The 57,671-nt window shown below is 65.9% G+C and carries 51 protein-coding genes (2 of these 51 running past the window's edge); 33 read left to right on the top strand and 18 right to left on the bottom strand.

Annotation, left to right across the window (positions count from 1 at the left end; translation table 11 throughout):
- The 5 genes from GPA25_RS02490 to GPA25_RS02510 form a co-directional block, all read right to left on the bottom strand.
- On the bottom strand, positions 1-765 hold the 5' portion of the coding sequence (locus GPA25_RS02490; protein ID WP_169258774.1) for a ketopantoate reductase family protein. Its footprint begins 147 nt before the window's first position; the window shows 765 of its 912 coding nt (coding positions 1-765); the start codon lies at positions 763-765; the stop codon falls past the left edge of the window.
- 91 nt (positions 766-856) lie between these two features.
- Entirely contained in the window at positions 857-1,585 is a 729-nt protein-coding gene (locus tag GPA25_RS02495; protein ID WP_169258775.1) for an oxygen-binding di-iron domain-containing protein, read from the bottom strand.
- Positions 1,586-1,743: 158 nt separating this feature from the next.
- Complete coding sequence (locus GPA25_RS02500; RefSeq protein WP_169258776.1) at positions 1,744-2,229, bottom strand: bacteriohemerythrin; 486 nt, start codon at positions 2,227-2,229, stop codon at positions 1,744-1,746.
- Positions 2,230-2,397: 168 nt separating this feature from the next.
- Complete coding sequence (locus GPA25_RS02505) at positions 2,398-3,180, bottom strand: alpha/beta hydrolase (protein ID WP_211162912.1); 783 nt, start codon at positions 3,178-3,180, stop codon at positions 2,398-2,400.
- A 140-nt stretch (positions 3,181-3,320) separates the two neighbouring features.
- Positions 3,321-4,211 carry a phosphogluconate dehydrogenase C-terminal domain-containing protein gene (locus tag GPA25_RS02510; RefSeq protein ID WP_281357676.1) on the bottom strand — a complete coding sequence of 297 codons (891 nt, stop codon included), beginning with the start codon at positions 4,209-4,211 and terminating at the stop codon, positions 3,321-3,323.
- Between the two features lie 97 nt (positions 4,212-4,308).
- On the opposite strand from GPA25_RS02510, the gene GPA25_RS02515 reads away from it, so the two are divergent.
- Positions 4,309-5,229 (top strand): transcriptional regulator NanR, encoded by a 921-nt coding sequence (locus tag GPA25_RS02515; protein ID WP_211162913.1) that lies wholly within the window; start codon positions 4,309-4,311, stop codon positions 5,227-5,229.
- 7 nt (positions 5,230-5,236) lie between these two features.
- On the opposite strand, the gene GPA25_RS02520 is transcribed toward GPA25_RS02515, so the two are convergent.
- From GPA25_RS02520 to GPA25_RS02530, 3 genes are all read right to left on the bottom strand, one after another.
- Positions 5,237-6,574 (bottom strand): four-carbon acid sugar kinase family protein, encoded by a 1,338-nt coding sequence (locus tag GPA25_RS02520; protein ID WP_169258777.1) that lies wholly within the window; start codon positions 6,572-6,574, stop codon positions 5,237-5,239.
- 11 nt (positions 6,575-6,585) lie between these two features.
- Positions 6,586-7,857 carry a ribulose-bisphosphate carboxylase large subunit family protein gene (locus tag GPA25_RS02525; RefSeq protein ID WP_169258778.1) on the bottom strand — a complete coding sequence of 424 codons (1,272 nt, stop codon included), beginning with the start codon at positions 7,855-7,857 and terminating at the stop codon, positions 6,586-6,588.
- A gap of 207 nt (positions 7,858-8,064) precedes the next feature.
- Positions 8,065-9,702 carry an NADP-dependent glyceraldehyde-3-phosphate dehydrogenase gene (locus GPA25_RS02530; protein WP_169258779.1) on the bottom strand — a complete coding sequence of 546 codons (1,638 nt, stop codon included), beginning with the start codon at positions 9,700-9,702 and terminating at the stop codon, positions 8,065-8,067.
- Between the two features lie 209 nt (positions 9,703-9,911).
- On the opposite strand from GPA25_RS02530, the gene ltnD reads away from it, so the two are divergent.
- The 4 genes from ltnD to otnI are packed head-to-tail and all read left to right on the top strand — an operon-like array spanning position 9,912 to position 13,604.
- The gene (gene ltnD / locus GPA25_RS02535; RefSeq protein ID WP_169258780.1) at positions 9,912-10,823 is read left to right on the top strand and encodes an L-threonate dehydrogenase; all 912 of its coding nucleotides are present in this window, start codon (positions 9,912-9,914) and stop codon (positions 10,821-10,823) included.
- 21 nt (positions 10,824-10,844) lie between these two features.
- Complete coding sequence (gene otnK, locus GPA25_RS02540; RefSeq protein ID WP_169258781.1) at positions 10,845-12,149, top strand: 3-oxo-tetronate kinase; 1,305 nt, start codon at positions 10,845-10,847, stop codon at positions 12,147-12,149.
- Positions 12,146-12,808, top strand: a complete 663-nt coding sequence (gene otnC, locus GPA25_RS02545; protein WP_169258782.1) for a 3-oxo-tetronate 4-phosphate decarboxylase — start codon at positions 12,146-12,148, stop codon at positions 12,806-12,808. The genes otnK and otnC overlap by 4 nt, the downstream gene beginning before the upstream one ends.
- Before the next feature lie 16 nt (positions 12,809-12,824).
- On the top strand, positions 12,825-13,604 hold the full coding sequence (gene otnI, locus GPA25_RS02550; RefSeq protein ID WP_169258783.1) for a 2-oxo-tetronate isomerase: 780 nt from the start codon (positions 12,825-12,827) through the stop codon (positions 13,602-13,604).
- A gap of 56 nt (positions 13,605-13,660) precedes the next feature.
- On the opposite strand, the gene GPA25_RS02555 is transcribed toward otnI, so the two are convergent.
- Positions 13,661-13,861 (bottom strand): hypothetical protein, encoded by a 201-nt coding sequence (locus GPA25_RS02555; protein ID WP_169258784.1) that lies wholly within the window; start codon positions 13,859-13,861, stop codon positions 13,661-13,663.
- A 32-nt stretch (positions 13,862-13,893) separates the two neighbouring features.
- Positions 13,894-14,694 (bottom strand): FadR/GntR family transcriptional regulator, encoded by an 801-nt coding sequence (locus GPA25_RS02560; protein WP_169258785.1) that lies wholly within the window; start codon positions 14,692-14,694, stop codon positions 13,894-13,896.
- A 205-nt stretch (positions 14,695-14,899) separates the two neighbouring features.
- Between GPA25_RS02560 and denD the strand changes: the two genes are divergently transcribed.
- The 5 genes from denD (at position 14,900) to GPA25_RS02585 (ending at position 19,412) form a co-directional block, all read left to right on the top strand.
- A complete protein-coding gene (gene denD, locus GPA25_RS02565; protein WP_169258915.1) occupies positions 14,900-15,874 on the top strand; it encodes a D-erythronate dehydrogenase in 975 nt (324 codons plus the stop codon).
- A gap of 74 nt (positions 15,875-15,948) precedes the next feature.
- A complete protein-coding gene (locus GPA25_RS02570) occupies positions 15,949-16,932 on the top strand; it encodes a TRAP transporter substrate-binding protein (RefSeq protein ID WP_169258786.1) in 984 nt (327 codons plus the stop codon).
- Positions 16,933-16,977: 45 nt separating this feature from the next.
- Complete coding sequence (locus GPA25_RS02575) at positions 16,978-17,469, top strand: TRAP transporter small permease (protein WP_169258787.1); 492 nt, start codon at positions 16,978-16,980, stop codon at positions 17,467-17,469.
- A gap of 40 nt (positions 17,470-17,509) precedes the next feature.
- Positions 17,510-18,784 (top strand): TRAP transporter large permease, encoded by a 1,275-nt coding sequence (locus GPA25_RS02580; RefSeq protein WP_169258788.1) that lies wholly within the window; start codon positions 17,510-17,512, stop codon positions 18,782-18,784.
- A gap of 202 nt (positions 18,785-18,986) precedes the next feature.
- Positions 18,987-19,412 (top strand): cupin domain-containing protein, encoded by a 426-nt coding sequence (locus GPA25_RS02585; RefSeq protein ID WP_169258789.1) that lies wholly within the window; start codon positions 18,987-18,989, stop codon positions 19,410-19,412.
- Positions 19,413-19,423: 11 nt separating this feature from the next.
- Here GPA25_RS02585 and GPA25_RS02590 read toward each other — a convergent pair whose 3' ends face one another.
- Both GPA25_RS02590 and GPA25_RS02595 read right to left on the bottom strand, forming a co-directional pair.
- A complete protein-coding gene (locus tag GPA25_RS02590) occupies positions 19,424-20,158 on the bottom strand; it encodes a class I SAM-dependent methyltransferase (protein WP_169258790.1) in 735 nt (244 codons plus the stop codon).
- Between the two features lie 47 nt (positions 20,159-20,205).
- A complete protein-coding gene (locus tag GPA25_RS02595) occupies positions 20,206-21,489 on the bottom strand; it encodes an acyl-CoA dehydrogenase family protein (protein ID WP_246265253.1) in 1,284 nt (427 codons plus the stop codon).
- Between the two features lie 624 nt (positions 21,490-22,113).
- On the opposite strand from GPA25_RS02595, the gene GPA25_RS02600 reads away from it, so the two are divergent.
- From GPA25_RS02600 to GPA25_RS02620, 5 genes are all read left to right on the top strand, one after another.
- Positions 22,114-23,337: an acyl-CoA dehydrogenase family protein gene (locus tag GPA25_RS02600; RefSeq protein WP_281357679.1), complete on the top strand. Its 1,224-nt coding sequence runs from the start codon at positions 22,114-22,116 to the stop codon at positions 23,335-23,337.
- A 112-nt stretch (positions 23,338-23,449) separates the two neighbouring features.
- On the top strand, positions 23,450-26,047 hold the full coding sequence (locus GPA25_RS02605; RefSeq protein ID WP_169258792.1) for a molybdopterin-dependent oxidoreductase: 2,598 nt from the start codon (positions 23,450-23,452) through the stop codon (positions 26,045-26,047).
- 74 nt (positions 26,048-26,121) lie between these two features.
- Positions 26,122-26,736 (top strand): 4Fe-4S dicluster domain-containing protein, encoded by a 615-nt coding sequence (locus GPA25_RS02610; RefSeq protein ID WP_224793128.1) that lies wholly within the window; start codon positions 26,122-26,124, stop codon positions 26,734-26,736.
- A gap of 41 nt (positions 26,737-26,777) precedes the next feature.
- A complete protein-coding gene (locus GPA25_RS02615) occupies positions 26,778-27,692 on the top strand; it encodes a DmsC/YnfH family molybdoenzyme membrane anchor subunit (RefSeq protein ID WP_169258793.1) in 915 nt (304 codons plus the stop codon).
- Positions 27,693-27,850: 158 nt separating this feature from the next.
- Complete coding sequence (locus tag GPA25_RS02620; protein WP_169258794.1) at positions 27,851-29,317, top strand: FAD-binding protein; 1,467 nt, start codon at positions 27,851-27,853, stop codon at positions 29,315-29,317.
- A 57-nt stretch (positions 29,318-29,374) separates the two neighbouring features.
- Here the strand turns inward: GPA25_RS02620 and fdhD are convergent, their stop codons facing one another.
- The gene (gene fdhD, locus GPA25_RS02625) at positions 29,375-30,265 is read right to left on the bottom strand and encodes a formate dehydrogenase accessory sulfurtransferase FdhD (RefSeq protein ID WP_169258795.1); all 891 of its coding nucleotides are present in this window, start codon (positions 30,263-30,265) and stop codon (positions 29,375-29,377) included.
- A gap of 307 nt (positions 30,266-30,572) precedes the next feature.
- Here fdhD and GPA25_RS02630 point away from each other — a divergent pair, with 307 nt between their 5' ends.
- From GPA25_RS02630 to GPA25_RS02685, 12 genes are all read left to right on the top strand, one after another.
- The gene (locus GPA25_RS02630) at positions 30,573-32,339 is read left to right on the top strand and encodes an FAD-dependent oxidoreductase (protein WP_169258796.1); all 1,767 of its coding nucleotides are present in this window, start codon (positions 30,573-30,575) and stop codon (positions 32,337-32,339) included.
- Between the two features lie 3 nt (positions 32,340-32,342).
- Entirely contained in the window at positions 32,343-32,729 is a 387-nt protein-coding gene (locus GPA25_RS02635) for a hypothetical protein (protein ID WP_169258797.1), read from the top strand.
- A 10-nt stretch (positions 32,730-32,739) separates the two neighbouring features.
- The gene (locus tag GPA25_RS02640; RefSeq protein ID WP_169258798.1) at positions 32,740-33,471 is read left to right on the top strand and encodes an SDR family NAD(P)-dependent oxidoreductase; all 732 of its coding nucleotides are present in this window, start codon (positions 32,740-32,742) and stop codon (positions 33,469-33,471) included.
- A gap of 76 nt (positions 33,472-33,547) precedes the next feature.
- Positions 33,548-34,018: a nuclear transport factor 2 family protein gene (locus GPA25_RS02645; protein ID WP_169258799.1), complete on the top strand. Its 471-nt coding sequence runs from the start codon at positions 33,548-33,550 to the stop codon at positions 34,016-34,018.
- 56 nt (positions 34,019-34,074) lie between these two features.
- Positions 34,075-35,133, top strand: a complete 1,059-nt coding sequence (locus tag GPA25_RS02650; RefSeq protein WP_169258800.1) for an NADP-dependent oxidoreductase — start codon at positions 34,075-34,077, stop codon at positions 35,131-35,133.
- A 418-nt stretch (positions 35,134-35,551) separates the two neighbouring features.
- Complete coding sequence (locus GPA25_RS02655) at positions 35,552-37,225, top strand: DUF1302 domain-containing protein (RefSeq protein WP_343034808.1); 1,674 nt, start codon at positions 35,552-35,554, stop codon at positions 37,223-37,225.
- Positions 37,226-37,247: 22 nt separating this feature from the next.
- Positions 37,248-38,624, top strand: a complete 1,377-nt coding sequence (locus GPA25_RS02660; RefSeq protein ID WP_169258802.1) for a DUF1329 domain-containing protein — start codon at positions 37,248-37,250, stop codon at positions 38,622-38,624.
- A gap of 141 nt (positions 38,625-38,765) precedes the next feature.
- Positions 38,766-39,830: a WD40/YVTN/BNR-like repeat-containing protein gene (locus GPA25_RS02665; protein WP_169258803.1), complete on the top strand. Its 1,065-nt coding sequence runs from the start codon at positions 38,766-38,768 to the stop codon at positions 39,828-39,830.
- Positions 39,831-39,890: 60 nt separating this feature from the next.
- On the top strand, positions 39,891-42,416 hold the full coding sequence (locus GPA25_RS02670) for an efflux RND transporter permease subunit (RefSeq protein WP_169258804.1): 2,526 nt from the start codon (positions 39,891-39,893) through the stop codon (positions 42,414-42,416).
- 168 nt (positions 42,417-42,584) lie between these two features.
- Complete coding sequence (locus GPA25_RS02675) at positions 42,585-43,085, top strand: carboxymuconolactone decarboxylase family protein (RefSeq protein ID WP_246265255.1); 501 nt, start codon at positions 42,585-42,587, stop codon at positions 43,083-43,085.
- Positions 43,086-43,158: 73 nt separating this feature from the next.
- Complete coding sequence (locus GPA25_RS02680; protein WP_169258806.1) at positions 43,159-43,917, top strand: glucose 1-dehydrogenase; 759 nt, start codon at positions 43,159-43,161, stop codon at positions 43,915-43,917.
- Between the two features lie 48 nt (positions 43,918-43,965).
- The gene (locus GPA25_RS02685) at positions 43,966-44,211 is read left to right on the top strand and encodes a YfhL family 4Fe-4S dicluster ferredoxin (protein WP_169258807.1); all 246 of its coding nucleotides are present in this window, start codon (positions 43,966-43,968) and stop codon (positions 44,209-44,211) included.
- 148 nt (positions 44,212-44,359) lie between these two features.
- Here GPA25_RS02685 and GPA25_RS02690 read toward each other — a convergent pair whose 3' ends face one another.
- The 3 genes from GPA25_RS02690 to GPA25_RS02700 form a co-directional block, all read right to left on the bottom strand.
- Positions 44,360-45,154, bottom strand: a complete 795-nt coding sequence (locus GPA25_RS02690; protein ID WP_169258808.1) for a hypothetical protein — start codon at positions 45,152-45,154, stop codon at positions 44,360-44,362.
- A 327-nt stretch (positions 45,155-45,481) separates the two neighbouring features.
- Positions 45,482-46,876 (bottom strand): alkaline phosphatase D family protein, encoded by a 1,395-nt coding sequence (locus GPA25_RS02695; RefSeq protein WP_169258809.1) that lies wholly within the window; start codon positions 46,874-46,876, stop codon positions 45,482-45,484.
- 343 nt (positions 46,877-47,219) lie between these two features.
- Complete coding sequence (locus GPA25_RS02700) at positions 47,220-48,119, bottom strand: LysR family transcriptional regulator (protein WP_169258810.1); 900 nt, start codon at positions 48,117-48,119, stop codon at positions 47,220-47,222.
- A 112-nt stretch (positions 48,120-48,231) separates the two neighbouring features.
- Between GPA25_RS02700 and GPA25_RS02705 the strand changes: the two genes are divergently transcribed.
- Positions 48,232-49,398, top strand: a complete 1,167-nt coding sequence (locus GPA25_RS02705) for an enolase C-terminal domain-like protein (RefSeq protein WP_169258811.1) — start codon at positions 48,232-48,234, stop codon at positions 49,396-49,398.
- A 7-nt stretch (positions 49,399-49,405) separates the two neighbouring features.
- Here GPA25_RS02705 and GPA25_RS02710 read toward each other — a convergent pair whose 3' ends face one another.
- The gene (locus GPA25_RS02710; protein ID WP_169258812.1) at positions 49,406-50,329 is read right to left on the bottom strand and encodes a LysR family transcriptional regulator; all 924 of its coding nucleotides are present in this window, start codon (positions 50,327-50,329) and stop codon (positions 49,406-49,408) included.
- A 191-nt stretch (positions 50,330-50,520) separates the two neighbouring features.
- Between GPA25_RS02710 and GPA25_RS02715 the strand changes: the two genes are divergently transcribed.
- The 3 genes from GPA25_RS02715 (at position 50,521) to ttdB (ending at position 53,445) form a co-directional block, all read left to right on the top strand.
- Positions 50,521-51,855, top strand: coding sequence for a dicarboxylate/amino acid:cation symporter (locus GPA25_RS02715; protein ID WP_169258813.1), 1,335 nt, complete (start codon positions 50,521-50,523; stop codon positions 51,853-51,855).
- A gap of 85 nt (positions 51,856-51,940) precedes the next feature.
- Complete coding sequence (ttdA, locus tag GPA25_RS02720; protein ID WP_169258814.1) at positions 51,941-52,840, top strand: L(+)-tartrate dehydratase subunit alpha; 900 nt, start codon at positions 51,941-51,943, stop codon at positions 52,838-52,840.
- On the top strand, positions 52,837-53,445 hold the full coding sequence (ttdB, locus tag GPA25_RS02725) for a L(+)-tartrate dehydratase subunit beta (RefSeq protein WP_169258815.1): 609 nt from the start codon (positions 52,837-52,839) through the stop codon (positions 53,443-53,445). The genes ttdA and ttdB overlap by 4 nt, the downstream gene beginning before the upstream one ends.
- A 195-nt stretch (positions 53,446-53,640) precedes the next feature.
- Here ttdB and GPA25_RS02730 read toward each other — a convergent pair whose 3' ends face one another.
- Positions 53,641-55,800, bottom strand: a complete 2,160-nt coding sequence (locus tag GPA25_RS02730) for a molybdopterin-containing oxidoreductase family protein (RefSeq protein ID WP_169258816.1) — start codon at positions 55,798-55,800, stop codon at positions 53,641-53,643.
- A 382-nt stretch (positions 55,801-56,182) separates the two neighbouring features.
- On the opposite strand from GPA25_RS02730, the gene GPA25_RS02735 reads away from it, so the two are divergent.
- Both GPA25_RS02735 and GPA25_RS02740 read left to right on the top strand, forming a co-directional pair.
- Complete coding sequence (locus GPA25_RS02735) at positions 56,183-56,635, top strand: SRPBCC family protein (RefSeq protein ID WP_169258817.1); 453 nt, start codon at positions 56,183-56,185, stop codon at positions 56,633-56,635.
- 28 nt (positions 56,636-56,663) lie between these two features.
- Positions 56,664-57,671, top strand: the 5' portion of a protein-coding gene (locus GPA25_RS02740; RefSeq protein WP_169258818.1) for an NAD(P)-dependent alcohol dehydrogenase. It continues 42 nt past the right edge of the window; 1,008 of the gene's 1,050 nt are visible here — the first part of the coding sequence; it begins with the start codon at positions 56,664-56,666; its stop codon lies beyond the right edge, outside the window.

A 57,671-nucleotide genomic window follows, 5' to 3' on the forward strand; every position in this document is an offset into this window, starting at 1 on the left:
GCGTGCGAGGTCCTGTGCGGTCGATGAGAATTGGGTCGGCATCGTGCGTGCGATGCGCTGCACCGCGTCCCACGTGTCGCCGGGCACGCTCACGCCTTCGGCCTGCGCCACCGCCAGGCATTCCAGCACCGCGTCGCGCATCACGTCCTCGACGCCTTGCCCCTGCACCAGCAGGCCGTACGGCAGTTGCGTGATCGCGGACAGCGCGTTGTAGGCGCAGTTCAGGATCAGCTTGGCCCACAGCGCACCCATCACGTTGTCGGACACCTGCACCGGCACGCCGGCGTCGGCAAACAGCTTGACCAGGTTCGCGCTCGCCGCCGACGGCCCGATCACCAGTTCGCCGCGTCCGTGGTGCTTGACGTGGCCCGGGCCCGCCATTTCGGTCGCGACATAGACCACCGCCGGCGCGACTTCGCGACCGAGCAGCGCCTGCAGACGCTCGGCATTGTCGACGCCGTTCTGCAGGCTCAGCACCTGCGCGCCCGGCGCGAGATGCGGCGCCATGTCCGCGGCGGCGCTTTCGCTATCGGTCGACTTCACGCAGCACAGCACCAGCGCCGCGCCGCGCACGCCGCTGGCGTCGGTGCTCGCCTGCATCGGCACGTGCGCCTGGAACGTCTGCGTATCCAGATAAAGCCCATCGCGCCGCACTGCCTCCACGTGCGCCGGCCGCCCGATCAGGACGACTTCATGACCCGCGCGCGCCACCATCCCGCCGTAGTAGCAGCCGACCGCGCCGGCACCCATCACCGCAATTTTCATGTCGTTCGTTCCGGATGTGACTCAGCGAAATTCCCGGTCTTCGGGGTACGTGCCTGGCCGGACCATGTTGTCGTGCCAGGGACGAAGTGCATCATGTCGACAGCGCGCCGGCAAGGGCTCGCAGCAGTTGTGCCCCGTCGCCACGCCAGGCGCTGCCGTGCATGCAGGCCAACGTCGTCGGCTTCGTCGCGGCCAGTTTCTCGAGCAATTCGCGCGAATTCTGCGCGTGCGCGAAGTAATCCATCGCGTGGCGAAAGGCTTCGCTCGGCCCGAGAATGTCGGCCTCGGTCATGGCCGGAAGGTCGGCGCCGGGCTGTGTGAACAGGTCGCCGCACAGCAGGGTGGCGGTCAGGTCTTCCGTCAGAAAACCGCAATCCCACCCGTGTGGCAGATGCGGTGCGTCGAGCCAGCGCACGGCGTGCCGGCCCAGCGCGAGCCGCTCGCCATCGGCCAGCGCGCGCGGCGCCCGGTCGGCAAGGTCGCCGATGGACACCATCGCCGCCACGGTCCCGCAGACCGGCACGGACTGCGGCGCGGCGCCGAGCCATTCGTTGAGCGAGCCGCACTCGTCCGCTTCCACATGGGAGAACGCGATGTAGCGAAGCTTCTCGATCGGCAAAACGCTCGCCAGCGCCTCGCGCACGAGCGGAAACATCTTCCGCGGGCCGGTGTGGAAGAGCAGCGGCTCATCGTCCGCGATGAGGTACTGGTTGAACGAGAAGCCGCCCGCTCCGTCGATGGCGAGCGGCGTGTTGATGCGATAAATCCCGTCCGCAATCTCATGCACATTCGTTCCGGACTGGCTGTTCGTAATGCTCATAAGGCTCTCCTTGACGTGCGTGGGGCAGGAATGGCGTTCTGGAGTGGACAGCATTTCTTTATAGCCGCCGGCCGTGGGGCGAGCCCGAGGCGCAGCGAGCTCGAAGCAAAAAAAAGCCCGGGCGAACCGGGCAGGACCAACGCGACGGCTTCAGCCGCTTACCAGAACTTCCACCACCATTTCTTCTTCTGCATCGTCGTCTTGACCTCATCCGACCACTGCGCGTAGCCCTGCAGGTTTGTCGATTTGGCGAAATGCTGGCCGAAGCGCTTGTCGCTTTCGTTGATGTGTTTCGTCAGCCACACCTGCAGGAAGTGCAGCAGCTCGAAGCTGATCGCCGCCTGCCCGGTGTCGAGTTTGTCCTGCAGCGCCTTGACCTGGGAGATCAGGTCTTCGTGCTGCTGCTTGTGCAGTTCGAAGCCACCGTAGTGGGAGACGCGCATCAGGCTTTCTTCAAGCAGGAAGTGCGTGCGCGTGTATTCGGCGAGCTGGTCGAGGATTGCGCGGCTGGCCTGGCTGCCCTTGTGGTCGCGGATCGCGGCGTGGAGCTGGTTGAGCAGATCAACCAGGGTGCGGTGTTGTTCGTCGATCTCCTGGATACCGACGTTGAAGGTGTCGGACCATTCGAACAGGACTGCGCTCATGAAAACTCTCCCGGAGAATCAAGGAATTGTCGTGCGCTACGGAGGGGGGCCGTGCTGGCCGCAGGGCTGCTCCGGCGCATAGGCCAATTGATTATGCGCTGCAGGAGTCGAGTTGTCATGCGCGCGGCGTCGGGGGCACGCGGAGATCGGCCGACATCCCCGCGCCAATCACGGGGAGTCACCGAGCAGGAAGGCGATTGCCTCGCGCCACCAGGTGTCGTCGATGTGCTCGATCCAGTCGTTATGGTCAGCCGCCTTCACCACTGCGAGTCGTTTGGGGGCCGCCAGCCCGTCATAAAGCGCGGTGCCGAAACGGGCGGGAACGATGCTGTCCCGTTCGGCGACCATCACCAGAACAGGGCGGTCGAACGACGCCAGGTGGGTCGCGCTGTCGTAGCGGTCGTTCAGCAGCCATTGCACGGGCAGCCATGGATAGTGGAGCGTGGCAACGTTCGCGAGCCGATCCCATGGCGTGATCAGCAGCAGACCGGCCGTCGCGTCGCGTTGGCTCGCGCTGGCCGCAGCCACCACGCCGGCCCCGAGTGATTCGCCGATGAGCAGCATGGGCGCATCATAAAGGCGATGGGCGAGCGCGACGGTCTGTTCGGCGTCGGCGACCAGATTCTTTTCGCCGACCGCGCCGTCGCGCGGACCATAGCCCGGATACTCGGCAAGGATCACCCGCAGCCCCAGCCGTGTGAGCGCGGCGGCGTAGAATTCGCGGTGACCGGCATGCCCGGCGTTGCCGTGAAAGACGACGGCCGTGCCGCGCACGACGCCGGCCGGTTCCGCCACGAGACCGCGAAAGTCCTGTGGCGTCGGCCAGGCGCGAAGCCGCTCGGAAGCGATGTCTGCGACGGCGGCCTTGTCAGGGAAGTAGAGCCAACGGTCCTGGAGCATGACGATCCCGGTCAGCATGATCAGGCAGGTGATAGCGAGCCGCAGCATCATTTTGCCGAGTTTAGACCTTCAGTGAGCCGCATGCACCGTATGGTTCAGAGTCACACATCAGCTGTGCTTATCGTTGAACCGGGGCCGCTCAGGACGGCCCCGGCGCCTATGGCCCGGCCGCCGGGGCCGGACGAGGGGTTTCAGGTAATCCGCGCGATGCTCGCGGCGATCTCTTCGGGTTCGAACACGCGCTTCCAGTCGGGCTGCATCAGCTGCGCCTTGCCGTAGGTGATCGCCTTGTTGCAGGCGTCCGAGAAGGCGCCGGGCTGTTCTTCGAAGATCACGGCGCCGAGGATGTTCATGTGGCCGAGCAGGAAGTCGCGCGCGCATTCCTTGGGGATGCCGCCGCGGGTGATGACTTCGTCCATCGCCTCGCGCATGACGGCGAGCAGCGTGGCGCAGATGGTTTCCGACAGGCCCGGTTCGAGCAGCGCCATCTGTTCGACGGTGACGCGGTGGGCGCGGCCGACCGGGGCGTAGATGGTGCGGGCGATCTTCTCGCCGAGCTCGAAGGCTTCCGCGGGGCCCTGCATCAGCGCGCTGACGATGTGCTGCGTCGCCTTGACGCCACCGAAGTAGTCCTTCTTCGCGGCGAGATCGGTCTCGTCGTTGAAGATCGACGGATGGCAGGGATGGGTGACGAAGTAGGTGAGGTCGGGGCGCGCGGGCAGATGGCCGGCGAAGGGCGCGGCGGCGTCGAGCGCGATCACCATCGTGCCGCTTTCCATCATCGGGCTGAGGCCGGCGGCGATCTTGCCGATGAGGTTGTCGGGCACGGCGAGGATCACGACGTCGGCGCCGGGCACGGCTTCCTCGGCGGCCACGCAGGTGACGCCGAGTTCGGTGGCGAGCCGCTGGCGGCCGGCTTCGCCGACTTCGACGTGGCGCACCCTGAAGTCCGAGTTCTTGAGGTTGCTCGACAGGCGGAAACCCATCTTTCCGCCGGCGCCGATCAGCGCAATTGTGGTCATTTCATCCATCTCCATCATCGGTGTCGGGTGGCAGCCGTCCGGTGACGGGAAGGCTGTCATGTTGTTCTCTGAGAAACTGGTATAATGACATCCTAACGAGACCAGCAAGTCAAGGCCTGAGACGAAATTTGTGCGCTCGGGAGGCGCTTCGGGGGGCGTGCGAGGTGCGCAGGCGGGAAAACTGGCAGGGGGCGCCGAGTTTCGGGACAATCGCGACGGCGGCGCGGGCGCGGGCGTGGGGGTGGGCGTGGAGTCGGCGATGCGCGCGGCAAGGAAACGGCAGACTGCGAGGGCGCAGGTGCGTGACAACGATGGGGTGGGCTCGACGATGGGCGGTACGGGAAAAATAGTGAAGCGCAAGCTCTCGAACGAGGTCTTCGACCGGCTCTACGAGCTGATCCGCAGCGGCGATTACCCGCCGGGCGAATCGCTGCCGTCCGAACGCGAGCTGATGGAAAGCCTCGGCGTCGGACGGCCGGCGATCCGTGAGGCGATGCAGTCGCTGGAGCGCCAGGGGCTGATTTCGATCCAGCACGGACAGCGACCGAAGGTGCTGCAGCCGACCGCGTCGGGGCTGATCTCGCAGCTCGACCTGACGGCGCGCCACATGCTGATGCAGTCCCCCGAGTCGCTGGAGCACCTGAAGGAGGCGCGCACCTTCTTCGAGGTCGGCATGGCGCAGCGCGCGGCAGAGCTGGCCGATGCGGCGGATGTCGCGCGGCTCGCGGCGCTGCTGCAACGACAGCGCAGCGCCCTGAACGAGGATTGCGAGGCCTTCATCGCGGCCGATATGGCTTTTCACCGCGGCATCGCGGCGGTCACGCGCAATCCGATCTTCACCGCGACGAGCGAGGCGATGCTGGGCTGGCTGGCGCGCTTCCATTCGAAGGTGCTGCACTGGGAAGGCAACGAGCAGACGACCTTGACGGAGCACGAGGGGATCCTGCGCGCGATCGAGGCGCATGACCCGGCCGCCGCCGCGCAGCGCATGGCGGATCACCTGCGGCGCGCCCGCGCGCTGTACCAGTCCGCGGCGAAAGAAGCCGGCGCGCGTGCGGGGGAGTCTCTGCTGACCTGAGCGCCGTTCAGCGGCGTCCGTCGCGGATGTTGCCGAAGTAGGCTTCGCTGCCGATCTGGCCGCCTTTGAGCGCGATCTGCAGGCCGTCGAAGCGGGCTTCCTCGCTGTGCGCGGTGCACAGCGGCGAGCCCGGCGTTTCGGGCAGCGGCAGGCGCGTCGTCAGCGCGAATACGCCCAACTGCTGCAAGGCGTGGCTGGACGTGTCGCCGCCCGCAATCACGACGCGTTTCAGCGATTCGCGTTCGATCAGGCGTTTGAGGAGCCCGCCGAGCTGCTGACCGATGCGATGGCGGAAACTTTCATCGCAATCGGCCGCGTCAACGAGGTTCGAGTCCGGTCCGAGCGCGGTGTACAGCACGACGCTCTGCCCGCGCTTGAGCGCCGCGACGCCGTCGGCGAGGGCCGCGTCGAAGGTCTCGGGGCCATGGATCGTGCTCGCGAGGCGGCGCGCGTCGAGTGCGATCGCGGCGAAACCGTTGTGCTCGGCCCAGCGGATCTGGCGCGCGGTGACTTCGGAGCAACTGCCGGAGACGACCGCGATGCGCTCGACGGCACCGGGCGATGCGAACTCGGCGGAGCCGGGGATCATGCGCTCGGCGATCCATTGCTGGATCAGCGCGTATTCGACGCCGGACGAGCCGACGACGAAGCTGCCGCCGGGGCGGCGATGGCGCCACAGCTGGCGGCCGACGGCTTTCTGGATCGCGCGGTCGGGCACGTCGAAGAGCAGCACTTCATCCTTGCCGTCCATCAGGCGCGCGATCGCCGTGTCGGCATCGTCGGCGCCGAGCATCACGTAGTCGGCGAGCGCGATGCGCTTCGTCGTCTGCTTGCCGAGATGGAGGGTGAGGTCGGCGTCGTCCATCGGCGTGACCGGATGGCGGCTCATCACCGGGTGGCGGTCGAGGCGGTGCACGACGCCATTGACGGCGGCGAAGTGGTTGCCGAACACCGTGTAGCGGCGCATCTGCGGCACGCCGACGACGACCGGGGTGACTTTCTGTGCGAAAGCGGCGGCGCCGAGGTCGAGCGCGCGGCCGATGCTGCCGACCGTGGGCGCGCTGTCGAAGGTCGAGCACACCTTGTAATGGCACAGCGCGGCGCCGAGGCCCTTGAGCCACGCGAACGCCTCGGGCAGCTGCGCATCCATCCACGCCGGCGATTCGCTGCGGCTGGTGCCGGCGAGCCCGATCGCGCGGACGTCGGGGAAGCGCGCGCGCTGCGCGTCGTTCGGGCGCTTCACGAACAGCACGGTCGGCACGCCGTGCATCGCGAGCGATTCCATGACGTCGGTCGAGCCGGTGAGGTCGTCGCCGTAATAGGAAAGCAGCAGGTCGTCGTTCATCGCGGCGTCACTCATTTGCGGAAGGTGCGGATCGCCTGGGCGAGTTCGGGGTGGCGTTCGGCATGCACGTCGAGCGGCACGCCCAGCGCAGCCGCTTCCCACGCCTGGCGCAGGCTCGCGATGCCGCCGGCGACGCCGCCCGGGTGGGCGAAAATGCCGCCGCCACAGCAGTAGATGAGGTCCGTGTTGCCGAGCGCGGCGTAGGTGTCGGCGGCCTGTTCGGCGCTCTGCGCGGACGAGAACACCGGCATCACCGTGCAGCCGGGCTTGGGGGCGGCGAACATTGGCGTCTGGCATTCGCGCGCGGAGGCGATCACCGAATCGTCGGGCTCGCTGAACTTGTTGCGCAGGCCGTTCACGTGCAGATGATCGACACCGGCGAGTCGCCATAGCTTCTGGTAGGCGATATAGCTGATGCCGATGTGTGGCGAGCGGCTGAAGAGTCCCCAGCCGGCGCGGTGGCCGTGGATCGGCACTTCGCTGTGACTGCGCAGTGCGGCGACGCCCGGCAGGCCGACGGCGTTCAGGGTCGCCATCACGCAGCTGCCGCCGGCGGCGACGACGTAGTCGTGGTGGCGGCGCATCTCGTCGATCTCGCCGGTGATGTTGAAGGCGTACATCGCCTTCTTGCCGCTGCGCTCGGCGTGCTCGTTGATGACGCGCATCACCGCGTCGACGCGTTCAGTGAGCGGATTGTGCGGGCCGTTGGCCTGCAATTCGTCGTCCTTGATGAAGTCGATGCCGGCCTCGACGAGCTCACGCACCAGCCCCGCGGTCTGCGCGGGAGAGAGACCGACGCTGGGCTTGATGATGGTGCCGATCAGCGGGCCGCTGGCGACGCCGACCAGCTCGCGCGTGCCGCTGATGCCGAACTGCGGCCCGCGGTACGCGTCGGCGAAGGCCGGCGGCAGGGTCAGGTCGAGCAGGCGCAGGCCGGAGAACTCGCGCAGCTCGAAGAGGTTGCCGGCGACGGTCGCGAGCAGGTTCGGCAGCGAGGGGCCGAGGTTTGCGAGCGGCCACGACAGCACGACCTCGGCGCGGCGGAAACGGGCGGACCCGCGCATGTCGGCCGGCAGCGGGCGGATCGGCAGCGAGGGGTCGGCGACGTCATCGAGTTCGACGATGCTTTCGACACGCGCGCCATGCGCCGCGCGCAGCTCGTCGGTCTCGTTCGCAAGGCGCGTGAAGGTGCCCGACGACTGCTCGCCGGCCATCACTTCGGCCGCCATCGCGACCGGGAAGGGGGTTTCGATCCAGTACTTCGCGTAGATGCGCTCGGTCATGAAGAGGGTCTCCGTTACCACCGGGGCGGGTTAAGTGGTATAGATGTTAGGTCATCATACCAGTAAAGGGAAGCGGTCTTTTGCGCCTGCCCGTCTCGGCCGGTACGACTCGAGCGGGTGAAGAAATCGCGCGGAAACGAAAAGGGCCGGTATCTGAAAGGTCTGGAGAGCGGCGATACCGGCCCGGAGAGGAAGCGCTAGCGCGTCTTACAGGATGAAACGCGTATTGACGAAGTTCGACTTGTTGCCGAGCACGATGCTGTCGAGGAGCTTCTTCGACGCCGGGCTCTGCTTCGCCGCGACCATCGTGCGGATCGAGAACGAGCGCAGCGCGTCATGCACCGACAGCGTCCCCTCGGCCGAATCCTTGCGCCCGGCGAAGGGGAACACGTCGGGGCTGCGCTGGCATTGCGCGTTGAGGTTCACGCGGCACACCTGGTTCACCAGCGGATCGACGAGGTTCGCGATCTGGTCCGGATTGGTGCCGAAGATCGACACCTGCTGACCGTGATTCGAGGTGATCACGTACTCCAGCGCGGTCTCGATGTCCTCGAAGGGCGCGACCGGCACCACCGGGCCGAACTGCTCCTCGCGGTAGAGCTTCATGCCGTCCTTCACCGGGAACACCACCGCCGGGAAGAACAGCGTCTCGACCGAGGCGCCGCCGTTCTCGTTGAGCACCTTGGCACCCTTGGCGACGGCATCGCTGATGCATTCGTCCATGTAGGCGACCTTCGCCATCTCGGGTAGCGGCGTGAGCGTCACGCCCTTTTCCCACGGCATGCCGATCTTGAGTTTGCCGATCTCCTCGCAGAAACGGCGCAGGAACTGGTCGGCGATCGCCTGATGCACCAGGATCATCTTGATCGCGGTGCAGCGCTGGCCGTTGAAGGACAGCGACCCCGCGATGCACTCCTTGACGGTGAGTTCGATGTCGGCATCCGGCAGGATGATCGCCGCGTTCTTCGCCTCCAGCCCCAGCACCGCGCGCAGGCGGTTGGTCTTCGGGTGCGCCTTCTTCAACTGGTCGGCGACCTTGCTGGTGCCGATCAGCGCCAGCACGTTCACCTTGCCCGAACTCATGATGTGCGGCACGACCACGTGGCCCTGGCCATACACGATGTTGATCACGCCCGCCGGGAAGGCACTGCGGAACGCCTCCAGCATCGGGTAATACAGCAGCACGCCGAAGCGCGGCGGCTTGAACAGCACCACGTTGCCCATGATCAGCGCCGGGATCAGCGTGCAGAAGGTCTCGTTCATCGGGTAGTTGTACGGCCCCATGCACAACACGATCCCGAGCGGCGAGCGGCGGATCTGCGCGATCGTGCCGTCGACGATCTGGAAGCGCGAGTTCGCGTTGTCGAGGTTCTTCAACTCGGCGATGGTCGCCTTGATGTAGTCGATCGTGCGGTCGAACTCCTTCTCGGAGTCCGCGAGGCTCTTGCCGATCTCCCACATGATCAGGTTCACGATCTCGTGCCGGCGCGCGACGATCTGGTTGGTGAAGTTCTCGACGCAACTGATGCGATCGGCCACCGACATCGTCGGCCACTGGCCGCGACCGTTGTTGTAGGCGGCGCTGGCCGCGGCGATCGCCGCATCGGCTTCCACCGTGCCGGTGACCGGGAAGCTGCCGAGCTCGACGTGGGTGAGGCTGCCGTCGGCGCCGCGCAGCGCGACCGGCGAATGCACCGGGCGCGTCTCGCCCTTCCAGATGTGCATCTCGCCGTTGAGCAGGATCGCGCGCTGGTGCAGCGGCGCGAGCACGCGGCACTCGGCGGGGATGTCGGATTCGGTGGGGAACAGGGCGTGCAGCTGCTCCTGCATTTCGGGGTGCGTCATCTGTCCTGTCTCCTTCGTACTCGCATCAGCGGCGAGACCTCGTTCGAGTTGTCGAGTCTGTCATCGCATTGTATGATGACCATACAGCAAAGTACAAGCGTCGCGAAACGCATGGATTTGCGACGCATCCACACGTCCGCGATGAGCAATCGGGGAATGAAAGGACGGCCGGCGCGCAGCCGGATCGACCGATATCAGAGGAGATCGAGATGAGCAAAGTGAAGGCGGTTGGCGTGGTCGGACTGGGCGCGATGGGCATGGGGGTGGCGAAGTCCCTGCTGCGCGCCGGGCTCGACGTGCATGCCTGCGATGTGCGCGCCGAGGCGGTCGCAGCGGTAGTCGCGGCCGGCGGCCAGGGTGCGGCTTCGCCTGCGGCGATGGGCCCGGACGTCGATGCGGTGATCCTGCTGGTCGTCAATGCGGCGCAAACCGAGGCGGTGCTGTTCGGCGAGCAGGGCATTGCCCCGACGCTGAAACCCGGCTCGATCGTGATCGCCAGCGCGACGGTGTCGCCCGAATTCGCCGAGGCGCTCGGCGCGCGACTCGCCGACATGGGCCTGCATCTGATCGATGCGCCCGTCTCCGGCGGCGCGGCCAAGGCCGCGAGCGGCGAGATGTCGGTGATGGCCTCCGGTGATCCGGCCTTGTTCGAGCGCTGTGAGGCGGTGTTCAAGGCGATCTGCGCGCGCCTCTACCGCCTCGGTGACACGCCGGGGCAGGGTTCCAAGGTCAAGATGATCAACCAGTTGCTCGCCGGCGTGCATATCGCCGCCGCCGCCGAGGCGATGGCACTGGGGCTGCGCGCCGGTGTCGATCCGGACGCGCTGTATGAAGTCATCAGCAACAGCGCCGGCAGCTCGTGGATGTTCCAGAACCGTGTGCCGCATATCCTCGCCGGCGACTATACGCCGCTGTCCGCGGTCGATATCTTCGTCAAGGATCTCGGCATCGTGCTCGACTACTCGAAGAAGTCGGTGTTTCCGCTGCCGCTGTCAGCGACCGCGCACCAGATGTTCATGCAGGCTTCGGCCGCCGGTCACGGCCGCGAGGACGATTCGGCGGTGATCAAGATGTTCCCGGGCATCACGCTGCCCGCGCCCAAGACCGACGCCGCCCGCTGATCGAAGAGCAAGGAGAACGACATGGCAGTATTGCTTGGCTGCATCGCGGACGACTTCACCGGCGGCACCGACCTCGCCGGCATGCTGGTGAAGCACGGCATGCGCACCGTGCAGATGATCGGCGTGCCGACGGGGCCGGTGCCCGACGACATCGACGCGATCGTGATCGCGCTGAAATCGCGCACCAACCCGGTCGAGGAGGCGACGGCCGAATCGCTCGCGGCGCTGAAATGGCTGCAGGATCAGGGATGCCGGCAGTTCTACTTCAAGTACTGCTCGACCTTCGATTCGACGCCGCGCGGCAACATCGGCCCGGTCGCCGAGGCGCTGATGGAGGCGCTCGGCACCGACTTCACCATCGCGTGCCCGGCCTTTCCGGCGAACCAGCGCACGATCTACAAGGGCCATCTCTTCGTCGGCGACGTGCTCTTGAGCGATTCGGGCATGCGCAACCACCCGCTGACGCCGATGACGGACGCGAACCTCGTGCGCGTGCTGCAGCAGCAGGTGCGGAGCAAGGTCGGTCTCGTGGAATTCGCGACGGTTGCGCAGGGCGGGGCGGCGATCGCCGAGCGTTTCGCGGCGCTGCGCACTGAGGGTTGCCGCTTCGCGGTCGTCGACGCCCTCACCAACGCCGATCTGCTCGCGTTGGGTGAAGCCTGCGCGGACATGCCGCTGGTGACTGCAGGTTCGGGTGTCGCGCTGGGCCTGCCGCCGAATTTCCGCCGCGCCGGGCTGCTGGCGGGAGACCTAAATGAGGCGAGTGCCGCCGCGGCGACGCTGCCGGCAACCGGCGGACGCCGCGCGGTCGTCGCCGGCAGCTGCTCGGTGGCCACGCAAGCGCAGGTCGCGGCGATGAAGGCGGTGCAGCCGGCTTTCAACGTCGATCCGCGGGCGCTCGCGCGTGGCGAGGATGTCGTCGCGGCGGCGCTCGCCTGGGCGAGGCCGCTGCTGCCGGATGGTCCGGTGCTGGTGTATGCGACCTCGACGCCGGAGGAGGTCCGCGCCGTTCAAGCGGAGCTGGGTGTGGATGCGGCCGGCGCGCTGGTCGAGGACGCGCTTGCGGCGATCGCGCAGGGACTCGTCGCGGCGGGGGTCGGCCAGCTGATCGTCGCGGGCGGCGAGACTTCCGGCGCGGTCGTGAAGGCCTTGGGCGTCACGGGCCTGCGCATCGGGCCGGAGATCGATCCTGGCGTGCCCTGGACCGTCGCGCTGAGCGGCGCTAGCGGCGGGGACAATGCCCCGCCGCCGCTCGCGCTGGCGCTGAAATCCGGCAACTTCGGCACCACCGACTTCTTCCTCAAGGCCTGGGAGCATCTGACATGAGTGCCGCGGTCGCGACCGGACGCGACGAGCATCGGTTGCGCGAGGAAATCGTGCACTTCGGCCGCTCGCTCTTCAACCGCGGACTCACCGCGGGCAGCAGCGGCAACATCAGTGTGCGCCTCGACGACGGCTGGCTGCTGACGCCGACCAACGCCTGCCTCGGCGAGCTCGATCCGGCCGAACTCGCGAAGCTCGACTGGGACGGCCGCCACGTGTCCGGCGCGCAGCCGTCGAAGGAAGCCTTCCTGCATCGCTCGATGTACGAGGAGCGCGCGGGCGCCGGTGCGATCGTGCATCTGCACTCGACGCACTCCGCCGCGGTATCGTGCATGGGCGGGCTCGACTGCGAGGACTGCCTGCCGCCGCTCACCGCCTATTTCGTGATGAAGATCGGCAAGCTGCCGCTGATCCCGTATTACCGGCCCGGCGACCCGGCACTCGGCGACGCGATCCGCGGCCTCGCGCGCAAGCACTGCGCGGTGTTGCTCGCCAACCACGGTCCGGTGGTGTCGGGCACGACGCTCGACGCCGCGGTGTATGCGACCGAAGAACTGGAGGAGACCGCAAAACTCTTCCTGCTGCTGCGCGACCTGCCGACCCGCCCCCTCAACGACGCGCAGATCGACGAACTGGTCCGCGTGTTCAAGCTGCAACGCTGACGATCAAGGAAAAACCATGCCCAAGTTTGCTGCCAACCTGACGATGATGTTCAACGAGGTGCCCTTCCCGCAACGCCTCGCCGCCGCCGCGCGGGCAGGCTTCAAGGCGGTCGAGTTCCTCTTCCCCTACGAGCACCAGCCTGCCGAAGTGGCCGGCTGGCTGAAAGAAAACGGTCTCTTCAATGCGCTCTTCAACATGCCGCCGGGCGACTGGGCAGCGGGCGAGCGGGGTTTGGCGTCGCTCCCCGGGCGGGAGGAACAGTTCCGTGCCGGCGTCGCGACCGCGCTCGAGTACGCGAAGGCGCAAGGCACGCCCTGCCTGCACGCGATGGCGGGGCTGCTGCCGGCCGGTGCCGACCGCGCCACGCATCGCGCCGTGTATGTCGAGAACCTGCGCTACGCCGCCCGCGCGCTCGCGCCGCATGGCATCACGCTGCTGATCGAGCCGATCAACTTGCGCGACATGCCCGGCTACTTCCTGTCGACGCAGGCCGAGGCGCACGCGATCCGCGAGGAAGTCGGCGAGCCGAACCTGAAAGTACAGATGGACTTCTACCATGTGCAGATCATGGAAGGCGACATCGCGATGACGCTGAAGAAGCACTTCGACCACGTCGGCCACATCCAGATCGCGAGCGTGCCGGCGCGCAACGAGCCGGACGACGGCGAAGTGAATTACCGCTATCTGTTCCGTCTGCTCGACGAGCTCGGCTACGCCGGCTGGGTCGGTTGCGAGTACCGCCCGCGCGGGCGCACTGAGGACGGACTCGGCTGGCTGAAGACGCTCAACGCCTGACAGGGGATGGGGATTCCGGCGTCGCGCTGCGGCGGCGCCGGCTCAGCGCAGCACGATCAGCAGCGCCAGCGGCAGGACTGCGAGGGACGCGAGGTTGCCGGTGAACACGATCGACGCGCCCCCAGCGCGGGGATGAAGAGCTCCAGCGCAAGCTGGTTCGCGATCGCCATGTTCGGCTTGCGCAGGCGACCATAGAGGTAGCCGACCACGACGATCGACACCATCGGCGCGAGGATCGTCGCGATGCGCATCAGCATCGGCATTTCGGCCGACGCTGCCCCCGCCCCATTCACGTCGTTTCGCTACCGACCTGCGCGCCGGCGATGCGCCGCGCAGCCTTGCCTTCCTCGGTGCCCCAGAAGTCGGCGTCGGCGGACTTGATGCGGACGGCGGCCATTTCCATATGCAGGCGCGCGGCGGCGCGTGCCGCTTCGGCGTCGCCGCGGGCGATCGCATCGACCAGCGCGTCATGCTCGGCGCGCACCTGGGCCGTGTATTCGGTGCTGCGTGCTTCGTTGGCGCGGGTCACCGTCATCGCCCCGCGCAGGAACTGGCCGATGAAGTCCCACAGCGCAACGAAATGCGGGTTGTCGGTCGCGCGCGCGATTTCGCGGTGGAAGGCCATGTCGGCGTCGACGCCTTCCGCGCTCAGCGGTGCCACCTTGTCCAGCGCTTTCAGGCGCATGCGGATTTCGCCGAGCTGGTCGGCGCTGCGCCGTTCCGCGGCGAGCGCGGCCATTTCGGCTTCCAGCCCGCGCCGCAGTTCGGCGATCTGCAGCACCGAGCGCATCGATTCGACGACATTGGGGTCGATGCGAAACGGTGTGTCGAGACCGCGGTCACGCACGAAGACGCCGACCCCCTGGCGCGATTCCACCAGGCTTTCCGACTTCAGCCGCGACACCGCCTCGCGGATCACCGTGCGGCTGACGCCGAAGCGGTTGCCCATCTCGGTTTCGGTCGGCAGGCGTGATTTCGGGGGGAACTCGCCACCGCGGATCATCTGGGATAACGCTTCGGTGACGCGATCCGTCAGGCTGCCCTGGTTCGTCAGGGGTTCGATGTGGAACTCAGGTGTCGAGGCGGCCATGGTCTCGCTCCGGATGGTGTGGGGTGGTGCCCGATATTGTCATCATATTTTCTGATCGGGCCAAAAAAAGTTCTGAAGAAGTATTGTCATCATACAACCATATGAGCTAGAGTTCAAACACGATACAGCGAAGAGGGGCCGGGAGGCCTCCGGTATCAGCTGGCAACCGGGCGATCCGTCCGGACCCCACGAACAGGAGGAGATGATGGACGTATTGATCACCGGCGGTGCCGGTTTTCTCGGCACCCGGCTGGCGAAGGCCCTGCTGGCACGCGGCACGCTCGCCGGCCCGGACGGCCGCCAGCAGCCGATCAGCACATTGACCCTGCTGGACCTGGCAGCACCGGCAGCGATCGACGACCCGCGGGTGCGCGTCGTCACCGGCGACATCTCCGATCCGGCGGTGATCCGCAGCGCGCTGACGGCCGACACCGCTTCGGTGTTCCATCTGGCGGCGGTGGTCAGCGGCCAGGCGGAAGCGGATTTCGAGCTCGGCATGCGCATCAATTTCGACGCGACGCGGCTGATCCTCGATTGCGCCCGCGAACACGGCAAGCGTCCGCGGGTGGTGTTCACCAGCTCGGTCGCGGTGTTCGGCGGTCCGCTGCCGCAACAGGTGAAGGACAGCACGGTCGCGACCCCGCAGAGTTCCTACGGCGCGCAGAAGCTGATGGGCGAGATCCTCGTCACCGACTACAGCCGCAAGGGCTTCATCGACGGCCGCACGCTGCGCATGCCGACCATCTGCGTGCGCCCCGGCGTGCCGAACAAGGCCGCCTCCAGCTTCGCCAGCGGCATCATCCGCGAACCGCTCAACGACCAGCCCGCGGTGTGCCCGGTCGCGCCCGAAACGCCGATGTGGGTGATGTCGCCGCGCAAGGCGATCGAAGGCCTGATCCATGGTCACGAGATCGACGGCGAGCGCCTCGGCGCGACGCGCACGCTGAACATGCCGGGCCTCGCGACCACGGTGCGCGACATGGTCGGTGCGCTCGAAAAGGTCGCCGGTGCGAACGTCGTCGCCCGCATCCGCTGGGAACCCGATGCCGCGGTGATCCGCATCGTCAATTCGTGGCCCGGCAACTTCGACGCGGCGCGTGCCGCCGCGCTCGGCTTCGCCGCCGACCCGGATTTCGAAAGCATCGTCCGCGCCCACGTGCAGGACGAACTCGGGCGCTGAGGGGGCGCCCATCCCCGACTCCAACGCAATACCGGTTTCATCGAGCGTGATTACTACATAACCAGGAGACAAAGATGAAAATCTCGAAACTTGCGACTACCGTGCTGACCGCCCTTGGCCTGAGCCTGAGCCTGAGCGCCGGCGTGCACGCCGAGACCGTGCTGAAGCTGGGCTATACGCCGACCAAGGACTCGCACTACGCCGCCGGCGCCGATGCGTTCGCCGAGGAACTCGCCAAACGCACCAACGGGCGCTACAAGATCCAGCAGTTCCCCGCCAGTGCGCTCGGCGGCGAGCGCGAGATGATCGAAGCGGTGCAGCTCGGCACCCAGGACATCGTCCTGACCTCGACCGGTCCGGTCGGCAACTTCGTGCCGGAGGCGCGCATCGTCGACATCCCCTTCCTGTTCCGCGATTACGACCACGCCCACAAGGTGCTCGACGGCCAGATCGGCCAGGACCTGCTGAAGAAGTTTCCCGGCAAGGGCCTGATCGCGCTGGTGTGGATGGAAAACGGCTTCCGCCACATCACCAACAACAAGCGCCCGGTCAATACGCCGGACGACGTCAAGGGCCTGAAGCTGCGCACCATGGAGAACAAGGTGCACATGGAGGCCTTCAAGACCATGGGCGTACTGCCGACGCCGATGTCGATGGCCGAACTGTTCACCGCGTTGCAGCAGGGCACCGTCGACGGGCAGGAAAACCCGATCCCGGTGATCCTTTCGAACAAGCTCTATCAGGTGCAGAAGAACGTCAGCCTCACCGGCCACGTCTATTCGCCCGCGCTGCTGATCATCTCGCCGGGGGTCTGGAACAGCCTGAATGACGCCGACAAGAAGGCCTTCATGGAGGCCGCCAAGGTCGGGGTCGAAGCCAACCGCAAGCGCGTGACCGCCGACGAGGCGAGCGGCATCGCGACGATCAAGGCCGCCGGCGTCCAGGTGGTCGAGAAGGTCGACCATGCCCAGTTCGCGAAAGCGGTCCAGCCGGCCTACACGGTGTTCGCCAAGGAGTTCGGCGCCGACCGCATCAAGCAGATCCAGGACGTCCGCTAACCTCACCGGAGGAGGGAGGGGCTCCGCGCTCCTCCCGCAACGCTCATGATCAAGCAGCTACTCAAGTTCGAGAGCCATGTGACCGACGTGATGCTGTGGCTCGCCTGCACGTTTCTCGTCCTCGCGGCGTCCTTCGGCATCTATCAGGTCATCACCCGTTTCGTCTTTTCCGAGCCCTCCACCTGGTCCGAGGTCGGCACCCGCATGGCGCTGATCTGGATGGTGTTCCTCGGCACCGTCGCCGCTTTCCGCCATGGCGCGCTGGTCTCGGTCGATCTCGCCTACCGGATCAGCAAGGGCGCGTGGCGCAAGGCCCTGCACCTGATCATCACCACCGTGACGCTGATCTTTCTCGCCGTCATCCTGTGGTTCGGCATCGATATCACGTGGAAGGTGCGTTTCCAGGAACTCGCCGGACTGGAGATCTCGATCTCGTGGGCCTATCTCGCCCTGCCGGTAGGCGCGCTGTTCAGCATGCTCGCCGTCATCGCGCACTACTTCGACCCCGTGCACGAGGAACTCGAAACGGCGCTGTGACGCCGCCCGCGTCCCGCGTTGAGTTCCTCCGGAGGAAAACATGTCAGTAACGATGTTGTTCACGATGATTCTCGGCTTCGCGCTGAGCGTCTCGATCGCCGTGTCGATCGGTTTCGCGAGCGTCGCCGGCATCGCGCTGTTCTCCAGCGTGCCGATGCTCGTGATCCCGAAGGAAATCTTCGGTGCGATCGACAAGTACCCGCTCGCCGCGATTCCCTTCTTCATCCTCGCCGGCAACCTGATGGAAGTCGGCGGCATCTCGCGCCGGCTGGTCGAGTTCGCCAAGTCCATCGTCGGTGGCATGCAGGGCGGGCTCGCCTGCACCTGCGTGCTCACGTGCATGATCTTCGCGTCGGTGTCGGGCTCCAGCGTCGCGACCACCTTCGCGATCGGCGCGATCCTGATCCCGGCAATGATCAAGCACGGCTACCCGAAGCCCTTCGCGGCCTCGGTGCAGGCGACCGCCGCCGAGTTGGGCGTGATCATCCCGCCGTCGATCCCGATGATCCTGTACGGCGTGTCGGCGGAAGTCTCGATCGGCGAGCTGTTCATCGCCGGCATCGGTCCGGGCATTTTCATCGGCGTCGTGCTGATCATCTTCGTTGCCGTCTGGTCGCGCATCAAGGGCCACGGCAAGGACGACCACGTTGGTCGCAAGCCTTTCCGCGTCGCGCTGCGGGAAGCGGGACTCGCGCTGATGATGCCGGTGATCATCCTCGGCGGCATCTACGGCGGCGTGTTCACGCCGACCGAAGCCTCGGTGGTGGCGGTGTTCTACGCGTTCCTGGTCGGTGCGCTGATCTACCGCGAAATCACCGTCGATGACCTCGGCCGCATCCTGAAGAAATCGGTGATCTCGTCCGCGGTGATCATGTTCATCATCGCCAACGCGGGCCTCTTCAGCTTCCTGATCACCCGCGCCGGCGTGCCCGAGCAGATCGGCGAGTTCCTGCGCGAGATCCTGAAGAATCCGGCGATGTTCCTGCTCGGCGTCAACGTCGCGCTGTTCCTGATCGGCATGTTCATCGAGACCTCGGCCGCGATCATCGTGCTGGCCCCGATCCTCGCGCCAGTCGCGGCGAGTTTCGGCATCGACCCGGTGCATTTCGGCACGATCATGATCGTGAACCTCGCGCTCGGGATGATCACCCCGCCGTTCGGCGTCAATCTGTTCGCCGCCTGCACGGTCGCGAAGCTGTCGCTCGACAAGATGATCTCGTCGCTGCTGCCCTTCGTCGCGGTGATCCTCGCCTGCCTGATGGTGATCACCTACTTCCCGCCGCTGTCGCTGTTCCTGCGGGATCTGGCGTTCTGACGGTCCCCCGCGAGGGCGCCCCGATGAAGTCAAAAAGCCCGGCGATGCCGGGCTTTTTGTCGCGTGTGCCGGCCGGTGACGGAACGATCCGCGAGTCGCAGCGTGTGGGGGCGGCCGCAATGGCCTCGACAGGGTGAAGCCGGCGGACTACCTTGAAACGAACGCGGCGAGCTTGCCGTGGCCTTGCGGACAGGAGGACTCCATGCCGACTCGGGAGAGGCCATCGTCACCGACCGTTGTCGCGGTGCGAGCCGATCATGAAATCCTCACGCGACAAGGGCTGCCGTATTTCGTCGGAATTTCGGGCGAAACGGCCGGCAGTCGCGGCCTGTCGATGCACCTGGTCGTCATCCCGCCCGGTGGCGTGGCGGCCGCGCATCGGCATCGCGGCTACGAGACCGCGATCTACGTACTGGAAGGCCGGGTCGAAACGCGCTACGGCGCGGGCCTGCGCGAAAGCGTGATCACCACTGCGGGCGAGTTCCTTTTCATTCCCCCGGACGTTCCGCACCAGGCCTTCAACCTGAGCGACAGCGAACCCGCGCGCGCAATCGTCGCCCGCAACGACCCGGCCGAACAGGAAAATGTCGTGCCCTACGATCCGGCGGAAGACCGCAACCACGACTGAAGCGCTGTTGTTCAGGTCGTTTGCTTGCAGACGGCAGTGGAAGTCAGCTCGGGTTTCCTGAGGACGTAAAAGACATAGCCGTAATTGCCCTCCGCGGAGTCGAAAATCCGGATCCCCTTGAGCGTTTGATCCGCAAAATTGCGCACGGCCTGTTCGGGGTGCTGCAGCAGGGATTTCGCGAGCGGTTCGAGTTTGTCGTAATACCCGTCGATCCAGGCTGCTTTCGACAGCAGGTGCGTGGCGATCACATCGTAGCCCGCGTCCCGCGCGATCGCGAGGTTCTGGTCGGCGGTCCGCATGTCAGGGTACCCGGACTGAAAATAGGCGCGTACGGGATCAGGGACTTCCTCGCGCAACCAGGACAATTCACTGACCACCGCATACCCGCCCGGCCTGATGGCCCGGAACCAGGTCTTGAGCGCGTTGGGGAAGCCCATGTGGTATGCGGCACATTCCGCCCAGAGCAGATCGATTTCGGGAAACGTCTGCGGGATGTCCGCCATGTCGATGCAATGCGTTTCGACAAGATGTTCAAGGCCGGACTCCGCCGAATATCGGGCGAGGCTCGCCAGATGTCGTTCGGATGTATCGACCGCATGCACTCTTGTCCGAAGACCGTTTGCCAGGGCGAGGGTCTGGCGGCCGACGCCGCTTCCGGCGTCGACGATCACCGCAAAGGCGTCATGCGGGATCATGGCCAGCACTTGCAGCGTGTCGGCGTTGCTTCCAGGGCCTAGTTTTTCCATTTTTCGGATCGCGGTTGGATGGGATTGTTCGTCGTGCGCAGGCGGTCCTATTCGAGCAGATAGTAAGCTGCCGTCGCGCCGCGGTTGGCCCTGGCCTTGTCGAGTTCGCTGCGGGCCAGCACGCGCAGATGAACTTCGTCCGGACCGTCGAAGAAGCGCATCGCCCGGCCCCAGGTCCAGAACAGCGACAGGGGCGTGTCCGGCGTCAGCCCCATCGCGCCGAACACCTGCATGGCGCGGTCGAGGACGCGCGTTTGCAACTGGGCGGCGACGAGCTTGATGGCCGAGACATCGACGCGCGCGGCCTGATTGCCGCGCTGGTCCATCAGCCACGCGGCGCGCAGGACGAGCAGGCGCGCCTGGTCGATCTCGACGCGCGAGTGGGCGATCCACTCCTGGATGTTGGCGAAGTCGCTCAGATACTTGCCGAAGGTGCGGCGCTCCAGGGCGCGCTCGCACATCATTTCAAGCGCGAGTTCGCACTGGCCGATGGTGCGCATGCAGTGATGGACGCGTCCCGGTCCGAGGCGCGCCTGGGCCAGCGCGAAGCCGTTGCCTTCCTCGCCGAGCAGGTTCTCCGCCGGGACGCGGACATCGCGGAAGACGATTTCGCAATGCCCCTCCGGCGCCAGGTGGTGCATCACCGGGATGTTGCGAACGATCTGCACGCCGGGCGTGCTCATCGGCACGATCACCATCGAATGGCGACAGTGCGCCTTCTCGTCCGCTGCGTCCTTCGTCAGGCCCATGACGATTGCAAACTCGCAGCGAGGATGGGCGGCGCCGGTGACGAACCACTTGCGGCCATTGATGACGTAGTCGTCGCCGTCGCGCCGGATACTGGTGCGGATGTTGGTCGCGTCGGATGAGGCAACGTCGGGTTCCGTCATGGCGAAGCACGAGCGGATGCGGCCCTCGAGCAGGGGGCGCAGCCAGCGCTCGTACTGGATTTCCGTGGCGTGCAGGTGCAGCAGTTCCATGTTGCCGGTGTCGGGGGCGCTGCAGTTGAACACCTCCGATGACCACGGAATCCGGCCCATGGCTTCGGCCAGCGGGGCGTATTCCAGGTTGCCGAGCCGGGTGCCCGGTTCGTTCTCGCGCAGCCCGGGGAGGAACAGGTTCCACAGCCCTTCTTCGCGCGCGATGGCCTTGAGCGGCTCGATCACCGCCAGCGGATACTCGCCGCGTTCGACGCACTGGTGCCATTTTAGATTGACCGGCAGTACGCGCCGGCTCATGAAGTGGCGCAACACTCCCAGGGCCGTTTCGGTTTTCTCTGAATAGTCGAAGTCCATCGGGTTCGGTTCCTCGTGTCCGGCCTCGTCATCCATCGATCCGTGCCGATGGGGAAATGCGAGGTCTCGGGTGATTATAGACGACCGACTGGGCGGTCGTGTATCGTGCGTGTCAACTAAACGTGGTGATGGGCGGCTTTCCCGGGAATCCGGGTCACGTCGTGGCGAGGGAGTCCGGTGTGGGCGCTGCGCGAACGCGAAGTGGAGGCAGATGGTGCAGGGGAGCTGCGGGACAAATCCGGGTGGGCGGTATGGCGGCAGAAGGGCCTGAGGCATGGCGGCCGGTGACCGCGCACGGCCAGGACGGCGAGCATGCGGCGGATGCCGGTCACGACCGGGCGTCGCCGGTCTGCCCGCTGATCCCGAGCCGGATGAAGTACACGTGCTCGGGACGCTGCAAGGGGTGCAGCCCGGTCGGCCGCGTGACGAAGCCGGGGCCGGCGGACGGGGCTGGCGAAATTTCGTGAGGAGGACGACGGGTGTGCAAGGCAACACGTCGACCGATTGACACCCGACCGGTCGGTCGGGTACTCTAGGTCATGTCAGCGTACGCACATTCGCAAGGACGCTCCGTCGCCCACGCCGGGTCGGGGCTGCGTCATCAATTCAGAGAGGTCGCCAGAAATGGATTTTGAGCAATCGAAGAAGTCACTTGAGTGGATGGAGCGGGTCCGAGTTTTCATGGACGAGCATGTCTATCCGGCCATTCCGGTCTATCACCAGCAGGCCGCCAGCATCGATCGCTGGACGGAGACACCGCCAGTGTTCGAGGAACTCAAGGCGAAGGCGCGTGCCGAAGGGCTGTGGAACATCTTCATGCCGCCGTCGGATCATGACGACGACTTCTTCAGGAGCATCGGCCTGACCAACGTCGAGTACGCGCCGATCGCGGAGCTGATGGGGCGCGTGTCCTTCGCGTCCGAGGTGTTCAACTGCATGGCGCCGGACACCGGCAACTTCGAGGTGCTGCACCGCTACGGCACGGCCGACCAGAAGCGCCGCTTCATGGTGCCGCTGATGAACGGCGAGACGCGCTCGGCCTTCCTGATGACCGAGCCGAAGGTGGCGTCGTCCGATGCGCGGAATATCCGCACCGAGATCCGCCGCGACGGCGACGACTACGTGATCAACGGCCACAAGTGGTGGTCGTCGGGCGCGGGCCATCCGCACTGCGCGTTCTTCATCGTGATGGGCAAGACCGATCCGGACGCGGAGACCTATCGCCAGCAGTCGATGATCCTGGTGCCGCGCGACACGCCGGGGGTGACGGTGGTGCGCCACCTCAACGTGTTCGGCTTCGACCACGCGCCGCACGGGCACTTCGAGGTGATCCTCGACAACGTGCGCGTACCGGCGGAGAACCTGGTCCTCGGCGAGGGTCGCGGCTTCGAGATCGCGCAGGGCCGCCTCGGGCCGGGCCGCATCCATCACTGCATGCGCAACATCGCGTCGGCGGAGGTTGCGCTCGAGCGGATGTGCATCCGCCTGATGTCGCGTGAAGCGTTCGGCAAGAAGATCAACGAGCACTCGGTGTGGGAGGAGCGCATCGCCAAAGCGCGCATCGACATCGAGATGGTGCGCCTGCTGTGCATGAAGGCGGCCTACATGATGGACACGGTCGGCAACAAGGCCGCGCGCGGCGAAATCGCGATGATCAAGGTCGTCGCCCCGCAGGTGGCCCAGCGCATCATCGACATGGCCATTCAGGCACACGGCGGCGGCGGTGTTTCGCAGGATTTCGGGCTCGCCGAGATGTACGCGAATACCCGGATCGTGCGATTGACCGACGGCCCGGACGAGGTGCATTGTCGAACGGTGGCCAAGCTCGAGTGTCGCAAGTACGAAGGGCGCGACTACGCGAGCATCAAGGCGTATTCGAAGTGATGGCGAAGTAGCGGTGAAGTGATGGCGAAGTGACCCGCGCGGGGCGGCGCGAGCGCGCCCGTCCCCGGCAGGGATAACGATATGGTTGGAGGGACAGAGAGTGACAGCGTCGGTGAAAAGCGGTAAGTGGGAGGATGTCGAGCTCAAGACCACCTGCTACGGTTGCCCGGCAGGCACTTGCGGCATGCTCGCGCGTCGGGTCGATGGCGTGGTCGTATCCTTGCGCGGCGACCCCGAGGATCCCTTCAGCCAGGGCAAGCTGTGCGCGAAGGGCCAGGCGCAGCTGATGATGGCCTACAGCAAGCGGCGCGTGACGAAGCCCCTCAAGCGCACGAATCCCGAGAAGGGCATCGGCGTCGATCCGCGCTGGGTCGAGATCAGCTACGAGGAAGCGGTCGCGATCACGGCCGAGAAGGTCAAGCATTGCCGGGATGTTGATCCGGGTGGTTTGGTCTTCGCGACTTCCGATTTCACGACCCTGCCGTGGTTCCTGCCTTCGCTGCTGATCTCGTTCGGCAGCTTCAACCACACTTCGGGCGGCCGCGCGTTCTGCGGCAACAACGTGCACCCGGTGCTGCAGCAGGTGCATGGCGGCTTCCACGTCGGCCCCGACTTCCACTTCTGCAATCACCTGATGTTGTTCGGCTCGAACAAGGGGGCGATGTCGAACTGGGCGGCGGTGACCGCGACCCTCGAGATGGCGCGCGCGCGCCGTCGCGGCATGAAGCTGGTGGTCATCGACCCGTGGTGCTCGAACGCGGCGTCCATCGCCGACGAGTGGGTGCCGATCCGCCCCGGCACCGACGGCGCGCTGGTCATGGCGATGATCAACGTGATGGTCAATGAGCTCGGCATGTACGACGTCGAGTTCGTGCGCAAGCTGAGCAACGGCACCTACCTGATCCGCGACGCGGACGGGCACTACGCCCGCGATCCGGTGACGGGCAAGCCGCAGCTGTGGGATACGAGCGATCAGAAGGCCAAGGTGTACGACGATCCGTCGCTCGCCGTGCCGGCGCTGGAGGGCAGCTTCGTGGTCGACGGCGAGCCTTGCACGCCCGCCTTCCAGCTCCTCAGGAAGCACCTGACCAAGTTCACGCCCGAGAGCGCCGCCGAGATCACGACCGTGCCGGCGCACACGATCCGGCGCCTCGCGCGCGAGTTCGCGACCGCGGCCTCGGTCGGATCGACGATCGAGATGGACGGCCACACGCTGCCGCTGCGTCCGGCGTGCGCGCACTGGTACAAGGGCATCAGCCAGCACTCGCAGGGTTTCGAGCAGGGTCTGGCGATCGCGATGCTGAACACCATCGTCGGCGCGGTGGACGTGCCCGGCGGGCTGCTCGCCGACACCGTCTTTGCGCATCACCCCGAGTTCTCCGAGAACAGCACCTGGATGGGCGCCGGTTCGGGCATGCGCGAGCGCGACGGCCTTGTCGCGGCGGGCAAGATCGCGACCTACGGCGACTCCTTCCCGGCGCCCTTCCCGATGAAGGACGTGCCCAAGCCGTACAACATGTCGGCGGACTCGCTGGCGGCGGTGGGTTCGTACAACAGCGGCCTGGTGAGCAAGGTCAGCGTGCTGGAGCCGAAGACGTTCAACGACAAGGTGCCGCACAACCCGATGGTGTATGTGCAGGTGGTGTCGAACGACATCCTCAACGAGGGCAACCCCAAGCAGCAGGCGGACTTCCACCGGAAATTCGGCTTCCAGCTGTCGATCGTGCCGAACATCGATGAGACGGCCGAGTTCGCCGACATCATCTTCCCGACGCAGACGCAGCTCGAACGACTCGACATGGGGGCGAACAACATCCCCGACACGATGGGCTCGACGGCGACCAACGAGTACTGCATCAACCTGCGCCAGCCGGTCGTGCCGACCGACTACAAGCACAACGTCGACATCTGGATCGACATCGCGGAGAAGGCGGGCTTCCTGCCGGCCTTCAACCAGACGGTCAACCAGTTCCTCGAACTGAAGGGCGAATGGGCGCTGGAAGCCGGCAAGAAGTACGACAACAAGAATCTCATGGAGCGCTGGATCCGGTCGATGACCGCCGGCAAGCTCTCGCTCGAGGACGTCGCCAAGGAAGGGCGCATCCGCTGGGCGAAAACCGTGCAGGAAAAGTATCCGCGTCCGTTCTACAAGAGCCGCATCCCGGTGTATTACGAGTACTTCCTCGAAGCCGGCGCGCGCGTCAAGGCAACGACCGACTCGATCGGCATGGACTGGGACGTGTCGCGCTACAAGCCGCTGGTCGACTGGTACCCGGCGCCGGGACACGGGCGCGGCCAGAACGGCTACGAGCTGTTCGCGGTGAGCTTCAAGTGGCCCTTCCTGACCAGCACCTTCTCGAACTTCAACCCGTGGCTCGCGGAGCTGGCGCAGTACCACCCCTACGTTGGCAAGATCATCCTCAACCGCAGTTACGCCGAGTCGCAGGGCCTGCGCGACGGCGACCGCGTGGTGGCGGAGAACCTGCGCGGGCGCCGGGTGGAGGGCGTCCTGCTGCTTAGCGAGTGCATCCATCCGGAATGCGTCGGGATGGACCACCACGGCGGGAGCTGGGCAAAGGCCCTGCCGCCGCGGCGCAAGAACACCGGGCCGCACTTCGGCGAGCTGCTCGATTACGACATGAAGAATCTCGACATCATGGACGGCGCGTTCGAGGCCAGTCCGAAACTGCGGGTCACGCGCGTGGGCTGACGCCCGCCGCGTGGCGACGACGACAAACGAGATCGAAAAATTATTTCCCCACGGATTGCAGGAGGTTGGTACTGATGGCTCGACTGGGAATGGTCATTGACTTGAAGGTGTGTGTGGGTTGCCATGCGTGCACGGCTGCCTGCAAAGCCACCAACGGCACGCCGCCGGACATCTACTTCGCGCGCGTGCATGAACGGGAGGTCGGCGTGTATCCGAATGCGCGCCGTGAGTTCCTGCCGGTACTGTGCAACCACTGCGAGGATCCGCCGTGTGTGCCGGTGTGCCCGACCGGGGCGAGCTACAAGCGCGAGGACGGCATCGTCGCCGTCAAGAGCGACCTGTGCATCGGCTGCCGCAGCTGCGCGACCTCGTGTCCGTACGAGCATCGCCACTACGTCAAGCCGGGCATCCTGGAAACCGGGTACTTCAACGGCGAACTGTCGATCTACGAGAAGGCGAAGTACAGCCGCTGGGACTCAGGCACGGTGATCAAGTGCGACTTCTGCATGGATCGCGTGGATCAGGGGCTGCAGCCGGCCTGCGTCGAGACCTGTCCGGCGGAGGCGCGAATATTCGGCGATCTCGCGGACCCGGAAAGCGCCCCGAGCAAGCTGCTGAGCGAACGCGAGTCGTTCACGCTGCTGCCCGATGCCGGCACCAAGCCGAGCGTGCATTACCTCAAGGCCTGATGCGGCCCGCGCCCATCACCTGATCCAAAGGAATCGATGTCATGAGCCTTAAGTACCAGACCGGCGTTCGCTTCAATCATCACCTGGGCCCCCAGGAAACTCTGAGCTTCATGGGGGAGGGGGTGGGCGCGGCGTTGTTCGCGATCGCTTTCTTCACCGGGCAGTGGCTGTTCGCGGTGCCCGGCATCCTGTTCGTGGTCGGCGCCGTCGTCGCGCTGCTCGGACACCTCGGCAACCCGCAGCGCGCCTGGCGCGCCGTGACGCGGGTGGGCACGTCGTGGGTAAGCCGCGGGACGCTCTTCATCGGCGTCTTCGTGGGCATCGCGACGCTTGCGGTGGCGGCGGGCTATCTGGGTATGACTGCGCTGCAGGGACCGCTGGCCTTCGCGGCGCTGGTGGTGGCGGTGCCCGTGATGGCCTACGCGGGAATGTTGCTGCGTTCGATACGCGCGATCCGCCTGTGGCGCGGCCCTTTCGTTCCGCTGGCCTTCGTCGCGCACTCGCTGGCGTCGGCATTGACCCTCGCTTGGGCGCTGATGCCCGTGCTGGCGGGATCGGACGCCGCACCGTGGCTGCAGCCGGCGGCGATGGTGAGCCTCGTTGCCAGCGCACTGGTGTCGCTGCTGCATCTGTTGCGCGCAGAGCGCAGCGCCGGGGTGCAGGCGTCCTTCGAGCGGCTGTTCCGCGGCGACCTCCGGTCGAGCTTCATTGTCGGCGGGGTTGTTTGCGGCATCGTCATTCCGCTGGTGGCGATGGCCGTGCTGGCGGCACTTGCCGGCGGCGGTGCGGTGACGGCGCTGATGCTTGCGGTTGCACTGTGCCGGCTGTACGGCGACTTTGCCTACCGCAACGGCGTGGTGCTGGCGGGTGCCTATGAGCCGGTGATGCCCGACTGGCCCATGCGTTCTTTCACGCCGCCAGGGGCCGCACCGGCCTGCGGCACGGCGGGGCATTGAGCGGCCAGCGGCCACTTTAACGGCGGGCGCCGTCCGGCGACCCGCTGCTGTCTTTCGATACGGGTGAGCCGGCGGCAGCCGGAGCGGCGGGCCGCCGGAAGGCGGGGCCCGGCCGTCGGCTGCTGCCCGGTTGCCCGAACAAACCGATGGAGGCATGAATGAAAGCAATCCCCGAGGTGATCGAGGCTGCCCGCGTGGCGCACTGGGACGACCAGGCTGGCGTGATCGTGGTCGGCTATGGCATCGCCGGCGCGTGTGCTGCGCTGGAGGCGCGCCGCGCCGGTGCGGACGTGCTGGTGGTGGAGCGTGCGAGCGGCGGCGGCGGCGCCAGCGCGATGTCGTCGGGCATCTTCTATCTCGGCGGCGGAACGCCGGTGCAGAAGGCGGCCGGCTACGACGACACGCCCGACGAGATGTACAAGTTTCTCATGGCGAGCACCAATGCGCCGGACGCCGCGCTGGTACGGCGCTTCTGCGACGACTGCGTGGAGCACTTCGACTGGCTGGAAGCGCAGGGTGTTCAGTTCGAGCGCAGCTACTATCCGGGCAAGTCGGTGTTCCTGAACACCACGGAATGCCTGATGAGCACGGGCAGCGAGAAGGTGTGGCCGTTCCGCGACGTCGCGCGGCCGGCGCCGCGCGGCCACAAGGTCGCGCGCGCAGGCGACGATGCCGGCTCGCAGGCGATGGAGGCGCTGCTCGCGCGCTGCGCCGCAGAGGGCATCCGCGCGGCCTACGACTGCCAGGTGACGGGGCTGGTGATGGATGCGGACGGGCGCGTGGTCGGGGTGCGCGTGAAGCGGTCGGGCGAGGAGATCCACCTGCGCGCGCGGCGCGGCGTGATCCTTTCGACCGGCGGTTTCAACCTCAACCGCGAGATGCTGGAAGAGCACGTGCCGCAGATGACCGGAAACTCCGAACCGCTGGGTATCCCGTACAACGACGGGGCGGGGATCAAGCTCGGCGTGTCGGCGGGCGGGGCGACGCAGGCGATGGACGGCGTGATCGCGACCGCCTCGTTCTATCCGCCGGCGCAGCTGATCAAGGGCATCCTCGTGAACGCGCGCGGTGAGCGCTTCGTGGCCGAGGATTCGTATCACGGCCGCACCGCCGCGCACATCATCGAGCAGCCCGAGTACAAGGCCTACCTGATCCTCGATGCGGAGATTTTTGCCTATCCGGAGTTGACCGACTATTCGCACCACACGCTGGTGGATGGCTGGGAAACCGTGGAGGAAATGGAGGCGGGACTGAAGTTGCCGGAGGGATCGCTGCAGCGCACGCTCGCGGAGTACAACCGCCATGCGGAGAACGGCGTGGATCCGTTGTTCTACAAGCATCCCGAATGGGTCAAGCCGCTGAACGTCGGCCCGTATGCGGCGTTCGATGTGTCGTTCAACAAATCGACCTACCTGTTCATCACGCTCGGCGGCCTCAAGACAAACGTCGACGGCGAGGTGCTGACGCCGCTGGGCCGCACCGTAGCAGGCCTGTACGCGGCGGGCGCGTGCGTGTCGAGCATTCCGCAGAACGGCGAGGGCTACGCGAGCGGGCTGAGCCTCGGGCCGGGGTCGTTCTTCGGCCGTTGCGCCGGACGTCGCGCGGCGGTTGCGCCGCTCGCCTGATTCGCGGGCCGGAGTGATCTGGATGCGGACCTCCTGCGGTGCAGGGGTCCGCGCGCTTCAGTCGATGATGCGTTGCGGATGCGCGTAGACCATCGCGCGGTCGTCGCGGACGAAACCGCACAGCGTGAGGCCGTGGCGCTGCGCCAGTTCGATCGCCAGGGATGACGGCGCGGAGATCGCGGCCAGCACCTCGAGTCCCGCGCGCACGGCCTTGGCTGCCATTTCGTAGCTCACGCGGCTCGAGATGAAGGCCCCGCAGCCGGCGAAACTCTGCCCGCTGAGGAAGTGGCGGCCGATCACCTTGTCGAGGGCGTTGTGCCGGCCCAGATCCTCGGCGACCGCGAGCAGCTGCAGGTCCGGCCCGAAGAGCGTTGCGCCGTGTGTCCCTCCCGTCGCGCCGAAGACGCGCTGGCGGTCCTGCATTCCTGTGCGGATGGTCGCGAGATCGGCGATGCGCAAGCGCAGGTTGCCGGTGGGCGGCGCCGTGCAGGTGACGCCATCGAAGAGTTGTTCGCGCCCGCCGCACACCCCGCAAGAACTATTCACGACGACGTTGCGGCGGCGCACGTTGGCCTCGTCGGGATGCGCCAGCCGCAGGTTCACGACGTCCGGGCGCTCGTGACAGATCCACATCGCCGCGATGTCGGACAGGGTGTCGATGATCCCCTCGGTGAAGGCGAAGCCCGTGGCCAATGCCAGCGCCTCGGGGATGTCGCCGTCCGCGAGAACGCCGTCCTGGGCCGTGTAACCGACATCGCCCGGAGGCTCGTCGGTCGGCGTCCACATCAGGGAATAGGCGCCGATGCCCTCGACCTCGATGGTCAGCACATCCTCGCGCACGACCTGGCATTCCGGAATCGTGCGTCGCCCGCCTGCCGCCGAATGGTGCTCGGCAGTCGCCGGCGTGACGCCGAACAGGCGCGGAAGGTGATCTCGCGGGACGTTCATGGGCTCGACTCCAGCGCAATGTGTTTGGTGTGTCAATCGCAGCCGGCATGAGGGTGGCTGGTGCGATTGATCTTATCACCAAAAGCCGACCGACTGGTCGGGTGTGATGGATGTTTTTTTGTTCGGCGAAATTCGGCGGCCCGCAAAATAGGGGGAAAACGGCATTGACAACCGACCGGACGGTCGGTACCGTTGTCCCCACTCTGCGCGGTCCCATGATCGCGCAGTTTCGCACCGGTAAAGCTGGAAGTCCCGCAGGCCGCGCAGGGCTCGTCAATGTCGGGACTCTACAAGAACAGGAGGAGTGATGACAATGAAAGGGATGGGCCACGATCCGTCGCGGCGGCGCCTGCTGGCCAATGCCGGACGTAGCGTCGGCGCTGCGGCCATGCTCGGTCTGGGCGTCGGCCAGGCATCCGCGGCGTCGGGCGTGAAATGGGCGCGCGAGGTCGACGTGGTATGCGTGGGTAGCGGCGCCGCGGCGCTCACCGCAGCCGTGACCGCCGCGAACGCGGGCAGCCAGGTGCTGGTGCTGGAGAAGGGGCCCATCACTGGCGGGACGACGCGCAAGTCCGGCGGGGTGTTCTGGATTCCGAACCACTACGCCTTGCGCGAGCGCGGCATCGACGACCGCAAGGAGGACTGCCTCCGCCATCTGTGCCGGGTCTCGTATCCGGAGCGTTACCGGCCGGACAGCCCCACGTTCGGCCTCGATCAGGACGCCTTCGCGCTGTTGGAAGCGTTCTACGACAACGGCTACAAGGCGGTCGACCTGATGCGCAGCCGCGGTGCGTTGCGCATCGCGCAGTTCAACATGTGGCAGCTCAATCGCCCGGCACCGGACTACCAGGATCATCTCCCCGAGGACAAGACCTCGCAGGGGCGTTCGCTGGGCGTGCTCAAGGCCGACGGCAGCAACGGCGGCGGCACCGACTACATCGACCAGCTCGAAGGCTACCTGAAGAAGCAGGGCGTCGAGATCCTGACCGACCACCGCGTGCAGAAACTGATCCTGAACGCCCGCCAGGAAGTGGTCGGCGTCGAAGTCGAGACCGAAGATGGCGTGGTGCAGATCCGCGCCCGCAAGGGCGTCGTCTTCGGCACCGGCGGCTATGCGCACAACCTGGATTACGTGCGCCTCTACCAGCGCACCTTCCTGTACGGCTCCTGCGCGACGCCCTACGCGACCGGCGACTTCATCACGATCGCGGGCACGGCGGGGGCGCGGCTGGGCAACCTCGGCTCGGCGTGGCGCAGCCAGGCGCTCATCGAGGAGTGCATCGAGAATCGCTCTCTTGCGCGCTGCGTCGACATGCCGCCGGGGGACTCGATGTTCATGGTCAACAAGTACGGCGTGCGGGTCGTCAACGAGAAGCGCAACTACAACGACCGCACCGAAGCGCACCTGACCTTCGACCCGAACAACGGCGAGTTCCCGAACCAGCTGCAGTTCATCATCTACGACCAGCGCACGGCCGAGCTCTTCGCCGGCGCCCATCCGCTGCCGGCGACCCCGACCGGGGCGGGCTATGTGATCCAGGGCGGCACGCTCGACGAACTCGCGACGAACATCGCGGCACGGCTCGAGCGCATCCGCGCGCATATCGGCACCGTGAAGCTGGCACCGGAATTCTCGCGCAACCTCAAGCAGACTTTCGAGCGCTTCAACGGTTACGCCAAGCGCGGTGTCGATCCCGATTTCCACCGGGGAGAGGCCGAATACGATCGAGCGTGGGCGCTGTTCTTCCAGCCGGCGCGCGAGAACACGCGCTGGTCGGTGAAAACGGGCCTGCCCAATCCCGCCATGCATCCGCTCCAGGCAAAAGGTCCGTATTACGCGCTGATCGTCGGTGCCGGGGCGCTGGATACCAACGGTGGTCCTGTCGTCGACGCGCAGGCGCGCGTGATCCACGCCAGCGGCAAGCCGATCCCGGGGCTCTACGGGGCGGGCAACTGCATCGCGAGCCCTTCGCGGGAAGCCTATTTCGGCGCCGGCGGCACGATCGGGCCGGCGATGGCCTTCGGTTACATCGCCGGCATGAATGCGGCGGCGGCACCGGTCAAGGAGCTGTAGGCGATGCGTCGGCAAGTGCTGGTCGGCGTGCTGTGCGGCGCGCTCACGGGGATGGCGCAGGCGGGTGACGTCCAGTTCGCGCGCGACGTGGTGCCGATCTTCAAGACGAGCTGCGTGATGTGCCACCTGCCCGGCAACGGGCCGGCGGGACTCGCGCTGCATCCGAAGGGCGGGTACGCGAACCTGGTGGGGATTGCCTCCACGCAGAGTCCGCTGCTGCGCGTTGCTCCCGGTAATCCGGAAGAAAGTTACCTGTATCGCAAGCTCGTCGGCACGCATGCCGGGGCGGGCGGCAGCGGGGAACGGATGCCCTTCGGCGACATGCAGTTGGGCGAGGAACAGATCGACGTGATCCGTCGCTGGATCGCGGACGGCGCGAAGGCTGAATGAGGGGGTTGGGATGCAATTGGATGATCTGAAGGACAAGGTGGTCGTGGTCACCGGAGGCAACTCCGGCATGGGACGCGCGATGGCGATCGGATTCGCCGCGCACGGCGCCCGGGTCGTGGTCGGAGATCGCGCCACGGAGCCGGAGCCGTTCGACGACGCGGCTATCGTGTATCACCAGTGCGACGTGTCGAAGGCACAGGACGTCAAGGAGCTCGTAGGGGTCGCGACTTCGCGTTTCGACCGGCTGGATGTCCTGGTCAATAACGCCGGCATCAACGGCCCGCTGATGCCGCTCGCGGAGCTGCAGGACGAGGCCATCGACGCGGTCCTCGGCGTGAATCTGAAGGGCACGCTGTACGGCCTGAAGTACGGCCTGCAGGCGATGGTCGGACAGGGCGCGGGGGTGATCATCAACATCGCCTCGGTGCAGGGCCTGCGGCCGATCTACGCCGGCGGGTCGATCTACGCCGCGAGCAAGGCGGCGGTGGTATCGCTGACCCGTTCGGCCGCGCATGAATACGGGCAGTACGGCATCCGCGTGATCGGGGTCGCGCCCGGCCCGATCGACACGCCGATGCTGCGCGCGGCGGACGCCACGATGAGCATCGTCAATTCCGTGCCCTTGCACCGCATCGGCACGCCGCAGGAGTTGGCGAACGCCGTGCTGTGGCTCGCGAGCGATGCGGCCTCCTACGTGTCGGGCTGCGTGCTGACGGTCGACGGCGCCTTCCTGGCGGCATAAGGGCATACGGTCCGGTCGGGGCGACGCGCCGACCGGACGTTCCATTGCAGGACTTGAACCCAATCGGGAGAGCACCGTGGCGAGAAGTGTCGAGGAGCGATTGAAGCAGCTGGAAGATGTCAGGGAAATCAACGAACTCAAGGCTCATTACTGCAATGCGGTCGATTGCGGCTGGGATGGCCTCACGCAGGACGGCGACCGGATGGCCGAGCTGTTCGTGGCCGACGGGGCGTGGGAAGCCGTGCCCTCGTTCCGGCTCGACGGGCGCGAGGCGATACGCGAATTTTTCAACTCGAACCCGTTCCCGTTCGGATTTCACGGCGTCACCAATCCGCTGATCAAGATCGAGGGCGATTACGCGACCGGGCAGTGGCACATGCTCTGCCCCTGCGTGAATGCCGACAAGGAGTCGATCTGGTTTGGTGGCATCTACACCGACGAGTTCGTCCGGACGGCGGACGGCTGGCGATTCAAGCGCGTGGCGGTGAGCGCGGCCTTCACCAGCAAGCATCCGCAGGGATGGGAGTGCAGCCAGGCGGGCGCATAGCCGGCGGCATTCGAAGCAGGCAGGCGACATAAGCAATCATAAGAGGAGACAGCAGCATGACGGGTATTACCAACTATCAGTGGATTCTGCAAAAGCGTCCGGAGGGCCGGGTCAAACGCTCCGATTTCGAATTCCGCCAGTCCGAGCTTCCTCCCCTGCAGGCCGGGGAATGTCTCGTGAAGGTGCTGTACATGGCCATGGATCCGGCCACTCGCGGCTGGATGTCGGCGAGCGGCGGGTACCTGGAGCCGCTGCCGCTGGGCGGCCCGGTGATGGGCGTCACGATCGGCAAGGTGGTCGAATCGCGCAATCCTCAGATCGAAGCCGGCACGGTCGTGGCGGGCGTCGGGCAGTGGGCGAAGTACATGATCGTCGGGCCGCAGCAGATCTCCCCGGTGCGCACCGGGTCGCTCGGCATCCTCGCGCCGATGGACGTCTCGACCGGTTTCGAACTGCCGATGTACCTGCACGCGATGGGCACGAGTGGTGGGACGGCCCATCGCGGCCTGTTCGACATCGCCGCGATGAAGGCCGGGGACAAGGTGCTCGTGAGCGGCGCCGCGGGCAGCGTCGGCTCCCTGGTCGCGCAGATGGCGAGGTTGAAGGGCGCGGCCAAGGTGGTCGGCATCGCCGGCGGGGCGGAGAAGTGTGCCACCGTCGTGCGCGATTACGGCTGCGACGCGTGCATCGACTACCGTGCCACCGACAACCTGAGCGCGGCCATCGCGCGCGAGTTTCCGGACGGACTCGACGTGTTCTTCGATAACGTCGGCGGCGACATCCTCGAAGCGGCGATCGACAACCTCGCCAAGGGGGCGCGGATCGCCGTCAGCGGGATGGTCTCGCAGTACAACAACAGCGAACCTGCGCCGGGACCGCGAAACCTCTGGAACCTGGTCGTCAACACGGCCCGCATCGAAGGTTTCCTGGTGGGCGACTACTTCGGCACGCCGGCCAGCGAAGCGGCCTATCGCGAAATCGCCGCCTGGCTGAAAGCGGGCCAGCTGAACGCGCGCCTCGATGTGCGCGAGGATTTCGAGAATACGCCCGATGTCTTCAATCAGCTGTTCACGGGGGGCAACAACGGCCGCCTGGTCATGAAGGTGCCGGACTGAGGACTCTCCCGGTTCGCCGTGTCCGATTCGCTGCCGCCTTGGAGCCCTCGTAAGGGCCCCAAGGCGGCCGGCTGCGCATCTTCCGGTGGCCACCGCCGTTCCCGTTTCTGTCCAGAAGGCCACGCCACGCAAGGGTTTCAGGCAATTTTTGGATAGATAGAAATATATTCTTGACACCCGACCGGTCGGTCGATATTCTTGTTTCGAACGCGGTCACCAAGGTATCCAAAAGTTTCACGCCACCTGGGTGTTGCGTAATCCCCGAGAAGGCGGGCAAGTCTTCGAAAGGCATCGACCGGCCGGTTGGACCGGTCCTCGCGACAGGCGCATTTTCGTGTCGCGACGAAAAAGCCGGCAAGAGACTTCAAGAGTTGTTGGATGAAGACAAATGAAGCGCAGCTCAAAGGAGGAGTTTGACGTGAAGCGAGATTCTGGATTCTGGATTTCTCCGTGGCACCTTCTGCACGGGGTTGCTGCGGCGGCGCTATGCAGCAGTGCCGCATACGCATTCGAAATTACCACCGGCAATGCGGACCTGAACGTTCGCTGGGATAACACCGTCAAGTACAACGCCGGCTGGCGGATCGACGAACGGGACCGCAAGCTCGGGGACTCGTGGGGCATGCAGGGGGGTGAGCACCGGTTCGACCAGGGCGAGATGGTCACCAATCGCTTCGACCTGCTGACCGAATTCGACTTCATCTACAAGAAGAACCATGGCTTCCGCATTTCCGGCGCGGCCTGGTACGACGCCGCGTACGACCGCGACGTCGATGGCAATCCCGCCTATCAGCGGGCCGGCCTGGGTACCGCTTTCCCAAACAATCGCCTGACCGACTCTGTGGCGCGCCCGTACACCAGCTCTGGCGAGATCCTCGATGCCTTCGTGTTCGGGCGCCTCGAAGTGGGCGGCCGGCCGATCGACCTCAAGGCCGGGCGTCACACGGTCTATTGGGGCGAATCGCTGTTCTCGCCGATCCACGGCGTGTCGTATTCGCAGGGGCCGGTCGATTTCCGCAAGGCACTTGCGACGCCGGGTTCCGAGGCGAAGGAGCTGTTCCTTCCGTTGAACCAGCTGTCGTTCGCGGCGCAGGTGACCGACAAGCTGTCGGTCGCGGGCCAGTACTTCCTGGAGTGGAAGCCGTACCGGCTCGCCGAAGGCAGCACCTACTTCAACACCTTCGATCCCTTGTTCCAGCGCGGCACCAACTTCCTCGGCATTCCGTACCACGGCAATCTGAAGTCCGGGCCTCACGAGATTCCGGACGACGCGGGTAGCTGGGGCATCAATGCCAAGCTGGCGACCGATGTGGGCACGGTTGGCGTCTACTACCGCCGCTTCGACGACAAGCTTCCCGCGGTGCTGAGCACCGGCGGCAGCTTCGGCGAGCTTCACAATGCCTATGCGGAAGACGTGAAGCTGATGGGGGCAAGTTTGTCGACGCTCGTGGGGGGAACGGCGATCGGCGCCGAAGTCGTGCATCGCCGGAATACGGCCTTGAACACGGCGTTCGGTTCGGCGGAAATCGCCCGCGGCGACACCTGGCATGCGTTGGTGAATGCGATCTCGTATTTCGGCAAGACCGCGCTGTTTGATTCGGCGACGCTGCTGGCGGAACTCACCTACAGCCGCCTCGATCGACTCGACAACAAGACCAAGGCGTTTTACGCCGGGGTCGGGCATGCCTGTGCCGACTCGTTTGGCGGCCGCGGCAGCCGGGATGACGGCTGCGCGACGCGCGATGCCTGGGGTATGGGTTTCACCTTCACGCCCACCTGGTTCTCCGCCTTGCCGCAGACCGACATCACGATGCCGATCCACTTCGACACGGGCCTCAGCGGCAACTCGCCCGTCCCGGCGGGGGGCAACGAGGGCAACGGCAGCTGGAGCATCGGTCTGGGCTTCGACTACCAGGCGAAGTACAAGCTCGACGTTGCCTACACCGACTATTTCGGCGACTACAACAAGGGCCCCAACCCGCTCGCCTTCGTCCCTGGCATCAGCCCCGTCGTGATGGGTACCGCCAGTGGAGGCATGGCGCCGCTGCATGACCGCGGCTGGTTGTCCGTGACTTTCAAGACAACCTTCTGAGAATCGACAGGAGATATTGGAAATGATCCACCGCACCAAGATTACCCTCGCGGCCTTGATTGTCGCCGCCTACGCGGGCGGCGCCGTTGCCGCCGTGACCGCCGAAGAGGCGAAGAAGCTCGGCACCACTCTCATGCCGTGGGGGGGCGAGAAGGCCGGCAACAAGGACGGCACGATCCCCGAGTGGACCGGGCCGGTGAAGGCCGCGAACTACGACCCGAAGGTTCCCGGTGCGCGACCCGATCCGTTTGCGAACGAGAAGGCGCAGTTCTCGATCGACGGCAAGAACATGGACAAGTACGCCGACAAGCTCACCGAGGGCATCAAGGCGTTGCTGAAGAAGTACCCCAGCTACCGCCTGGACATCTATCCGAGCCACCGCACCGCGAACTATCCGAAGTTCTTCCAGGACAACGCGCTCAAGAACGCCACGGTCTGCAAGACGACGGACAATGAGCTGAAGATCGACGGCTGCTACGCCGGCACGCCGTTCCCGATCCCGAAGACCGGCAACGAGGTGATGTGGAATCGTCTGCTCAAGTACGACAACCACGTGACCGACGTGAAGGGGCTGGTGAGCTTCCTGGTCGATCCGAAGGGCAACACAACGATCGGCGGTCAGTACGATTTCACCGCCTACTATCCGATCTTCGATCCGAAGAAGACCGGTGTCATCGGCGCCAAGGATCCGTACGAGAAGATCCGCATCGATTACTGGAATCCGGCGCGCAAGGCTGGCGAGAAGCTCGTCATCCACGACAACGTCGATATGGTCAGCGTGGGGCGCCAGGCGTGGTCGTATCTGCCGGGTCAGCGGCGCGTGAAGCTGTCACCCGACGTGGCCTACGACACGCCGAGCCCGACCGGTGGCACCGCGACAACGGTTGACGATGCGGCGGTGTTCTACGGTGCGCTCGATCGCTTCGACTTCAAGCTTGTTGGCAAGAAGGAGATGTACATCCCGTACAACGCCTACAAGGCGCGCGACCTCAAGGTGTGCCCGCCCGAGGTGATCAACACGAAGAATCACCTCAATCCGGACTGCCTGCGTTGGGAGCTGCATCGCGTGTGGGTGGTCGAGGCGACGGTGAAGCCGGGCCAGCGCCACTTGTACCCGAAGCGTACGTTCTACTGGGACGAGGATCTGCCGGGCGCCGGTCTCGCGGACAACTACGATGCGGCGGGTCAGCTGTATCGGATGGTGCATTCGATGCCGATCACGTTCTACGAGAGCGAGGGTCAGGGGCACGGTACCGATCCGTACGTCGTCTATGACCTGTCGAACGGCTACTACTCGAGCCAGATGTATTCGGTCGATCCGAAGGGCTGGGAAGTCGTCACGCCACACCCCGAGCACTTCTACTCGCCGGAAGCGCTGGCCGGCTCCGGAGTGCGGTAAGTCGGATCCGGAACCCGGGGAGACAGGCTGTCCGCTTTCGCGACGGCCTGTCTCGCTCCCGGAGATCGGCGGGACTGGTGGAGCCGCGGCTTTCCCCCCGGTGTCACCATTGCCTTGCGTGCGGAATTGGAGATTGGTTTCATGGGTAACCGTCGCACTTTCATCCAGCAGGTACTAGGAGCAGCCGCCGTGGCTGCGACGCCGGGGTGGGCTGCAGCCTTCGTGCATCCGCTCGATGAACCGGCGATGCGAAACCGCCTGGCCGCACGCTCCACGCTGCTCGCGGTGACCGGTACGGGACACCGGCTGGTGGCCGTGGGCTACCGCGGGCTGGTGGTGTTCTCCGACGACGAGGGGCGCACCTGGACCCAGGCAAGCGTCCCGGTCAGCACCGACCTGGTGGCAGTGACTTTCCCGACCGACAAGCTGGGCTGGGCAGTGGGTCACGGCGGGGTCGTGCTGCACACCACCGATGGCGGTGCCAAGTGGATGAAGCAGTTCGACGGCCGGCAGGCGGCGCAGGTGGCCGTCGAGACCTTCGAGCGGCGGCTTGCCGAAGGGCCGGCGATCGAGCGGCTGCTGGCCGACGAGCGTTCATTCGTCGACGGCGGCGGAACGCAGCCCTTCCTCGGGCTGTATTTCGAGAACGAGCGCGTGGGCTATGTCGTGGGCACCTTCAACCGGATCTTTCGCACCGAAGATGGCGGGAACACGTGGGTGCCGTTGATGGATCGGACCGACAACCCCGACGGCCTGCACTTCAATGCGATCGCCGGTGACGGCGCTAACGTCTATCTCGCCGGCGAACAGGGCATGGTCTGGCGTCTCGATGGCGCGAACGGGCGCTTCGTGCGTGCGCCGACCGGATACAGCGGCACGTTCTTCGGACTCCTGCCGCTCTCATCGTCGGACGTCCTTGCATACGGCATGCGTGGCAGCGTCTATAGAAGTACCGATGCCGGCGCCACCTGGCAGCGGATCGCGATGGCGACGCTGGCGGGCGTGACGAACGGCGCGCTCCTGCCCGACGGGTCAGTCGTGCTGGTGACCCAGGCGGGTGGCATGGAGATCAGTCGTGATCAGGGCCGTTCCTTCAAGCCGTTCAAACCGAAAATGCCGATGTCGTATCACGGGGTGTTCCCGGGCCCGAGTGGCCAGGTGATTCTGGCCGGTGCCGAGGGTATGCGGAGCGAGACGGTGCGCTAGACACCGGTTACACACAACTAGGTGAGCCGGGCAACCGAACAGCACCAGGAGCGAGGAGACATGAGCGAGCGGCACATGCAGCAAGTGATATCGGACCCCAAGGACTTCGACGACCGGTCGGGCAACATCGTCGAGCGCCTGATTTTCAACAACCGGATGGCGCTGGTGGCGGTGTGCGTACTGCTGACCGCATTCTTCGGCTTTCAGATGCGGGGCTTGGTGGTCAATGCGAGCTTCGACAAGATGCTCCCGCAGGGCCACCCCTACATCCAGAACTACGTCGAGAACCGCGGCGAACTGCGCGGCCTGGGCGATTCGGTGCGGGTCGTCGTGGAGAACCCGAAGGGCGATATTTTCGATCCCGCGTTTCTTGCGACCTTCGCCAGGATCAACGACGAGATTCTCGTCCTGCCCGGTGTCGACCGCGCCTGGATGAAGTCGATCTTCACGCCCGTGGTGCGCTGGATCGAGGTCACCGAGGAAGGCTTCAAGGGTGGGCCGGTGCTGCCGACCGACTACAACGGCAGCGCCAAGTCCATCGAGGATCTGCGGATCAACGTCGGGCGTGCCGGCGTCACCGGCAGTATCGTCTCCAACGACCTGCATTCGAGCATGATCGTCGTGCCCCTGATGCCGACCGACGGAGCCGGCAACTCGCTCGACTACCACACACTGTCGACGGCGCTCGAAAACATTCGCGCCAAGTACGCGACCGACGCCAGCGGCGAGGCGCCGGTGCGCATGTACATCATCGGCTTCGCGAAGATGACGGGCGACCTCATCGACGGCCTCGAAAAGGTCATGAACTTCTTCCTGCTGGCGGCGGCGGTCGCGGCATTCATCATCTACCTCTTCACGCGCTGCGTGCGCAGCACGGTGCTGGTGCTGGTGTGCTCGCTGGTGGCCGTGGTCTGGCAATTGGGCAGCCTCGTGGTGCTCGGGCTAGGGCTGGATCCGTTCTCGATTCTCGTGCCCTTCCTCGTATTCGCGATCGGGGTGAGCCACGGCGCGCAGAAGATGAACGGCATCATGCAGGACGTGGGTCGCGGCACGCACAAGTTGGTGGCCGCCCGCTACACCTTCCGCCGGCTTTTCATCGCCGGGGTGACGGCGCTGCTCGCGGACGTGGTCGGTTTCGCGGTGCTGATGATCATCGACATTCCCGTCATCCGCGAACTCGCGATGACTGCCAGCCTCGGTGTCGGCGTGCTGATCTTCACCAACCTGATCCTGCTGCCGGTGCTGTTGTCGTATGTCGGGGTCAGCCCTGCCGCGGCCAGGCGCAGCCTCGCCGAGGAGACGGAAGAGGTGAAAGGACGCGGCCTGGGCAAGGTGTGGCTGCTGCTGGACCACTTCACCGAGCGCCGCTGGGCGACCGCAGCCATAGTGGTGAGTATCGCGATGGCGGTCGGCGGGTATTACGTCGCGCTCGACCTGAAGGTCGGCGACCTCGACGCGGGGGCCCCGGAGCTGCGCCCGGATTCGCGCTACAACCGCGATAACGCGTTCATCACGAGCAACTACCAGATCTCCAGCGACGTGTTCGCGGTGATGGTGAAGACCGCCCCCGAGGGCTGCCGCGACTGGCAGACCATCACCGAGATCGACCGCCTGAGCGCGACACTCGAGCAGGTACCGGGGGTGCAGCGCGCGAGCTCGCTCGCCGACACGATGCGCGCCTACATCGGCGGTTCGTCGGAAGGCAATCCCAAGTGGCTGACCATTCCCGACAACCAGTCGATCGTCGATGGACAGATCAACAACGCGCTCTCGTGGAACTCGGAGTTCCTCAACACGATGTGCTCGCTGAGCCCGGTGCTCGCCTACCTGACCGATCACAAGGCGGAAACCCTGAACGAAGTGGTCAAGGTCGCGAGCGAGTTCGCCGAGAAGCACGACAACGGCGAGCGCAAGTTCCTGCTCGCGGCAGGCAGCTCCGGCATCGACGCGGCGACCAACATCGTCGTCGCGGAGGCCAACCGCACGATGCTGATCTACGTCTATGCGTCAGTCATCGTGCTGTGTGCGATCGCGTTCCGCAGCTGGCGCGCGGTGGTCGTGGCGGTGCTGCCACTGATCCTGACCTCGATACTGGCCGAGGCGCTGATGGTGAAGCTCGGCATCGGCGTGAAGGTTGCCACGCTGCCGGTGGTGGCGCTGGGGGTGGGTATCGGGGTGGACTACGCGCTGTACCTGCTCTCCGTGCAGCTCGCGCAGCAACGCCTCGGCTTCTCGCTCGGCCAGGCCTACCAGCGCGCGGTGGCCTTCACCGGCAAGGTGGTCGCGCTGGTCGGCGTGACGCTCGCCGCCGGCGTCGTGACCTGGGTCTGGTCGCCGATCAAGTTCCAGGCCGACATGGGCATCCTGCTGACCTTCATGTTCCTGTGGAACATGCTCGGCGCGCTGATCCTGATCCCCGCGCTGTCGCACTTCCTGCTGCAGGGCGAAACCCGCCGGAGCTCCACCAAGCCCGACGAGGCCACCCTGCCGGAGGAGGCGCTGGCCGACACCTGCGCCGCGCCCCGCAAGGGGGTCGAGACGCCGGACGCGTACGCCCGGTCGGAGCCCGCGCTGGCGAAGACTTGAGGAAGGACCTGGAAACGGATCGAGTCTGCCGACTGCGGGGAATTCCGCACCAACTAGCGATCACAGGAGATGCTGATGACAAGACTGTCCATGCTGCCCTCAGAACAATGGGATGCCGACCTGCGGGTATTGGCGCAAGCGGAAGCGGCAACACCGCTGGAGCAGGGTTTGCTGCGCATCATGGCCCACGCGCCGGAACTGGCGAAGGCGCTCGTTACCTTCGGCAGTACGATGTGGCGTAGCCATACATTGCCGCGTCGATTGCTGGAATTGGTTCGGCTGCGGATCGCATTTCATAACCAGTGCCGCAGTTGCATGGCCATCCGCTATCAGTCGGCGGTCGATGACGGTTTGACCGAAGGCATGGTCTGTTCACTGGAAAAGCCGCACGAGGCGCCTGATCTCACCGATGCGGAAAAGGCGGCAATTGCGTACGCCGACCTTTCCGCGAATGATCATTTGTCGATCAACGATGAGACGTTTTCGCAGCTTCGCGGGTATTACACCGAAGGCGAAATCGTCGAGCTGGGCATGTTCATCGCGTTCTTTATCGGCTACGGCCGCCTCGGTGCAGCCTGGGACATGGTCGAGGAATTGCCGCAAAGCTTCCAGGACAAATCGGCGAAGGCCGCGCCGTGGGCGCGAGAGTCGATCCAGGTTCGCGGATGAGGCGCGTCCTTGGGCGGCCCGTCGGCGGTGCGAAGAACAGCTGACAACTAGAGACTCTACGAAGAGGTAGTTTATGACCGAGCAATTCGACCAGAAGGTCGTTCTCATCACCGGCGCCGGCACGGGCATCGGGCGCGCCACCGCGCTCGCCTTCGCGCGCAAGGGCGCGCGCGTCGCGGTGGCCGACATCTCGGCCGCCGAAGGCGAGCAGACCGTCGCCCAGATCCGCGCTGCCGGCGGCACGGCGGATTTCCACCGCGTCGACGTCACGAAGGCCGCCGAGGTCGAGCAACTGGTCGCGGACGTGGTCGCGCGCTGGGGTCGGCTCGACGTCATCCACAACAACGCCGGCATCACCAACGAGAACGCATCGACCACCGAGACGACCGAGGCCGATTTCGACCGCGTCATCGCCGTGAACCTGAAGGGCGTGTGGCTCGGTATGAAATACGCCATCAACCAGATGCTTGCGCAGGGCGGCGGGGTGGTCGTCAACACCGCGTCGGCGCTGAGCCTCCGCGTGCTGCCCGGCTCCTCGGCCTATGTCGCGAGCAAGCACGGCGTGGCCGGCCTCACCAAGACCGCCGCGGTCGAGTACGGCGGCAAGAACATCCGCATCAACGCGGTATGCCCCGGGGTGATCCGCACGCCACTGCTCACGAACCTGCCCAACGCCGCGGAACTGGAGCAGAGCCTTGTCGCGCTGCACCCGATCGGGCGCCTGGGCACGGTCGACGACGTCGCGAACTGCGTGCTGTGGCTGGCCTCGGACCAGGCCGCCTTTGTGCACGGTTCGCTGATCTCGGTCGATGGCGGCTGGGTCGCGCAGTAAGCGCCCGATCGCGTCGATGTCATTCAATCGAAAAAGGAGTGGCAAGACATGGCACTGATGATCACGGACGACTGCATTGCCTGTGACGTGTGCGAGCCGGAATGTCCCAACGGCGCGATCTCGCAGGGCGATGACTACTACCAGATCGATGCGGGCAAATGCACCGAATGCGTCGGGCACCACGACGAATCGCAGTGCGTGGCGGTGTGCCCGGTCGACTGCATCGTCACGGACCCGGCACATGATGAAACGCGCGATCAGCTCATGGAGAAGTTTCTCCGGCTGACGGCCTGAAGGGCATTCCCCCCATCGAGGTCGACGCGACAGCGCCTCCGGTCGCCCCTTCAAAGGTTCAACGGCAGGTTTCAGGGCGATGTAGCCCGGCGCGCCGCGCAGCGAGGCGGCGTCGACTGGGACCCTCGCTCGTACATCGGCTCCACGCTCAACGCGAGCGCCGCCGCCAGACGAGCGCCCCCGCTGTCAGCCCCAGCACCAGTAACCCCACCAGCACCCACCACACGATGGTGACCGTCAGCACCGGCGGGGACAGTTTCAGCTCCGTGACCATGGTCAGCACGGCGCCGTCAGGAAGGCTGAAGTTCTGGTTCAGTAAGGGATTGAAGCCGGTGAAATTCACTACCGGGCGCACGGTGACCGGCGGATAAGGTGGCTGTCCAGTGAGCGAACTGGCCTGTGGCGTGCCCTGGAAATAGATCATCGTGGTCCCCTCCACTGTCAATCCGTTCAGATCTGGGACCTCGAGCGCGGCCTGGGTCGGCTTGAAACCCATTCCCGTCAGCTGGACCGGAACCGCACCGCCCGACTTGTTGTGGATGTCGACTTTCTCCGAGATGCGTGACGATCCACTGTCTGTCGCACCGCCATTGACCGAATAGGCGACGGCGCCCGTCACCGCGCCGGTCGTTGCCCCGGTGCCGTAGCCGAGGAGCGGACCCTGGGCATGGACCTGATTGGCGCCGACATGGGCGCCTGGGTGGATGTGACCGATGTCCAGCAAGGTGAGGGGGGCCGACGGATACACCAGGATGCGCCGGCCATCTACCGTCCATTCGACCGTGCGCGGAAGCTGCACCGGGTCGTTCGGAACATTCAGGTTGAACGTGGGGTCGTCAATCGTGAATTCGAGGCTGGAGTTCTGGTCCGTCACCGTGTAGGAAACGGCCTGCGATTGGCAGGCGCATGAGGCAAGAAACACGACTGCAAGCAGCACTCTCATGATCGAACTCCGTCGGTTGTACTCTTTTTAGAATAGTCAACGAGCGCCCTTGTCGGCCTCGCGCATCCGCCCCCCGGACAAAAATCAGGAAGCAGGCCGGCCTCGGCCCTCGTCGGGCTGTCCGTCAGCTACGGCCCACGAGAACGCGAGCAGTGATCGCTGCGACCGGCAGGAGTCCGGGCGGAGCCGACTTTCCTATGTTCGGTGTGAAAAGGGATCGACAGGCCGTTTATGGCCGAAGGCTCCTGGTCGTGGGTGCCTGCCAAGCCCCCTTTTGCTCGCGCGCGCCGGGCGCGTGGCGTCGATATCCCGGGTGGGCGGGCGCGCTCACGGCGTGCGCAGCCGCGCGGCCGGAAATTCCTCCTGCCACAGGCGCGTGCCCGCGGCGTTCCACGCGGCAACGCGCAGCAACCGCGCGCCGGCTGGCCCGGAGAACTCCAGCGTGCAGAAGTTGCGCTGCGTGACCAGCGTCCCGGGCACCTCGCGCACCGGGAACGGGCGGGGATGCACGCGCGAGGTCAGCGGCGAGCAGGTCAGCTCGGTCAGCGGGTAGGTGCCGGGGCGCTCGCGCTCGGTCAGGTGGGTGTAGTGGATGTCGCCGGAGAGGAAGAACACGCCGTCGATGCGCTCCGCAGCGAGCCAGTCGAGGAACGCCTGGCGCTCGCGCGGGAAGTTGTGCCAGCCCTCGCCGCCGCGCTGCTCCGGCGACGGGCGGTCGCTGAGCATGCGGCTGCCGTTGGCGACCAGCTTGAAGGTGGCGAGCGAGTCACGCAGCGCGCCCTTGAGCCACTCGAGCTGCGCCGCGCCGAACATCGTCCGCGCCGGGTCCGCGCCGGCATCGTCGTCGCGGTGGTAACGGTCGTCGAGCAGGAACAGCTCGACGTCGCCGAGCGGCACCCGGCCGAAGATCCCGGCCGCGCCGGGCAGTCCGTAGCTGGGGTTCGCCCAGTAGTCCTGGAACAGCGCCAGCGCCGTCGCCTTGAGCGCGAAGTCGCGGTTCGAGTTGTCCGGGCCGAAGTCGTGGTCGTCCCAGATAGCGACGTGCTGGCCGGTGCGCAGTAGCCGCTGCAGCGGCGCGAAGCCGCGCGTGGTCGCCCAGCGCCGGTGCATCCGCGCGGCGGCCTCGTCCGCGGGCGCGAGGTCGTCGTCGCGGTAGTAGATGCTGTCGCCGAGCCACAGCATCACGTCGGGTCGCCGTGCGGCGACGGTATCGAAGATCTCGAAGCCGGCGCCGAAGGAGCCCTGCGTGACCTCGTAAGGGGGGTCGGGGACGTAGTTGCACGAGCCGGTGGCGATGACCAGCTCGCGAGGCGCCGCCCGATCCGCGGGCGCGGTGGTGAACGCGGGCACCTCGCCGAGCTCGACCGGGGTTCCGTCGAGCAGCACGCGGTAGGCGTAGCGGGTGGCGGCCTGCAGACCGTCGAGGTCGACGCGCGTGGTGTGGGCGCGCTCCGGGCTGACGGCGACCGGCGCGCTGCGCCGCGCCGCGTCGGGCTTCCCGTGCGGCCAGTACTCGAGCTGCACCTGCGCGGGGGCGTCGGTCATCAGCCACACGCCGACGCGCGCGGCCGTCGCCGGGCCGGCCATCGGGCCGCCGGCCAAGGTGGCCGCGCTGGCGCCGGCCGCGTGCAGCGCCAGCAGCAGCCAGGGCAGCGCCAGGCGGCGCAGGGCACGCCACGCGAGGCCGGGGCGCAACGGGGAAACGGGCCTGGCGGCATGCATCGGTCTACGGTGCGAACGGAGCCCGCGTAGGGCTGCCCGTATTTGACCGGATTGAAATGCAGGTAGTCGAGGTGCGCACGATAGTCATGCTCGTCACGAATCAGGTGTTCCCAATAGCGCCGCTGCCATATCCCCCGCTCTCCACGCGCCCGGGGAACCGCGGAGCGCCTCTCGGTGGCAGGCAAGACGTTTGAAAAAGCCTGCCTCCGCGCTGCAGGGCATTGACCGTGAAGAACCAGGTGCCGCCGGGATGCCAGGCGCGTCGATAGTCGGGCATGCCATCATGTTGCGCGGAACGCCATGGTGGCGCAATGCCCTTCGGTTACATGCTGCACGATTCCTCCTAGCCGTCGCCCGCGAGCTCGTCGACCAGGAAGTTGATGAAGGCCCGCGCGCGGGCGGGCAGGTTGCGCTTGCCCGGGTAATACACGTACAGGTCGGCGTTCGGTAGCGCGAAGTCGGGCAGCACGCGCCTGAGGCGGCCGCTCTCGAGGTACTTCGCGAGATCCCATTCCGAGCGGATCAGGATGCCGTGGCTGTCGAGCGCCCAGCCGAGCACGATGTCGCCGTCGTTGCTCGACAGCGCACCGTGAACCTTGACGATTTCGGTGTGGCCGTTGCGCGTGAAGCGCCAGATGCCGTAGGCGTCGTCGTTCTGGCGATGGACGATGCAGCGGTGGCGGGTGAGATCGTCGAGTGTTTCGGGCGTGCCGTGCTGTTCGAGGTAGCGCGGCGAGGCGCACAGGAAGCGCCGGTTCGACATGATGCGGCGGGCGTGGACGCGGCTGTCGGACAGTTCGCCGAAGCGGATCGCGAGGTCGTAGCCGGCCTCGACCAGGTCGATTGGCCGATCGGTGACCTCGAGCTGCACTTCGACGTCCGGATAGCGCGCGGCGAAGGCCGAGACCAGCGGGGCGATCGTCGTACGGCCGAAGCCGAGCGTCGCGTTGACGCGCAGCAGCCCGCGCGGCGCTTGCCGGCTGCTGGAGACGATCTCGTCCATCTCGCGCAGTTCTTCGAGCAGGCGGGTAGCGTGCAGCAGGTAGAGCTCGCCTTCGCTGGTCAGGCTGATGCTGCGCGTGGTGCGATTGACGAGGCGCACGCCGAGCCGCTCCTCGATGGCCGCGAGCCGCATCGTCGCCGCAGGCGGGGTGATGTCGAGCGCACGGGCCGCGGCCGACAGGCTGCCGTGGCGGGCGAGTAGAACGAAGAACTCCAGTTCGGAGGCGCTGGCGGTTTTCAAGAAAACTGAAGAATGAAGTCAATCGACGTGAAACACCGGCGTGTTGGCGCGACGTAATGTTCGTCCGCCGGGGCCGATACCGTGCCCCCGAAAATACATAGGAGCCACGCCCGTGAGAATAGTCGAAATCCGCGAGAAGACCGTCCCGATCAGTTCGCCGATCCGCAACGCCTACATCGATTTCAGCAAGATGACGCTGAGCCTCGTCGCCGTCGTCACCGACGTGATCCGCGACGGCAAGCCGGTGGTCGGCTACGGCTTCAATTCGAACGGCCGCTACGGACAGGGCCAGTTGATGCGCGAGCGCTTCATTCCGCGCATCCTCGAAGCCGACCCCGCGAGCCTTGTCGACGACACCGGCAGCAACCTCGACCCGCACAAGGTCTGGAACTGCATGTTCACGAACGAGAAGCCCGGCGGTCACGGCGAACGCTCGGTGGCCATCGGCACGATCGACATGGCGATCTGGGACGCGGTCGCGAAAATCGAGGGCAAGCCGCTGTTCCAACTGCTGGCCGAGCGCTACGGCAACGGCACGCCGGACCGGCGCATCTTCGTCTATGCCGCCGGCGGCTACTACTACCCCGGCCAGGACCACGAAAAGCTCAAGGACGAGATGCGCAGCTACATCGACCGCGGCTATACCGTCGTCAAGAAGAAGATCGGCGGCGCGTCGCTCGACGAGGATCTTCGGCGCATCGACTCGATCCTTTCCGTGCTGCAGGATGGCCAGAAGCTTGCCGTCGATGCCAACGGACGCTTCGACATCGACACCGCGATCCAGTACGCCAAGGCACTGTCGCAGTACGACCTCTTCTGGTACGAGGAGCCGGGCGATCCGCTCGACTTCGAGCTGCAGGCGACGCTGCGCAACTACTACGCCAATCCGATGGCGACCGGCGAGGATCTGTTCTCGATGCAGGACGCCCGCAATCTGATCCGCTACGGCGGCATGCGCCCGGATCGCGACTGGCTGCAGTTCGACTGCGCGCTGAGCTACGGCCTGGTCGAGTACCTGCGCACGCTGGACATGCTCAGGCAGCACGGCTGGTCGCCGAGCCGCTGCATTCCGCACGGCGGGCACCAGATGTCGCTCAACATTGCGGCGGGCCTGGGCCTCGGCGGCAACGAGTCGTATCCCGATCTTTTCCAGCCCTACGGCGGGTTCCCCGATGGCGTGACCGTCGATAACGGCTACGTCACGCTGCCCGACCTGCCGGGCATCGGCTTCGAAGGCAAGGCCGACCTGTATCGGGAGATGCAGAAGCTGTCGGCGTAACGCGGCGTCACCACCGCGATTCGTGCATCGCGGGGCTGTCTGCATGCCCGCTCAGATAGTCCCGCAGGTGCTCGATGAAGAACGACACCTTGGCCGAGAGGTTGAGGCGCTCCAGATAGACCGCATAAATGTCCGCGGCCGGCGTGTCGTAGTCGGGCAGTACCCGCTCCAGCCTGCCGCTCCTCAGGTATTTCGCGACGTCCCATTCGGCGCGCATCAGGATGCCGTGCCCGTCCAGCGCCCAGTTCAGCGCGACCTCGCCATCGTTGGTGCTGAGCTTGCCGCGTACTTTGACGGTGTCGTTCTGTTTTCCGCGACTCAGCCGCCACATCCCGTAGGCCGACTCGTTCTGCCTCAGGACGATGCACTCGTGACGGTTCAGGTCGGCCGGAACCTCCGGCCTGCCGTGCGACCGCAGGTAGACGGGCGACGCGCACAGCAGCCGGCGGTTCGAGGCGATTTTCTTGGCGATCAGACGTGAATCGGGGATTTCGCCGAAACGGATCGCGACATCGATCGCTTCGTCGGGAAGGCTCACCGGGCGGTCGGTGAGCTGGAGCTGGACTTCGACGTCGGGATAGCGTTTCGTGAAGCGGGAGACCGCCGGCCCGATGTAGGACCGCCCGAATCCCAGTGGCGCATTGACCCGCAGCAATCCCTTCGGCACGGCCCGGCTGCCGGAGATGCGGCTTTCCATTTCGGCGATGTCGCCGAGGATGCGCTGTGCGTGGGTGAAGTACACCTCGCCTTCGTTGGTCAGGCTCAGGCGCCGCGTCGTGCGGTTCAGCAGGCGCACGCCCAGCCGCTCTTCGAGCTGAGCGAGCCGCTTCGTGACGGCGGGCGGCGTCAGGTTCATCTCGCGCGCGGTCGCGGCGAGGCTGCCCATCTTGACCAGCAGACAGAAGAAAGCGAGCTCGGAGTTTGGATTCATGGCGGATTCATCTCGGACTCGGTGTGGATTGATTATTAACTCTGAGGAAGCAATGTATTAACTTTCGCTCGATTCTGGCAAGAATCAAAGCCCTTACTCTCCTCCTCGCGTTCAAGCCCATCAGGGAGCGCCTGCCGAGCCGCGGAAGACGGACAGCAAGTTCGCTCAAAGCAAGTCCTATCGGAGGAGATATGTTCAAACGATTAATTGGTAAGTTGTACGTCCAGGTGCTCGTCGGCGTAACGGCCGGCGTGCTGCTGGGCATTTTCTACCCGCAGCTGGGAGCCGACCTGAAGCCGATCGGCGATGCCTTCATCAAGCTGATCAAGATGGTGTTCGCGCCGATCATCTTTGCGACGGTCGTGCTCGGCATCGCGAAGATGGAAAGCATGAAGGAGCTCGGGCGGGTCGGCGTGCGCGCGCTGATCTACTTCGAGATCCTCTCGACCTTCGCGCTGGCCCTCGGGCTGATCGTGGTCAACGTGGTTCAGCCGGGCTCGGGGATGAACATCGACCCGGCCACCCTCGACGCGAAGAGCATCGCGAACTACACGGCATCCGCCGCAAAATCGATGACCTTCGTCGAGTTCATGCTGAACATGATTCCGTCGAGTCTGGCGGAAGCCTTCGTCAAGAACGAGATCCTGCAGATCCTGGTGTTCTCGTCGCTGTTCGGCGTCGCGCTGTCGCGCCTCGGCCAGCGCGGCAAGCCGGTCGTCGATTTCCTCGAGTCCTTCTCGCACGGCATGTTCGACATCGTCGGCATGGTGATGCGCGTCGCCCCGCTGGCCGCGTTCGGTGCGATGGCCTTCACGGTCGGCAAGTACGGCCTCGGCTCGATCGCCTCGCTCGGCAAGCTGATGGCGAGCATGTACCTCACCTGTTTCCTGTTCGTCGCGGTTGTGCTCGGCGGGATCTCGCGGATGTGCGGCTTCAGCCTGTGGAAGTTCCTCAAGTACATCCGCGAGGAGCTCTTCACGGTGCTCGGCACCAGCTCGTCGGAGTCGGTCGTGCCGCAGCTGATGAAGAAGCTCGAGAACGTCGGCGTGCCGAAGCCGGTCGTGGGCCTCGTCGTCCCCTCGGGCCTGACCTTCAACCCGGACGGCCAGTGCATCTACTATACGATGGCCGCGATTTTCATCGCCCAGGCGACCGACACGCCGCTGTCGATGATCGATCAGCTCGTGATCCTCGGCGTGCTGATGCTGACGTCGAAGGGTTCGGCGGGTGTCACCGGCTCGGGCTTCATCACGCTCGCCGCGACCCTCGCGTCGATGGGCAAGATCCCCGTCGCCGGCATGGTGCTGCTGCTCGGTGTCGATCGCTTCATGTCCGAAGCCCGTGCGATCACCAACACGATCGGCAACGCGGTCGGGACGATGGCGATCGCGAAGTGGGTCGGCGACCTGGACGACAAGCGCGTGAAGGAAGTCCTGAATGGTAAAGCCGAAGAACGCCGCGAAACGCCGGAAGCCAGCCTCCCCGAATTTGCCGAACGCACCGCAGTGCAGGCGAAAGCCGCCTGACAGAGCGGCGAACCATCCGCGGGTGAGCATCGCCGTGGCGCCCGCGGACAGCAGTCCCCCAACCGATTACCAACGGAGCAACATCATGGATAAGGAAGTCGCAGTTCAGTCCCTGACCGACACGATGGCCAAGTTCACGTCCTACATCGGCAAGCGCCTGCCGACCGACGTGAAGCAGAAACTGGCCGATCTTCGCACCCTCGAAACCAACCCGCTCGCCAAGTCGATCTACGATTCGATGGCCGAGAACCAGGAGGCCGCCGACAAGCTCGACCGGCCGAGCTGCCAGGACACCGGCGTGATCCAGTACTTCATCTCGGCGGGCGCGAAGTTCCCGCTCTTGGGCGAGCTCGAAGAGATCCTGCAGAACGCGACGCTGGGCGCGACGAAGATCGGCCCGCTGCGCCACAACGCGGTCGAGACCTTCGACGAGAAGAACACCGGCACCAACACCGGCTCGAAGATTCCCTGGCTGGACTGGGAGATCGTGCCGGACTCGGACGCCGCGACGATCGACGTCTACATGGCGGGCGGCGGCTGCACGCTGCCGGGCAAGGCGACGGTGCTGATGCCGGGCCAGGGTTACGAAGGGGTCGTCGAGTTCGTGTTCGACGTCATCACGTCGCGCGGCGTCAATGCCTGCCCGCCGCTGCTCGTCGGCGTGGGCGTGTCGACCTCGGTCGAGACCGCGGCGCGGCTGTCGAAGCGCGCGATCCTGCGGCCCGTGAATTCGAAGAACCCCAACGCGAATGCCGCGCTGATGGAAGAGCTCCTCGAAGAGGGCCTCAACGAAGTCGGCATCGGCCCGCAGGGCCTTACCGGCAACAACAGCGTGATGGGCGTGAATATCGAATCGTCGGCGCGTCACCCCTCGACGATCGGCGTCGCCGTGTCGACCGGGTGCTGGGCGCACCGCCGCGGCAAGATCCGCTTCAACGCCGACCTGTCCTACGAAATCCTGTCCCACGAAGGAGTGGTGCTGTGAAAAAGATCCTGCAAACCCCGATCAAGGACGAAGACCTGGAAGACCTCAACGTCGGCGATGTCGTCTATCTCACCGGCCACCTCGTCACCTGCCGCGACGTCGCGCACCGCCGCCTGATCGAGCAAAAGCGCGAGCTGCCGGTGGATCTCAAGGGCGGCGCGATCTTCCACGCCGGCCCGATCGTGCGCAAGAAGGACGACGGCAAGTTCGAGATGGTCTCGATCGGCCCGACCACCAGCATGCGGATGGAGAAGTTCGAGCGCGAGTTCATCAAGCAGACGGGCGTGAAGCTGATCGTCGGCAAGGGCGGCATGGGACCGGAGACGGCCGCGGGTTGCCAGGAAGGCAAGGCCGTGCATGCGATCTTTCCGGGCGGCTGCGCGGTGCTCGCGGCGACCAAGGTCGAGGAGATCGAGCGCGCAGAGTGGCAGGACCTGGGCATGCCGGAAACCTTGTGGGTCAACCGCGTCAAGGAGTTCGGCCCGCTGATCATCTCGATCGATACCAAGGGCAAGAACCTGATCGAGCAGAACAAGGCGCGCTTCAACGAGAAGAAGGCGCCGGTGATGGAAAGGATCTTCGATCAGGTGAAGTTCATCAAATAAGCATCGCGCGGGAGAGGCGGCCATCGGCCGCGCCCGCGTCCTTCCCCTGGCGGCGCACCGCACACGTGGAGCGCCGCAATCCACCGAGAGCAACTCGCGGCCGGCCGGACGATGACCGTTAGTTGACGACCCAGGTATCGCCGCTGTTGAAGAGCCGTTCGAGGGGCCCGGACGGCCCCTCCCTTGTCCCGCCGGTCAGTGCCCCTGCGCGAGCGGCACCACGCTCACGGCGATCGCCGACATCTGCGCGAGGCCGGTGATGGGGTCGAAGTCCTGGTCGTCCGGGATCAGGCGCTGTACGTTGATACCCTTCTCGCGCGGGCCACCCGGTTCGGCCGGGTCGCCCCAGCCGTGGGCGATGCCGATCACGCCGCGCGGAAACTCGACGCCGCCGGCGACCAGGCCCTCGACCGAGCCATAGCTGCTCGACACCTTCACCGCGTCGCCGTCGGCGAGCCCCAGCGCCTGCATGTCGTCCGGGTTCATCATCACCGGGTTGTACGGAATGCGACGGCGCAGGTCGGGCAGGTTCTGGCCCTGCGTGCAATACACGTCGTCCTCGCGGTAGGTGATCATGCGGAAGGCATGCTCATCGCTCGGCGCGTAGCCGCCGCCCTCGGCCCAGTATTCCGTCTGCACCTCGCGCAGTTCGGCGACGACTTCGGGGTGGGCGAGGTCGAAGCGCTTGTTCGCGTTGCCGATCATGCCCGGCAGGATGTGGCCGGCGCGGCTCACGGTATCGCCCCAGATATGGCCTTCGGCGTGTTCGCGGATCTTGGCCATCGGGATGCGCGAGCCGGCGTTGAGGCCGTCGAGCATTTCGTCGGCGGTCGGCTGGTGCTCCATCGAGATGCCAGGGATGTCGAGCTTGACGCCGAGCTGGCGGGCGAGGTCCCAGAACACCTCGAATTCCTGGAACACGCTGTCCGGCGCCTGCACCAGCGGCGGCGTGTATTGCGAGTACGGGAAGGGGAAGAAGGCGTCCATCAGGCGCGGCACGTCGGCGCGCTCGTACGGATGACGGCAGGCGAGCACGTAGTCGGCGTATTTGGCGGTCGCCGACATGAAGAGTTCATTGACGACCAGCAGATCCAGGCTCTTCAGCGCCTTCACGGTGCCGGCCTCGTCGGGGAAGACCAGCGCCGGGTTGCCGCCGTGCACGATCAGCGCGCGGATCTGGCCCTTGCCCGGGGTCAGAATCTCGTCGGTGAGGGTGTTGGACGGCATTTCCTCGACGCCCAGCCAGTTCGTGAGCGCGCGAATGCCGCGTACGCGCGACACCGGGCCGGGGTGCAGCGGCAGCGGGATCGGGCCCGAGCCTTCCGGCATCTCTGGCGCGAGCGTGCCGGGCATCGCGAGCATGCCGCCGCGGCGGTCGTAGCGGCCGCACAGCGCGTTGAGCGTCATCACGAGCTGGGTCGTGAGGTTCTGGTGGCGCGCCATGTGCAGGCCCGTGCCGCTCGTCGCGGCGCCGCTGCCGGCCGTGGCGAAGGCGACCGCGGCGTCTTCGATGAGCTGGGCCGGTACGCCGGTGCGGCGCGAGGCGTAGTCGAGGTCGAAGCTGCCGACCGCATCGTGCAGCTCGGCGAGCCCGCTGCCGAACTGCGCGACATAGTCCTGTGCGTAGAGGCGGCGGTCGAGGATCACCTTGATCAGCGCGGCGAGCAGGGTCGCGTCCTCGCCCGGTTTCACCTGCAGGTGGATGTCGGCGACCTTGGCGACCTCGCAGCGGCGCGGATCGATCACGATCAGCTTCATGCCGCGCTTGCGGGCGTCGCGCAGGCGCTTCGACGGGTTCGACTGCGGCATCGTCAGCATGTGCGAGACGACCGGGTTGGTCGCGATGAACATGCACACGTCGGCGTGATCGATGTCGAACAGGCTGAAGGGCATCAGCGAACCCCACAGGCGCTGCATCGCGACGACGAGGCTGGGCGAATCGACGGTGTAGGAGGTGTAGAAGCCGCGCGAGCCGATCGCGTCGAGCCACTTGCGCACGAACCACGGGCCCGAGGCCGACATGCGGTGCCCGGCGTCGCCGATGTACACCGCGACCGACTCGGGGCCATGCTGGTCGATGATCTCACGCAGCTTGGCGCCGACTTCGTCGAGCGCCTGGCGCTTGCCGATATCGACGAACTCGTCGCCGACGCGCTTCCTGCTCGAGAGCAGCCGGTTGGGGTGGTAGAGGCGCTCCATTTCAGCGCGGCCCTTGGGGCAGGTGTAGCCCTGCGATACCAGGTTGTCGCGATCCGGACGCACCGCGACGACCCGATTCGCGGCCTTATCGACATCCACCTGGATGCCGCAGAATACATGGCAGAACCGGCAAAACGACTTGTGAGTCTCGATCATGCTGCGTGTCTCCTCGCTGTGAATAGGCATTGCATGGAGCTTCACGGGCGTTGAAGACGGCCAGCGCACCGCAGAGATCTGAAGGCATGCGGTTCTGGCTGCCAGTGGTCGAGCTGTCAGTGGCCGGGCTTGCGCGCACTGCGCGAGCCGATCGTTTCCGGTAGCGCCATGATGTTTTTTGCGTGGATGCAGATTATCGACCGTCCGGTCGGGCGTCAACAGATTTCCACATTATCTTCGGGGTCAAACGCGAGGGAGAAAATCCGCAGAAGCCACTAGACGACCGACCGATCGGTCGTCTATTCTGGGGACGTTCAGATCAACATGGGCCGTGGGCCCGCCGCCGATGCCGAACAAACCATTTCTGAGGAACAAGCCGACCATGCACTACATCAAAGTCAGTCACGATTTCGACGCGCCGGCCGCGCTGGTGTGGGACCTGCTGCGGGATTTCGCGCACATCGAGCGCTGGTGGCCCACGCATGATCCGGCGGTGCAGATCGACCATGTCGACCTCGTCGGCGAAGGCATCGGCCAGGTGCGCCACATCTACAACGTGGGCTACCCGGATCCGGTCAGCGAGCGGCTGGACTTCCAGGATCCCGCGACGATGACCTACAAGCTGTCGATCGTCGGCCGGCCGCCGATGGGGATCACCCATTACCAAGCCACCGGGCGCATCGAAAGTCTCGGCGAAGGACGCTGCCGCCTCAACTATTCGAGTGAGCTCACGACCGAATCGGGCGAGCCCGACGAGGCCGACGCATGGCTGCGCATGGCCTATGCGCTGATGTTCCGCGGGGTTGCCGACGCCGCGGCACGGGCGACGGCCTGATGTCCACGAGTCAGGCGGAGAAACGCGCATGAAGGCCGTTCGATTCATCGAGCCGGGGCGGCCCCCGGTCGTTGCGGAAGTGGCTGTCCCGGTACCGGGCCCGGGCGAGGTGCTGGTGAAGATCGGCGGCGCCGGCGTGTGCCATTCCGACCTGCACGTGCTCGACCATGGGGTTGCCGGTGCTGGCGAGTGCCGCGGTTTCACGCTGGGGCACGAGAACGCCGGTTGGGTGGCGGCCGTCGGCGCCGGGGTCACGGGCTGGAAGGAGGGTGATCCGGTCGCGGTGTACGGCCACTGGGGTTGTGGCCACTGCCACGCTTGCCAGCAGTCGATGGAGAACTACTGCGAGAACGCCGACTCGCTGCCTAACCCCGGCGGCGGGTTCGGCGCCGACGGCGGCATGGCCGACTACCTGCTGGTGCCATCGCCGCGATTGCTGGTGCCGCTCGGCACGCTGGCGCCGCGCGAAGCCGCGCCGCTTACCGACGCGGCGCTGACCCCCTACCACGCGATCAAGCGCGCGTTGTCGCTGCTTACGCCGGATGCGACCGCGGTGGTGATCGGCGTCGGCGGGCTGGGCCACATGGCGGTGCAACTGCTGCGCGCGCTGTGCGGCGCGCGCGTCGTTGCCGTCGATGTCGACGAGCGCCGCTTGGAGCATGCGCGGCAACTGGGTGCCGAACTCGCGGTGAATTCGCGCGATGGCACGGATGCCGCCGCGCGCATCCGTGCCTTTACCGGCGTGCGCCGCGCGGCCTTCGTGCTCGACTGTGTCGGCGCGCAGCCGACGCTGGATCTCGCGGTGCAGATCGTCGGGCGCAACAGCCAGCTCACCGTCGTCGGCGTGGGTGGTGGCGTGATCCAGCTGGGCCAGCTGACGCTGCCGTTCGGCTGTTCGGTGTGCACGCCGCTGTGGGGTACGCGCGCGGAATTGCAGGAAGTGATCGCGCTCGCGCAGAGCGGCCGCATCCACGTCGATGCCCATTACTTCGGCATCACCGAGGGCCCGCGGGTGCTGCAGGAGTTGCGCGAGGGA

This window comes from Aromatoleum diolicum (assembly GCF_012910955.1).
GTDB classification, from domain to species: Bacteria; Pseudomonadota; Gammaproteobacteria; order Burkholderiales; family Rhodocyclaceae; genus Aromatoleum; species Aromatoleum diolicum.

Coding starts and splice junctions, on each gene's coding strand:
- GPA25_RS02495 (WP_169258775.1), bottom strand. CDS start 1,585: ATGAGCATTACGAACAGCCAGTCCGGAACGAATGTGCATGAGATTGCG.
- GPA25_RS02500 (WP_169258776.1), bottom strand. CDS start 2,229: ATGAGCGCAGTCCTGTTCGAATGGTCCGACACCTTCAACGTCGGTATC.
- GPA25_RS02505 (WP_211162912.1), bottom strand. CDS start 3,180: ATGATGCTGCGGCTCGCTATCACCTGCCTGATCATGCTGACCGGGATC.
- GPA25_RS02510 (WP_281357676.1), bottom strand. CDS start 4,211: ATGACAGCCTTCCCGTCACCGGACGGCTGCCACCCGACACCGATGATG.
- GPA25_RS02520 (WP_169258777.1), bottom strand. CDS start 6,574: ATGAACGACGACCTGCTGCTTTCCTATTACGGCGACGACCTCACCGGC.
- GPA25_RS02525 (WP_169258778.1), bottom strand. CDS start 7,857: ATGACCGAGCGCATCTACGCGAAGTACTGGATCGAAACCCCCTTCCCG.
- GPA25_RS02530 (WP_169258779.1), bottom strand. CDS start 9,702: ATGACGCACCCCGAAATGCAGGAGCAGCTGCACGCCCTGTTCCCCACC.
- ltnD (WP_169258780.1), top strand. CDS start 9,912: ATGAGCAAAGTGAAGGCGGTTGGCGTGGTCGGACTGGGCGCGATGGGC.
- otnK (WP_169258781.1), top strand. CDS start 10,845: ATGGCAGTATTGCTTGGCTGCATCGCGGACGACTTCACCGGCGGCACC.
- otnC (WP_169258782.1), top strand. CDS start 12,146: ATGAGTGCCGCGGTCGCGACCGGACGCGACGAGCATCGGTTGCGCGAG.
- otnI (WP_169258783.1), top strand. CDS start 12,825: ATGCCCAAGTTTGCTGCCAACCTGACGATGATGTTCAACGAGGTGCCC.
- GPA25_RS02555 (WP_169258784.1), bottom strand. CDS start 13,861: ATGCTGATGCGCATCGCGACGATCCTCGCGCCGATGGTGTCGATCGTC.
- GPA25_RS02560 (WP_169258785.1), bottom strand. CDS start 14,694: ATGGCCGCCTCGACACCTGAGTTCCACATCGAACCCCTGACGAACCAG.
- denD (WP_169258915.1), top strand. CDS start 14,900: ATGGACGTATTGATCACCGGCGGTGCCGGTTTTCTCGGCACCCGGCTG.
- GPA25_RS02570 (WP_169258786.1), top strand. CDS start 15,949: ATGAAAATCTCGAAACTTGCGACTACCGTGCTGACCGCCCTTGGCCTG.
- GPA25_RS02575 (WP_169258787.1), top strand. CDS start 16,978: ATGATCAAGCAGCTACTCAAGTTCGAGAGCCATGTGACCGACGTGATG.
- GPA25_RS02580 (WP_169258788.1), top strand. CDS start 17,510: ATGTCAGTAACGATGTTGTTCACGATGATTCTCGGCTTCGCGCTGAGC.
- GPA25_RS02585 (WP_169258789.1), top strand. CDS start 18,987: ATGCCGACTCGGGAGAGGCCATCGTCACCGACCGTTGTCGCGGTGCGA.
- GPA25_RS02590 (WP_169258790.1), bottom strand. CDS start 20,158: ATGGAAAAACTAGGCCCTGGAAGCAACGCCGACACGCTGCAAGTGCTG.
- GPA25_RS02595 (WP_246265253.1), bottom strand. CDS start 21,489: ATGGATGACGAGGCCGGACACGAGGAACCGAACCCGATGGACTTCGAC.
- GPA25_RS02600 (WP_281357679.1), top strand. CDS start 22,114: ATGGAGCGGGTCCGAGTTTTCATGGACGAGCATGTCTATCCGGCCATT.
- GPA25_RS02610 (WP_224793128.1), top strand. CDS start 26,122: ATGGCTCGACTGGGAATGGTCATTGACTTGAAGGTGTGTGTGGGTTGC.
- GPA25_RS02615 (WP_169258793.1), top strand. CDS start 26,778: ATGAGCCTTAAGTACCAGACCGGCGTTCGCTTCAATCATCACCTGGGC.
- GPA25_RS02620 (WP_169258794.1), top strand. CDS start 27,851: ATGAAAGCAATCCCCGAGGTGATCGAGGCTGCCCGCGTGGCGCACTGG.
- fdhD (WP_169258795.1), bottom strand. CDS start 30,265: ATGAACGTCCCGCGAGATCACCTTCCGCGCCTGTTCGGCGTCACGCCG.
- GPA25_RS02630 (WP_169258796.1), top strand. CDS start 30,573: ATGACAATGAAAGGGATGGGCCACGATCCGTCGCGGCGGCGCCTGCTG.
- GPA25_RS02635 (WP_169258797.1), top strand. CDS start 32,343: ATGCGTCGGCAAGTGCTGGTCGGCGTGCTGTGCGGCGCGCTCACGGGG.
- GPA25_RS02640 (WP_169258798.1), top strand. CDS start 32,740: ATGCAATTGGATGATCTGAAGGACAAGGTGGTCGTGGTCACCGGAGGC.
- GPA25_RS02650 (WP_169258800.1), top strand. CDS start 34,075: ATGACGGGTATTACCAACTATCAGTGGATTCTGCAAAAGCGTCCGGAG.
- GPA25_RS02660 (WP_169258802.1), top strand. CDS start 37,248: ATGATCCACCGCACCAAGATTACCCTCGCGGCCTTGATTGTCGCCGCC.
- GPA25_RS02665 (WP_169258803.1), top strand. CDS start 38,766: ATGGGTAACCGTCGCACTTTCATCCAGCAGGTACTAGGAGCAGCCGCC.
- GPA25_RS02670 (WP_169258804.1), top strand. CDS start 39,891: ATGAGCGAGCGGCACATGCAGCAAGTGATATCGGACCCCAAGGACTTC.
- GPA25_RS02680 (WP_169258806.1), top strand. CDS start 43,159: ATGACCGAGCAATTCGACCAGAAGGTCGTTCTCATCACCGGCGCCGGC.
- GPA25_RS02685 (WP_169258807.1), top strand. CDS start 43,966: ATGGCACTGATGATCACGGACGACTGCATTGCCTGTGACGTGTGCGAG.
- GPA25_RS02690 (WP_169258808.1), bottom strand. CDS start 45,154: ATGAGAGTGCTGCTTGCAGTCGTGTTTCTTGCCTCATGCGCCTGCCAA.
- GPA25_RS02695 (WP_169258809.1), bottom strand. CDS start 46,876: ATGCATGCCGCCAGGCCCGTTTCCCCGTTGCGCCCCGGCCTCGCGTGG.
- GPA25_RS02710 (WP_169258812.1), bottom strand. CDS start 50,329: ATGAATCCAAACTCCGAGCTCGCTTTCTTCTGTCTGCTGGTCAAGATG.
- GPA25_RS02715 (WP_169258813.1), top strand. CDS start 50,521: ATGTTCAAACGATTAATTGGTAAGTTGTACGTCCAGGTGCTCGTCGGC.
- ttdA (WP_169258814.1), top strand. CDS start 51,941: ATGGATAAGGAAGTCGCAGTTCAGTCCCTGACCGACACGATGGCCAAG.
- GPA25_RS02730 (WP_169258816.1), bottom strand. CDS start 55,800: ATGATCGAGACTCACAAGTCGTTTTGCCGGTTCTGCCATGTATTCTGC.
- GPA25_RS02735 (WP_169258817.1), top strand. CDS start 56,183: ATGCACTACATCAAAGTCAGTCACGATTTCGACGCGCCGGCCGCGCTG.